This is a genomic window from Ferrimonas sp. YIN67 (assembly GCF_057219095.1).
Genome location: NZ_JBXVVJ010000005.1, coordinates 1 through 57,184, shown reverse-complemented (window position 1 = coordinate 57,184; position 57,184 = coordinate 1). Strand labels below are relative to the sequence as shown.

55 protein-coding genes and 1 other RNA gene (1 of these 56 cut by a window edge) are annotated in these 57,184 nt (G+C 59.3%); 18 read left to right on the top strand and 38 right to left on the bottom strand.

All coding sequences use genetic code 11. The features are described from left to right. From aceF to ampD, 5 genes are all read right to left on the bottom strand, one after another. Positions 1–631 carry the beginning of a pyruvate dehydrogenase complex dihydrolipoyllysine-residue acetyltransferase gene (gene aceF, locus AC2D8U_RS12125; RefSeq protein ID WP_484619325.1) on the bottom strand. Its footprint begins 974 nt before the window's first position, so the window shows 631 of its 1,605 coding nt (coding positions 1–631); the start codon lies at positions 629–631; its stop codon lies beyond the left edge, outside the window. A gap of 14 nt (positions 632–645) precedes the next feature. Further along, positions 646–3,324: a pyruvate dehydrogenase (acetyl-transferring), homodimeric type gene (gene aceE, locus AC2D8U_RS12120; RefSeq protein ID WP_484619324.1), complete on the bottom strand. Its 2,679-nt coding sequence runs from the start codon at positions 3,322–3,324 to the stop codon at positions 646–648. A gap of 57 nt (positions 3,325–3,381) precedes the next feature. After that, positions 3,382–4,140 (bottom strand): pyruvate dehydrogenase complex transcriptional repressor PdhR, encoded by a 759-nt coding sequence (pdhR, locus tag AC2D8U_RS12115; protein WP_484619323.1) that lies wholly within the window; start codon positions 4,138–4,140, stop codon positions 3,382–3,384. Between the two features lie 221 nt (positions 4,141–4,361). Further along, positions 4,362–5,213, bottom strand: coding sequence for a beta-lactamase regulator AmpE (gene ampE / locus AC2D8U_RS12110; protein WP_484619322.1), 852 nt, complete (start codon positions 5,211–5,213; stop codon positions 4,362–4,364). Position 5,214: 1 nt separating this feature from the next. Further along, a complete protein-coding gene (ampD, locus tag AC2D8U_RS12105) occupies positions 5,215–5,784 on the bottom strand; it encodes a 1,6-anhydro-N-acetylmuramyl-L-alanine amidase AmpD (protein ID WP_484619539.1) in 570 nt (189 codons plus the stop codon). Between the two features lie 203 nt (positions 5,785–5,987). Between ampD and AC2D8U_RS12100 the strand changes: the two genes are divergently transcribed. The 9 genes from AC2D8U_RS12100 to yacG all read left to right on the top strand — a co-directional run bounded on the left by AC2D8U_RS12100 (position 5,988) and on the right by yacG (position 13,903). Then, the gene (locus AC2D8U_RS12100; RefSeq protein ID WP_484619321.1) at positions 5,988–6,464 is read left to right on the top strand and encodes a retropepsin-like aspartic protease family protein; all 477 of its coding nucleotides are present in this window, start codon (positions 5,988–5,990) and stop codon (positions 6,462–6,464) included. A gap of 4 nt (positions 6,465–6,468) precedes the next feature. Further along, positions 6,469–7,317: a carboxylating nicotinate-nucleotide diphosphorylase gene (gene nadC / locus AC2D8U_RS12095; RefSeq protein WP_484619320.1), complete on the top strand. Its 849-nt coding sequence runs from the start codon at positions 6,469–6,471 to the stop codon at positions 7,315–7,317. Positions 7,318–7,875: 558 nt separating this feature from the next. Beyond that, on the top strand, positions 7,876–8,301 hold the full coding sequence (locus tag AC2D8U_RS12090) for a pilin (protein WP_484619319.1): 426 nt from the start codon (positions 7,876–7,878) through the stop codon (positions 8,299–8,301). A 50-nt stretch (positions 8,302–8,351) separates the two neighbouring features. Then, entirely contained in the window at positions 8,352–9,899 is a 1,548-nt protein-coding gene (gene pilB, locus AC2D8U_RS12085; RefSeq protein ID WP_484619318.1) for a type IV-A pilus assembly ATPase PilB, read from the top strand. A 244-nt stretch (positions 9,900–10,143) separates the two neighbouring features. Further along, a complete protein-coding gene (locus AC2D8U_RS12080; RefSeq protein WP_484619317.1) occupies positions 10,144–11,412 on the top strand; it encodes a type II secretion system F family protein in 1,269 nt (422 codons plus the stop codon). 32 nt (positions 11,413–11,444) lie between these two features. Next, a complete protein-coding gene (locus tag AC2D8U_RS12075) occupies positions 11,445–12,332 on the top strand; it encodes a prepilin peptidase (RefSeq protein WP_484619316.1) in 888 nt (295 codons plus the stop codon). Then, positions 12,329–12,949: a dephospho-CoA kinase gene (coaE, locus tag AC2D8U_RS12070; RefSeq protein ID WP_484619315.1), complete on the top strand. Its 621-nt coding sequence runs from the start codon at positions 12,329–12,331 to the stop codon at positions 12,947–12,949. Before AC2D8U_RS12075 ends, coaE begins: the two co-directional genes overlap by 4 nt. After that, positions 12,933–13,682, top strand: coding sequence for a cell division protein ZapD (locus AC2D8U_RS12065; RefSeq protein ID WP_484619314.1), 750 nt, complete (start codon positions 12,933–12,935; stop codon positions 13,680–13,682). Before coaE ends, AC2D8U_RS12065 begins: the two co-directional genes overlap by 17 nt. Continuing rightward, a complete protein-coding gene (gene yacG / locus AC2D8U_RS12060; protein ID WP_484619313.1) occupies positions 13,679–13,903 on the top strand; it encodes a DNA gyrase inhibitor YacG in 225 nt (74 codons plus the stop codon). The genes AC2D8U_RS12065 and yacG overlap by 4 nt, the downstream gene beginning before the upstream one ends. A 1-nt stretch (position 13,904) precedes the next feature. On the opposite strand, the gene mutT is transcribed toward yacG, so the two are convergent. From mutT to AC2D8U_RS12045, 3 genes are all read right to left on the bottom strand, one after another. Next, entirely contained in the window at positions 13,905–14,303 is a 399-nt protein-coding gene (gene mutT / locus AC2D8U_RS12055) for an 8-oxo-dGTP diphosphatase MutT (RefSeq protein ID WP_484619312.1), read from the bottom strand. Between the two features lie 165 nt (positions 14,304–14,468). Beyond that, positions 14,469–17,189 carry a preprotein translocase subunit SecA gene (secA, locus tag AC2D8U_RS12050; RefSeq protein WP_484619311.1) on the bottom strand — a complete coding sequence of 907 codons (2,721 nt, stop codon included), beginning with the start codon at positions 17,187–17,189 and terminating at the stop codon, positions 14,469–14,471. Between the two features lie 75 nt (positions 17,190–17,264). Beyond that, positions 17,265–18,170: a M23 family metallopeptidase gene (locus tag AC2D8U_RS12045; protein ID WP_484619310.1), complete on the bottom strand. Its 906-nt coding sequence runs from the start codon at positions 18,168–18,170 to the stop codon at positions 17,265–17,267. Positions 18,171–18,198: 28 nt separating this feature from the next. On the opposite strand from AC2D8U_RS12045, the gene AC2D8U_RS12040 reads away from it, so the two are divergent. Continuing rightward, positions 18,199–18,642, top strand: coding sequence for a DUF721 domain-containing protein (locus tag AC2D8U_RS12040; protein WP_484619309.1), 444 nt, complete (start codon positions 18,199–18,201; stop codon positions 18,640–18,642). 7 nt (positions 18,643–18,649) lie between these two features. Here AC2D8U_RS12040 and lpxC read toward each other — a convergent pair whose 3' ends face one another. The 18 genes from lpxC to rsmI form a co-directional block, all read right to left on the bottom strand. Then, entirely contained in the window at positions 18,650–19,561 is a 912-nt protein-coding gene (gene lpxC, locus AC2D8U_RS12035) for a UDP-3-O-acyl-N-acetylglucosamine deacetylase (protein WP_484619308.1), read from the bottom strand. A 133-nt stretch (positions 19,562–19,694) separates the two neighbouring features. Next, positions 19,695–20,927 (bottom strand): cell division protein FtsZ, encoded by a 1,233-nt coding sequence (gene ftsZ / locus AC2D8U_RS12030; RefSeq protein WP_484619307.1) that lies wholly within the window; start codon positions 20,925–20,927, stop codon positions 19,695–19,697. Between the two features lie 28 nt (positions 20,928–20,955). Further along, positions 20,956–22,191 carry a cell division protein FtsA gene (gene ftsA, locus AC2D8U_RS12025; protein ID WP_484619306.1) on the bottom strand — a complete coding sequence of 412 codons (1,236 nt, stop codon included), beginning with the start codon at positions 22,189–22,191 and terminating at the stop codon, positions 20,956–20,958. Then, positions 22,188–22,940, bottom strand: a complete 753-nt coding sequence (locus tag AC2D8U_RS12020) for a cell division protein FtsQ/DivIB (RefSeq protein WP_484619305.1) — start codon at positions 22,938–22,940, stop codon at positions 22,188–22,190. Before AC2D8U_RS12020 ends, ftsA begins: the two co-directional genes overlap by 4 nt. A 9-nt stretch (positions 22,941–22,949) precedes the next feature. Next, entirely contained in the window at positions 22,950–23,873 is a 924-nt protein-coding gene (locus tag AC2D8U_RS12015) for a D-alanine--D-alanine ligase (RefSeq protein ID WP_484619304.1), read from the bottom strand. After that, on the bottom strand, positions 23,870–25,318 hold the full coding sequence (gene murC / locus AC2D8U_RS12010) for a UDP-N-acetylmuramate--L-alanine ligase (RefSeq protein WP_484619303.1): 1,449 nt from the start codon (positions 25,316–25,318) through the stop codon (positions 23,870–23,872). The genes AC2D8U_RS12015 and murC overlap by 4 nt, the downstream gene beginning before the upstream one ends. Beyond that, positions 25,315–26,400, bottom strand: coding sequence for an undecaprenyldiphospho-muramoylpentapeptide beta-N-acetylglucosaminyltransferase (murG, locus tag AC2D8U_RS12005; RefSeq protein ID WP_484619302.1), 1,086 nt, complete (start codon positions 26,398–26,400; stop codon positions 25,315–25,317). Before murG ends, murC begins: the two co-directional genes overlap by 4 nt. After that, on the bottom strand, positions 26,387–27,700 hold the full coding sequence (gene ftsW / locus AC2D8U_RS12000) for a cell division protein FtsW (protein WP_484619301.1): 1,314 nt from the start codon (positions 27,698–27,700) through the stop codon (positions 26,387–26,389). The genes murG and ftsW overlap by 14 nt, the downstream gene beginning before the upstream one ends. Next, positions 27,697–29,013, bottom strand: a complete 1,317-nt coding sequence (murD, locus tag AC2D8U_RS11995; protein WP_484619300.1) for a UDP-N-acetylmuramoyl-L-alanine--D-glutamate ligase — start codon at positions 29,011–29,013, stop codon at positions 27,697–27,699. The genes ftsW and murD overlap by 4 nt, the downstream gene beginning before the upstream one ends. Position 29,014: 1 nt before the next feature. Next, a complete protein-coding gene (gene mraY, locus AC2D8U_RS11990) occupies positions 29,015–30,094 on the bottom strand; it encodes a phospho-N-acetylmuramoyl-pentapeptide-transferase (protein ID WP_484619299.1) in 1,080 nt (359 codons plus the stop codon). Beyond that, positions 30,094–31,470 (bottom strand): UDP-N-acetylmuramoyl-tripeptide--D-alanyl-D-alanine ligase, encoded by a 1,377-nt coding sequence (locus AC2D8U_RS11985; RefSeq protein WP_484619298.1) that lies wholly within the window; start codon positions 31,468–31,470, stop codon positions 30,094–30,096. The genes mraY and AC2D8U_RS11985 overlap by 1 nt, the downstream gene beginning before the upstream one ends. Beyond that, complete coding sequence (gene murE, locus AC2D8U_RS11980) at positions 31,467–32,951, bottom strand: UDP-N-acetylmuramoyl-L-alanyl-D-glutamate--2,6-diaminopimelate ligase (RefSeq protein ID WP_484619297.1); 1,485 nt, start codon at positions 32,949–32,951, stop codon at positions 31,467–31,469. The genes AC2D8U_RS11985 and murE overlap by 4 nt, the downstream gene beginning before the upstream one ends. After that, on the bottom strand, positions 32,935–34,689 hold the full coding sequence (locus AC2D8U_RS11975) for a peptidoglycan D,D-transpeptidase FtsI family protein (RefSeq protein ID WP_484619296.1): 1,755 nt from the start codon (positions 34,687–34,689) through the stop codon (positions 32,935–32,937). The genes murE and AC2D8U_RS11975 overlap by 17 nt, the downstream gene beginning before the upstream one ends. After that, positions 34,686–34,994, bottom strand: coding sequence for a cell division protein FtsL (gene ftsL / locus AC2D8U_RS11970; protein WP_484619295.1), 309 nt, complete (start codon positions 34,992–34,994; stop codon positions 34,686–34,688). Before ftsL ends, AC2D8U_RS11975 begins: the two co-directional genes overlap by 4 nt. A 5-nt stretch (positions 34,995–34,999) precedes the next feature. Then, on the bottom strand, positions 35,000–35,947 hold the full coding sequence (gene rsmH / locus AC2D8U_RS11965) for a 16S rRNA (cytosine(1402)-N(4))-methyltransferase RsmH (protein ID WP_484619294.1): 948 nt from the start codon (positions 35,945–35,947) through the stop codon (positions 35,000–35,002). Beyond that, positions 35,947–36,405, bottom strand: a complete 459-nt coding sequence (gene mraZ / locus AC2D8U_RS11960) for a division/cell wall cluster transcriptional repressor MraZ (RefSeq protein WP_484619293.1) — start codon at positions 36,403–36,405, stop codon at positions 35,947–35,949. The genes rsmH and mraZ overlap by 1 nt, the downstream gene beginning before the upstream one ends. Before the next feature lie 263 nt (positions 36,406–36,668). Continuing rightward, positions 36,669–37,060, bottom strand: an RNA gene (gene rnpB, locus AC2D8U_RS11955) — RNase P RNA component class A. A gap of 110 nt (positions 37,061–37,170) precedes the next feature. After that, entirely contained in the window at positions 37,171–38,019 is an 849-nt protein-coding gene (gene rsmI, locus AC2D8U_RS11950; protein WP_484619292.1) for a 16S rRNA (cytidine(1402)-2'-O)-methyltransferase, read from the bottom strand. Between the two features lie 98 nt (positions 38,020–38,117). Between rsmI and AC2D8U_RS11945 the strand changes: the two genes are divergently transcribed. The 4 genes from AC2D8U_RS11945 to dolP are packed head-to-tail and all read left to right on the top strand — an operon-like array spanning position 38,118 to position 41,469. Beyond that, positions 38,118–39,962 (top strand): penicillin-binding protein activator, encoded by a 1,845-nt coding sequence (locus AC2D8U_RS11945; RefSeq protein ID WP_484619291.1) that lies wholly within the window; start codon positions 38,118–38,120, stop codon positions 39,960–39,962. A 3-nt stretch (positions 39,963–39,965) separates the two neighbouring features. After that, positions 39,966–40,301 carry a YraN family protein gene (locus AC2D8U_RS11940; RefSeq protein WP_484619290.1) on the top strand — a complete coding sequence of 112 codons (336 nt, stop codon included), beginning with the start codon at positions 39,966–39,968 and terminating at the stop codon, positions 40,299–40,301. Positions 40,302–40,314: 13 nt separating this feature from the next. Beyond that, entirely contained in the window at positions 40,315–40,902 is a 588-nt protein-coding gene (locus AC2D8U_RS11935; RefSeq protein WP_484619538.1) for a phosphoheptose isomerase, read from the top strand. A 3-nt stretch (positions 40,903–40,905) separates the two neighbouring features. Continuing rightward, a complete protein-coding gene (gene dolP / locus AC2D8U_RS11930) occupies positions 40,906–41,469 on the top strand; it encodes a division/outer membrane stress-associated lipid-binding lipoprotein (RefSeq protein WP_484619289.1) in 564 nt (187 codons plus the stop codon). 91 nt (positions 41,470–41,560) lie between these two features. On the opposite strand, the gene trpS is transcribed toward dolP, so the two are convergent. Genes trpS through rpe form a run of 3 tightly spaced genes read right to left on the bottom strand, consistent with a single transcriptional unit; the run spans position 41,561 to position 43,952 of the window. Then, entirely contained in the window at positions 41,561–42,568 is a 1,008-nt protein-coding gene (gene trpS / locus AC2D8U_RS11925; RefSeq protein WP_484619288.1) for a tryptophan--tRNA ligase, read from the bottom strand. After that, a complete protein-coding gene (locus tag AC2D8U_RS11920; protein ID WP_484619287.1) occupies positions 42,565–43,266 on the bottom strand; it encodes a phosphoglycolate phosphatase in 702 nt (233 codons plus the stop codon). Before AC2D8U_RS11920 ends, trpS begins: the two co-directional genes overlap by 4 nt. Then, positions 43,266–43,952 carry a ribulose-phosphate 3-epimerase gene (gene rpe / locus AC2D8U_RS11915; RefSeq protein WP_484619286.1) on the bottom strand — a complete coding sequence of 229 codons (687 nt, stop codon included), beginning with the start codon at positions 43,950–43,952 and terminating at the stop codon, positions 43,266–43,268. The genes AC2D8U_RS11920 and rpe overlap by 1 nt, the downstream gene beginning before the upstream one ends. Positions 43,953–44,146: 194 nt before the next feature. On the opposite strand from rpe, the gene AC2D8U_RS11910 reads away from it, so the two are divergent. From AC2D8U_RS11910 to AC2D8U_RS11900, 3 genes are all read left to right on the top strand, one after another. Continuing rightward, positions 44,147–44,839: a TorF family putative porin gene (locus AC2D8U_RS11910; RefSeq protein WP_484619285.1), complete on the top strand. Its 693-nt coding sequence runs from the start codon at positions 44,147–44,149 to the stop codon at positions 44,837–44,839. Between the two features lie 64 nt (positions 44,840–44,903). Further along, on the top strand, positions 44,904–45,137 hold the full coding sequence (locus AC2D8U_RS11905; protein WP_484619284.1) for a hypothetical protein: 234 nt from the start codon (positions 44,904–44,906) through the stop codon (positions 45,135–45,137). After that, positions 45,134–45,313: a DUF2970 domain-containing protein gene (locus AC2D8U_RS11900; RefSeq protein ID WP_484619283.1), complete on the top strand. Its 180-nt coding sequence runs from the start codon at positions 45,134–45,136 to the stop codon at positions 45,311–45,313. Before AC2D8U_RS11905 ends, AC2D8U_RS11900 begins: the two co-directional genes overlap by 4 nt. A 127-nt stretch (positions 45,314–45,440) precedes the next feature. Here the strand turns inward: AC2D8U_RS11900 and AC2D8U_RS11895 are convergent, their stop codons facing one another. The 9 genes from AC2D8U_RS11895 to pilM form a co-directional block, all read right to left on the bottom strand. Further along, the gene (locus tag AC2D8U_RS11895) at positions 45,441–46,274 is read right to left on the bottom strand and encodes a Dam family site-specific DNA-(adenine-N6)-methyltransferase (RefSeq protein WP_484619282.1); all 834 of its coding nucleotides are present in this window, start codon (positions 46,272–46,274) and stop codon (positions 45,441–45,443) included. Positions 46,275–46,306: 32 nt separating this feature from the next. Next, on the bottom strand, positions 46,307–47,815 hold the full coding sequence (locus AC2D8U_RS11890) for an AAA family ATPase (protein WP_484619281.1): 1,509 nt from the start codon (positions 47,813–47,815) through the stop codon (positions 46,307–46,309). Beyond that, the gene (gene aroB / locus AC2D8U_RS11885) at positions 47,812–48,891 is read right to left on the bottom strand and encodes a 3-dehydroquinate synthase (RefSeq protein WP_484619280.1); all 1,080 of its coding nucleotides are present in this window, start codon (positions 48,889–48,891) and stop codon (positions 47,812–47,814) included. The genes AC2D8U_RS11890 and aroB overlap by 4 nt, the downstream gene beginning before the upstream one ends. Before the next feature lie 24 nt (positions 48,892–48,915). Next, positions 48,916–49,431, bottom strand: a complete 516-nt coding sequence (gene aroK / locus AC2D8U_RS11880) for a shikimate kinase AroK (RefSeq protein ID WP_484619279.1) — start codon at positions 49,429–49,431, stop codon at positions 48,916–48,918. A 155-nt stretch (positions 49,432–49,586) separates the two neighbouring features. Next, positions 49,587–51,599: a type IV pilus secretin PilQ gene (locus AC2D8U_RS11875; RefSeq protein WP_484619278.1), complete on the bottom strand. Its 2,013-nt coding sequence runs from the start codon at positions 51,597–51,599 to the stop codon at positions 49,587–49,589. A gap of 18 nt (positions 51,600–51,617) precedes the next feature. Next, positions 51,618–52,133, bottom strand: coding sequence for a pilus assembly protein PilP (locus AC2D8U_RS11870; RefSeq protein ID WP_484619277.1), 516 nt, complete (start codon positions 52,131–52,133; stop codon positions 51,618–51,620). Beyond that, positions 52,130–52,720, bottom strand: coding sequence for a type IV pilus inner membrane component PilO (locus tag AC2D8U_RS11865; protein WP_484619276.1), 591 nt, complete (start codon positions 52,718–52,720; stop codon positions 52,130–52,132). Before AC2D8U_RS11865 ends, AC2D8U_RS11870 begins: the two co-directional genes overlap by 4 nt. A gap of 2 nt (positions 52,721–52,722) precedes the next feature. Further along, on the bottom strand, positions 52,723–53,298 hold the full coding sequence (locus AC2D8U_RS11860; protein ID WP_484619275.1) for a PilN domain-containing protein: 576 nt from the start codon (positions 53,296–53,298) through the stop codon (positions 52,723–52,725). Further along, positions 53,286–54,362: a type IV pilus assembly protein PilM gene (pilM, locus tag AC2D8U_RS11855; protein ID WP_484619274.1), complete on the bottom strand. Its 1,077-nt coding sequence runs from the start codon at positions 54,360–54,362 to the stop codon at positions 53,286–53,288. The genes AC2D8U_RS11860 and pilM overlap by 13 nt, the downstream gene beginning before the upstream one ends. Before the next feature lie 171 nt (positions 54,363–54,533). Between pilM and AC2D8U_RS11850 the strand changes: the two genes are divergently transcribed. Next, the gene (locus AC2D8U_RS11850) at positions 54,534–57,074 is read left to right on the top strand and encodes a penicillin-binding protein 1A (RefSeq protein WP_484619273.1); all 2,541 of its coding nucleotides are present in this window, start codon (positions 54,534–54,536) and stop codon (positions 57,072–57,074) included. Positions 57,075–57,184 lie beyond the last annotated feature (110 nt).

Here is a 57,184-nt window from a genome sequence, read left to right as displayed (position 1 = left end):
GTTCGGACTCCACCGGCGCAGGATGCGGCATCTTGCCGACCGGGGCGACTTCCACCGGTGCAATCGGCGCCGGGGCAGGCTCAGCCGCAGCGGCACCGGCCACCTCAAACTCCATAATGACAGAGCCCGTGTTGACCTTGTCGCCCACCGCGATGGCAATGGACTTCACCACGCCGGCACAGGGGGCGGGCACCTCCATGGAGGCCTTATCGCCCTCCACGGTGATCAGGGACTGCTCGGCTTCGACGCTATCACCGACAGCCACCAGCACTTCGGTCACCTCCACTTCATCACCGCCAATATCCGGCACGGCAATGGCGTCAACCCGAGTGGCCGCAGGGGCAGCCGGGGCAGCCGCCTCCTGGGCGGGGGCAGGCTCAGCGGCCGCTTCGACCTCAGCCTCGACCTCGAACAGCATGATCAGCGCACCGGTAGCCACCTGATCCCCAACGGCGATCTTGATCTCCTTCACCACGCCAGCCTGACTGGCCGGCACTTCCATGGAGGCCTTGTCCCCCTCCACGGTGATCAGAGATTGCTCCTCCTCGACGCGATCACCCACGGCAACCAGGATCTCGGTTACTTCAACTTCGTCGGCACCGATATCCGGTACGGTAATTTCGATAGACATATTCAGGCAGTCCCTTAAGCGTAAAGCGGATTGATCTTATCGGCGTCGAGTTCGAACTTGGCGATGGCCTCGGCCACCACATCCTTGCTCAGCTCACCCTTGTTGGCCAACTCATTGAGGGCCGCCACCACCACGTAGTGGGCATTGACCTCGAAGTGACGACGCAGCTGGGCACGACTGTCAGAGCGACCGAAACCGTCCGTACCCAGCACCTTGTAACTCGCCGCTGGCACATAGGCGCGCACCTGCTCGGCATAGTTCTTCATGTAATCCGTGGCGGCGATGGCCGGCTCGTTACCCAGCACAGACGTGATGTAGGGAGTACGGGGCGCTTCGGTCGGGTGCAGCATGTTCCAGCGCTCCACATCCTGCCCTTCACGGGTCAGCTCATTGAAGGAGGTGACCGAGTAGACATCAGAGCCGATCCCATACTCCTCGCTCAGGATCCGGGCGGCTTCGCGCACCTGGACCATGATGGTACCGGAGGAGAGCAGCTGAACTTTCTTGCCCGGCTGGGCCTTGTCACCGGCGTAGGACTCGAGCTTGTAGATCCCCTTGCGGATCCCCGCTTCGGCCCCTTCCGGCATCGCTGGCTGGGCGTAGTTCTCGTTCATCAGGGTCAGGTAGTAGAAGACGTTCTCCTGATCTGGACCGTACATCCGCTGGATCCCATCCTGCATGATCACCGCCACCTCGTAGGCGAAGGTCGGATCATAACTGACGCAATTGGGCACGGTATTCGCCAGCACCAGGCTGTGACCATCCTCGTGCTGCAGCCCCTCACCGTTCAGCGTGGTGCGACCGGCGGTGGCGCCGAGCAGGAAGCCCCGCGCCTGTTGATCCCCCGCCATCCAGGCCATGTCGCCGACACGCTGGAAGCCAAACATGGAGTAGTAGATGTAGAAGGGGATCATCGGCAGATCATTGGTGCTGTAGGAGGTAGCCGCCGCCACCCAGGAGCTCATCGCCCCCAGCTCATTGATCCCCTCCTGCAAGACCTGACCCGAGGTGGACTCCTTGTAGTAGGAAACCACATCGCGATCCTGCGGGGTGTAGTGCTGCCCCTTGGGGTTATAGATCCCGATCTGGCGGAACAGGCCTTCCATGCCAAAGGTCCGGGCCTCATCGGCGACGATGGGCACGATGTTCTTGCCAATCCCCTTGTCCTTGAGCAGCAGATTCAGGGCACGGACAAAGGCCATGGTGGTGGAGATCTCGCGCTTTTGCGCTTCCAGCAGCCCCTTGAAGCTGTCCAGGGGGGGCAGAGTCAGTGGCTGGGTAAACTGAGGTAGGCGCTGGGGCGTATAACCGTGCAGGGCATTGCGACGATCATGCAGGTAGCGATGCTCAGGCGTCCCCTCTTCGAGCTGCAGGTAGGGCAGTTCATTGACCTGTTCATCGGACAGCAGATCTTTCAGGCCCAGACGATCACGCAGGTGCAAAACGGCACTCATATCCATCTTCTTGACCTGGTGGGCAATGTTCTTGCCTTCGGCGGCCTCGCCCATGCCATAGCCCTTCACCGTCTTGGCCAGGATCACCGTGGGCTTGCCCTTGGTATTCTTGGCACTCATGTAGGCGGCATACAGCTTGGACGGAGAGTGGCCACCCCGCTGCAGGGCGAAGATCTCGGCATCGGTCATGTCCGCCACCAGGGCGGCGGTTTCCGGATAACGACCAAAGAAGTGCTCACGCACATAGGCGCCATCTTTCGCCTTGTAGGTCTGGTAATCCCCATCCACGGTTTCGTTCATCAGCTGCAACAGCTTGCCGGAGCTGTCCTTGGCCAGCAGTTTGTCCCAGCCGTTGCCCCAGACCACCTTGACCACGTTCCAGCCGGCCCCTTTAAACAGGCCCTCCAGCTCCTGGATGATCTTGCCGTTGCCCATCACCGGACCGTCCAGCCGCTGCAGGTTACAGTTGATCAGGAAGCAGAGGTTATCCAGGCCTTCACGGGCGGCGAAGGAGATGGCGCCACGGGATTCCGGCTCGTCCATCTCACCATCCCCCAGGTAGGCATAGACCCGCTGCTCACTGGTGTCCTTCATGCCACGGCCATCCAGGTACTTGAGGAAACGCGCCTGGTAAATGGCACTGATGGGGCCAAGGCCCATGGAAACCGTTGGGAATTGCCAGAAATTCGGCATCAGCTTGGGGTGGGGGTAGGAGGAGATCCCCTTGCCATCCACCTCCTGACGGAAGCTGTCCAGCTGCTCCTGAGTCAGTCGTCCTTCGAGGAAGGCACGGGCGTAGATCCCGGGTGAAATGTGGCCCTGGTAGTACACCAGATCGCCACCATCCTTGTCATTGGGAGCGCGGAACAGATGATTGAAGCCCACCTCATAAAAGGCGGCGGCAGATTGGTAGGACGCCATATGGCCACCCAGATCCAGATCCTTCTTGGAGGCGCGCAGCACGATCATGATGGCGTTCCAGCGGATGATGGAGCGGATCCGCCGCTCCAGGGTCAGATCCCCCGGGTATGCGGGCTCAGCCGCATGGGCAATGGTATTGATGTAGTTAGTGTTGATCCCCGTCGGGAGATCGACGCCATCGAGGCGGGCCTTTTCGATTAACTGCTCAAGCAGGTACTGGGCGCGTTCTACGCCATCCTCCTGCATCACCGCGGTCAGGGCTTCAAGCCACTCCTGGGTTTCCTGTTTATCGACGTCGTGACCAATGGTGTTTGACATGACAATAATCCCTAAATTCTTCTGCCGCCTCGAAAGCGACTTATGTGACTGAAACGATCACGGAAGATCGTTCCGCATTCTTCTCAGGCTACGCTGCTGGCGACTGTCTTCACGACGCACCTCCAGCGTAACTTCTTCGATGTAAGCCAGATGGTCATTGGACGCCTTACGGGCCGCCTCGGCATCACGCCTCAAAATGGCCTGCAGCAGGGCTTCCCTGTGGGTATTCGCCACATCGGACGAGCCTTCACGGCGATACAGCAACTCCAGGTTGGCCGCCACATTGCGCTGCAGCAGCTGCGCCAGGCTCAGTACCAGGTGCAGCATGGCCACGTTATGAGAGGCTTCGGCTACGCAGCAGTAAAACTCCACGATCGCCTGGGCTTCCTCTTCGGTGTTGCCTTGTACCGCCTTGATCGCTTCTACCTTGCGACGCAGCTGGGCGTGATCCGCATCGGTCCCTCGGACCGCGGCGTAATAAGCCATCATGCCTTCAGTGGCATGACGGAACTCCAGCAGGTCGTACTGGGATTCCGGGTTATTGGCCAGCAGCTCTACCAAAGGATCGGACAAGCTGTTCCATAGCTGTTGTTTGACATAAGTGCCTCCCCCCTGTCGGCGGGTAAGCACTCCTTTAGCTTCCAGTTTCTGGATCGCCTCGCGTAACGACGGACGCGATACCTCAAACTGAACCGCCAGCTCCCGCTCCGGTGGGAGTTTTTGTCCCGGCTTCAGACTGCCTTCGAGCACCATCTTCTCAAGTTCCTTGACGATGACGTCGGACAGCTTCGGCTGATTAATTCTTCGGTAGGCCATAGGGCGTATTTCCAAATGTTAACGAATGGTGTTAATTGGTATGACCATTGAAACCTGCCACGAAATGTAGCAGACCTCACACAGTTGGATCAAGGACTTTGAGCCTCATCACAATAAGCCCGGTTCGCGTGATGGCGAAACATTGCCTTATGATGGCGGTCACTTGAGCCGATGGTCAGACCAATAGCAAAAGGGGTGTTTTTCAGGAAGTGGGGCCGGTGTCAGTGCAAAACGCCCAGTATGGTCAAGACAGAGACCACCACCAGCAACAGGATCAGGTTGCGCTTGGCCAGTTGCAGCAGCGCCAGCGTGGGCTGCACGCAGATCGGCTCATCCTCAACCTCATCCGGCTCCTCTGCCGCCAGGGCCACCTCGGTGATCAACTCTCGCGCCGAGACCCAGGGATCGAACAACCGAGGCAGCAACACTGTGATGGCCCGACTGAAATGCCCGGACAGGGCGAAGCCCAGTGCCACCACTCGGGCGGGGATCCAATCGAGCAGGTGCATTAAGGGCACCAAGAGCGGTCGCTTAAGCTGTGCCTGGGCAAAGTGATCGTGGTAACCCCGAACCGTGGAGTAAAACAGCGCGGCCCCAGGCCCCAGAGCCACAAAATAGAGGGCAACTGCGGCGTAGTATCGATAGTTCAACCAGGCCGCCACCTGACCCATGCGCAGCCCCAGGGAGCAGTCGGAACCGACCCCCTCCTGGACCTGATGATCCAACTGTTCCATATAGTGATAACTGGCCTGGGAATCACCTCGGCATGCCGCCACCAGGTAACAGCGAAAACGCTCTCGCAGGGGCCGATGGCCAAACACCAGCAAGCCGACGGCGATCCACAGCAGCAGGTGCCATAAGCCAAACCACTTACCGGTCAGCAGGTCCGCCAGCCAGTACACAAGCAGGGCCGGCAGGCTGAGTGCCACCGCCATCTTTGGCCACTTTTTCAGTGCCTGCTCATCAAACAGCAGCGTCGCGTACCGGGCAAAAAACGATTCGAACTGCCACCGCTGGCTCAGCAGGCGGGTTCGTTCGATAAAAAGCACCAATAGCAAAGAGAACAAAGCCATATCAATCGTCCAGTAATCGGAAGTAACCATCCCAGTCAAAGGCCGGACCGGGATCCGTCTTACGCGACGGCGCTATGTGGCAATGACCCACAATGCGGTCTCGGGTGATCAAAGGATACTTTCTCATCAGGGCATGCGTCACCCCAACAAGCGTCTGATATTGTGCATTTTCGTACGGGATGTGATCACATCCTTCCAACTCAATGCCAATGGAAAAGTCATTACAATTCGACTCACCCTCAAACGCACTGATCCCGGCATGCCAGGCACGACGGTCGAACGGCACATACTGGATAACGTGCCCATCACGGCGGATCAACAGGTGTGCCGAGACCTGCAGATCCCGAACTTCCTCCAGCACCGGGTAATCCCGCTGTACACAGCCAAGGAACAGTTGGTGAATATAAGGGGCGCCAAACAGCCCAGGGGGCAGACTGATGTTATGCAGCACCAGCAGGCTGATCTCTGCTCCCTCGGGCCGTGGCCCTTGAAACGGCGAAAAACTGTGCTGCGCCAGCGTCAGCCAGCGCCCCTTCGGCTCCAGCGTATGGCCGGGTGCCCGAACCGGCATTGACTCCCCGGAGGGAGAAGCAAAGGCATTACCCATCAAGTATTTCCCTACAGACAATAGAGATCCATCATATCAGCCAAGCCCAAACCTGGGGTGACTCAGATCGCCCCCGGGCGCTTTCGCTTTGATATACTGTCACAAAGCCCCAAATAAGCTGGAACCCAATGCCCACTCCCCAGTCGAGCCAAGGTCCGGGAAAAGTGATGTTTTTGCTGGCCTGGATCGCCCTGGCCAGCCTGCTTTATCTCTATTTCGACAAGAAACTGAGCCAGCGCCAGAACCCGAACCAGCAAGTGGTAGGCCGAATCGTCGGCGAGATCAGCGAGGTGGAGTTGCAACGCAACCGCCAGGGCCACTATGTCACCAGCGCCCGACTCAACGGCCATGAGGTGGTGATGCTGGTGGATACCGGTGCCACCGAGATCTCCATCCCCGCCGCCGTGGCCGACCGCCTCGAGCTGCCCCGGGGCCGCCGTTTCCCGGTCAGTACCGCCAACGGCACCGTCGATGTGTATCAAACCCGGATCGAGACCCTCTCCATCGGCGTACTAACCCTGTATGATCTGACCGCTAACATCAATCCCGGACTGGATGACCGCACCATCTTATTGGGCATGAATGCCCTCAAAGATCTGGAAATGATCCAGCGGGGGAATACCCTGACCCTGAGGAAATACTGAACCCATGCTCCAAAACGATATCCGTCTGGCAGTGAGTGCCGCCCTGGAAGAAGATCTCGGTGGACTGAGCCCGGCCGAGGGCGACATTACCGCAGCCTTGATCCCCGCCGACCGCTACGCCGAAGCCACGGTGATCACCCGTGAAGATGGGGTGTTCTGTGGCAAGGCCTGGGCCGAACAGGTATTTAACCAGCTCGGCGGCGAAGTCGCCCTGCACTGGCATGTCGATGATGGCGATCTTGTGGTCGCCAACCAGGTGCTGGTCGAGTTGGCTGGCCCGGCCCGCCTTCTGCTGACCGGTGAACGCACCGCACTGAACTTTATCCAGACCCTGTCCGGTGTGGCCACCCTGACCCAGCAATATGTCGCCCATATCGACGGCACCGGCACCCGCCTGTTGGACACCCGGAAAACCGTGCCCGGCCTGCGCACCGCCCAGAAGTACGCCGTCACCTGCGGCGGCGGCCACAATCACCGCATCGGCCTGTATGACGCCTTCCTGATCAAGGAAAACCACATCGCCGCCTGCGGCGGCATTGCCGAGGCGATCCAGGCGGCTCGTGTCCTCAATCCTGAGGCCCCGGTCGAGGTGGAAGTGGAAAGCTTGGAGGAGTTGGCCCAGGCCCTGGAAGCGGGCGCCGACATCGTAATGCTGGATAACTTCGACACCGCCATGATGCTCGACGCGGTCAAACTGCGCGAGCAGGTGCGCCCCACCACCAAGCTGGAGGTCTCCGGCAACGTCACCCTGGCCACCATCGGTGACTTTGCCCGCACCGGCATCGACTTTATCTCCGTCGGCGCCCTGACCAAGCATGTCCGCGCCCTGGATCTCTCCATGCGCTTTCGCTAAAGGGGCTCCCCGCGGGCTGCCCCCCTCGCTAAAGCCTGGGCTCTGGGAAAGAGCCTAGGTTCTAGGATAAAGCCTAGGTTCTGAGAAAGAGCCTGGGTTCTAGGGAAGAGCCTGGGTTCTAGGATAAAACCTGGGCTCTAGGGAAATGCCCAGTAAGCTCTTACCTAGTACCTGCTCCCCCTAGTACCTGCTCTTCCTAGAACCTAGAACCTGCTCTTCCTAGTACCTAGAACCTAGAACCTGCCCTTCCTAGTACCTAGTACCTAGTACCTAGAACCTGCCCTTCCTAGTACCTAGAACCTAGCCCTTGCCCCTGCCCTCCTGATCATTCGCTAAAAAACAACCGTCAAACAGACAGTTCCACTCCTAAACACTCCCCAACTCTTTTATTTACATTCTTGCAACCCGCTGGCGGTGTACTAGCTTTATCAATGATGTACTGGCGCATCTCCCTCCATTCGAAACCGCTTCGATTAACGGTGTGGCCAGCCTCATCAGGGAATCACTGCGCCGCACCGTGCGCGCACAACGAACATCAAGATGGATAAGGAAAGGGACATGAAACGGAATCAACTCACGCAACAGCGCGGCTTTACCCTGATCGAACTGATGATCGTGGTCGCCATCATCGGGATCCTGGCGGCCATTGCGATCCCGGCCTATCAAGACTATGTAAAACGCAGCAAGCTCACATCAATCCTTACCGACGCTCACGCCTATAAAACTGCCGTCGCAGTCTGCTATCAGGAAAATGGTGATCTAGCTAATTGCGATGCGACCAAAGAAGGTATCCCCGCCGTTGGAGCAACTGTGGCTAGTGTGACTGCTGGCGTAATCACCTTAACTGTAGCTACCACAGTCGATGACAAAAGCATGGTGCTAACACCCAACACTTCAGTAGACAGTCAAATATCTTGGGATATCACCGGCGGAGCAAACTGCGTAACGTATATCGATGGCTGTACTGCAGCTGCAACGCCTTAAAATTGTAATCTGGGGCTGGCTGAGCTGGCCCCAAACCGATCTTGTCGCATATGAGCCTGTCAGCCACCACCTTCGGCCTTCCCTCGATGGATATCTCCGCCCTGGAGTTGTCCAGCGTCCCCGAGGAGCTGCTCAATCGCAAGCTGATTGAGAAGCACCGCTGCCTGCCCCTGAGCAAACGCAACAACCGTTTGGTGCTGGCTACCGCCGATCCCGACAACCTGCTGGCCCTGGAGGAGTTCCAGTTTAACCTGGGGCTCCATGTGGAGCCGGTGATCGTGGTGCGCGAGGCGCTGGAGCGGGTGCTGGAAAAGGTGCTAGAGGACGATCTCGATCAGTTGGAGATCACCGAGGAGGATGAGCAGCGCCTGGCCGGGATCGACACCGAGGACACGGATCCCTATGGGGAAGATCCGGCCACCGGCGGGGCCGAGGATGCTCCCGTTGTGGTGTTTATCAACAAGCTGATGACCGAGGCGATCCGTAAGGGCGCCTCGGATCTGCATTTCGAACCTTACGAGGACCAGTTCCGGGTGCGCTTTCGCATCGACGGGATCCTCTCTACCATCAACAGTCCACCGGCCAACCTGGGACCGAGGATCGCCGCCCGCATCAAGGTGATGTCCAAACTCAATATCGCCGAACGACGCCTGCCCCAGGATGGCCGCATCAAGCTTCGAGTCGGCGGCCACCGGCTGGTGGATTTTCGCGTTTCCGTACTGCCCACCCTGTTTGGTGAAAAGGTGGTGATGCGGATCCTCGACAGTTCCGCCGCCAGTCTCAACATCGATATCCTGGGCTTCAGCGAACAGCAGAAGGCGTGCTACCAGGCCAACCTGAATCGTCCCCAGGGGATGATCTTAGTCACCGGCCCCACCGGCTCGGGTAAGACGGTCTCCCTCTACACCGGCCTCAATATCCTCAACACCGATGAGCGCAACATCTCCACCGCCGAGGATCCTGTGGAGATCAATCTGCGAGGGATCAACCAGGTGCAGATCAATCCCAAGGCGGGGCTGACCTTCGCCGGGGCCCTGCGCTCCTTCCTGCGCCAGGATCCGGATATCGTCATGGTGGGGGAGATCCGAGATCTGGAAACCGCCGAGATCGCCGTCAAGGCGGCCCAGACCGGCCACCTGGTGATGAGCACCCTGCACACCAACTCCGCCCCGGAAACCCTCACCCGCCTGCTTAACATGGGGGTCCCCGCCTACAACATCGCCAGCTCGGTCAGTCTGATCATCGCCCAGCGCCTAGCCCGCAAGCTCTGCCGCCACTGCTGCGAGGCGGAAACCCTTCCCCAGGAGGTGCTGCTCAGTGCCGGCTTTAGCCCGGCTCAGCTGGACACAGGCTTTGTTACCTACCGGGCCGTAGGTTGTGCTCAGTGCAACGGCGGTTACAAGGGCCGGGTCGGCCTCTACGAGATGCTTACCATGACCAACCGGCTGGCGGCACTGATCATGGCCGGCGGCAGTGCCATCGAGCTGGCCGAGCAGGCCCGGGCCGACGGTATGCTGACCCTGAGAGACGCCGGGCTGACCAAGGTGATAGAGGGGATCTGCTCTCTGGCGGAGATCAACCGGATCACCAACCACTAGAGAGCCGGAAACAGGGGACAAGCAGAAGCAGGAGACAGGAAAAAGCAGGGAACAGGGAAAGGCAGAAAACAGGGGGCGGGGTTTTTGCCTTTCTCTGTTTTCTGTCAGCGCAGCGTCCTGAATTCTGCATTTATGGGGAGCCGGGAGCCGCTCCACCAAACCTTGGCATTTCCCCGCACCGTTCAGTGTGGTGTCCTGGCGTCCGCCCCGGCCCATAACAGAAACAAAGCAAAGGAGTTCGGCCATGGCCACGGCACTCAAACGCCACAGCAAAGAGAAAAAAAGCCCCACAGGTGCCAAGCAACAGGCCGAACTGGTGGAGTTTCACTGGCAGGGCCGCAACCGGCGAGGGGACAAGCTCAAAGGTGATCTCCAAGGACACTCGGGAGCCGAGGTGAAAGCCCAGCTGCGCAAACAGGGGATCACCCCATTGCAAGTACGCAAAAAGCCCACCCCCATGTTTCAGCGCCAGGCCAAGATCCGAGCCGCAGACATCGCCGTCTTTACTCGTCAGATCGCCACCATGCTCGGCGCTGGAGTGCCCCTGGTGACGGCCATGGAGATGGTGGTCAAGGGTCATGAAAATGCGGCCATGCGGGCCCTGCTTAGTGAAGTGCTCGAAGAGTTGCAGTCGGGCTCCCCCGTCTCCCAGTCCCTGCGTCCCCACCGCCGCTACTTCGACGAACTCTACTGTGATCTGGTGGCCTCCGGCGAGCAGTCCGGCACCCTGGATCAGGTATTTAGCCGGATTGCCACCTACAAGGAGAAGGCCGAAGCCCTCAAGTCCAAGATCAAGAAGGCGATGTTCTACCCCGCGGCGGTGATCACCGTGGCCATCGGCGTCACCCTGCTGCTGCTGCTGTTCGTGGTGCCCCAGTTCGAGGCGATCTTCAGTGACTTTGGCGCCGAGCTCCCCATCTTTACCCAGTTGGTGATCAACCTGTCCCAGTTCCTCCAGGCCAGCTGGTACTATTTCTTTGGGATCGCCGCGCTCATCGCCTGGGCGTTGATCCGCTCCCACCGCAACTCCCAGGCCTTTCGCGACGGCGTTGATGCCTACACGCTCAAATTGCCATTGATCGGCAATATCCTGCACAAGGGCGCCATGGCCAAGTTTGCCCGCACCCTGGCCACCACCTTCTCCGCTGGAGTCCCCCTGATCGAAGGGCTGGATGCCTCCGCCGGCGCATCGGGCAACGCCGTCTATCGCCGTGCCATCCTCAAGATCAAGGAGGAGGTGATAGGTGGGCTGCAGATGCATGTGGCGATGCGCACGGTCCAGATCTTCCCGGACATGATGACCCAGATGGTAATGATCGGCGAGGAGTCCGGAGCCCTCGACGATATGCTCAACAAGGTCGCCAACATCTACGAGATGGAGGTAGACGATGCGGTGGACGGCCTCTCCACCCTGATCGAGCCCATGCTGATGGTGGTGTTGGGCACCCTAGTGGGCGGCTTGGTCGTCGCAATGTACCTGCCCATCTTCCAATTGGGTAACGTAGTCGGATAGGATCAGGATAAATCCCCTTATCGGCGACTTTCATGACCCTGTGGCTCGAACTTTTTGCCCAATATGCCTGGCTGTTTCCCCTGGTGGCCCTGATCGTCGGCCTGATCCTGGGCAGCTTTCTCAATGTGGTGATCCACCGACTGCCGATCATGATGGAGCGAGAGTGGCGGGCCGAGTGTGCCGAAGCCTTTCCGGAGCAGGCCCCTGCCCCCTCGGAAGCGCCCGCAGAGCGCTATAACCTGGCCACACCTGCCAGTGCCTGCCCCCATTGCGATACCCCCATTCCGGCCTGGCGCAACATTCCCCTGCTGAGCTTCGCCCTGCAGCGAGGACGTTGCCATCAGTGCGCCGGTCCGATCGCCTGGCGCTACCCCCTGGTTGAGTTGCTCAGCGGACTGACGGCCATCGGACTGGCCCTGCTATTAGGCCCGACTCCGGCCTTTCTCGCCGCGACCCTGCTGACCCTGGGGTTGATCGCCCTCAGCGCCATCGATATCGACACCATGCTATTGCCGGATCAGATCACCCTCCCCCTGCTGTGGCTCGGTTTGCTGGTCAACCTCCAGGGGCTGTTCGTTCCTCTCAATGACGCCGTGATCGGGGCCGTCGCCGGCTACCTCTCCCTCTGGAGTATCTTCCAAGCCTTCAAGCTGCTGACCGGCAAGGAGGGAATGGGCTATGGCGATTTCAAACTGCTGGCGCTGTTTGGTGCCTGGTTTGGCTGGCAGGCCCTGCTGCCTGTGATCCTCTTCGCCTCCATGGGTGGGGCCCTGTTTGGCCTCACCATGATGGCCACCGGGCGCCTGCAAAAGGACAATCCCATGCCGTTCGGCCCCTGGATCGCCCTGGGAGGCTTTATCTACCTGTGCTGGGGGCCAACGCTGGTGTCCTGGTACATGATCAACATGGTGGTCCTATGAGTCGCTACTTAGTGGGCCTAACCGGCGGGATCGGCTCCGGCAAGACCCAAGTCAGTGACCGCTTTGCCCAACTGGGGATCGCAGTCATCGACACCGACATCCTGGCCCGGGAGGTGGTGGCACCGGGAACCCCGGGGCTGACCGCCATCATCGAACGCTTTGGCAGCGGGATCCTCCTGGCCGACGGTACCCTTGACCGGGCCCAGTTACGCCGAATCGTCTTTGCCGACGAGGCTCAGCGCCAGTGGCTCAATCAGCTGACCCATCCCTTGATCCGAACCGAACTGAAACGCCAGTGCGCTGCTGCCACCAGTCCCTATGCCATAGCGGTGATCCCATTGCTGACCGAGAGTGGCATGGCCGATCTGGTGGATCGCGTGCTGGTGGTGGATGTGCCCGAATCGGTGCAGATCGAGCGCACCTGCCAGCGCGATGGCAATGACAGGGCGCTGGTCGAGCGTATTCTTCAACGCCAGGCCAGTCGTAAACAGCGCCTGGCCATCGCAGATGATGTAATCGACAACGGCGGCAGCCTGACCCAGCTCGAGACTCAACTGGCACCGCTACACAAGTTTTACCTTCAACAAGCGGAGCAAGGGAATGTGGCTGACATTTGAACAACCCCTCAATGAAAAGATCCGCAATTACCTGCGGATCGAAAGCGTTGCCGCCCAGGCCAAGGCTCACAGTGCCATGGCCTACTCCGGCTGTGAACTGGCCTTTTTCCGCAGCCTGTTTGAACTCGGTGAGCTGGTGGAGCGCAGCGAGCTGCGCACCGATCTGCTCAAAGACCTGGATCGACAGATCGAACAGCTGGCCCAGTGGCGCCCCCTGCCCAACGTCGACCATGCACAGCTCGACAGCTTCGAGCAGCAGCTGACCGGACTGATCCAGGCACTGCAGAACCTGATCCGGCCCGCCCAGCTACTCAAGGGTGACCGTTTTCTCGGTGCACTGCGCCAACGTCTGATCATTCCCGGTGGCTGCGGCAGCTTCGATCTCCCCCAGCTGCACTTCTGGTTGGCCCAGAGCAATGAGATCAAACAGGCGCAGGCCAGAGACTGGCTCACCCTGCTGGCCCCGATCACCGACAGCATAGGGATCCTGCTGAACATGCTGCGGGAAACCGGTCGGTGGCAAGAACAGATGGCCATGGGGGGCAGCTATCAAGCCAGCTCAGAGCTGGAACTGGACCTGCTGCGGGTCAAACTCAAGCAGGAATACGGGGTGTATCCCACCATCAGCGCTCACCGGAACCGCTTTACCATTCACCTGATCAACCATCAATCCGGCAAGGCCGATCCTCGCAACCTGCCGTTGCACCTGTGCCTGTCGACGGAGAGTCCATGACCCTGAAAGTCCAATGCCCCACCTGCCAAACTGAAGTCAGCTGGGATGAGAAACACCCATTTCGCCCCTTCTGCAGCGAGCGCTGCAAGCTGATCGATCTCGGCGAATGGTCCGAAGAACGCCACGCCATCAAAGGCAAGGTCGAACTGCCCGACGAGTTTGATATCAGCGAGCCCGACTTCTTCCTACCCGATGAAGACGAGGACGACACCTCATATTGATCTAGGCAGGCAGGCGCGCCAGCAAAGCGCTGACAATCGCCCCATTGGCAGCTGGCATTGCCACTGTGGGCAACGCATCGAGGGCAACCCAGCGAATGGGGTTGCCCTCGATGCTCTCCCCCTTCCCTTCAAATTCAGTCACCAGGAAGGTATCCAGCTGCACCAGGCGATCCCCATAGTCATGCACCACGCTGTGAAGCGGTTCACTCCCCAGCACCCGCAGACCCACCTCCTCTGCCAGTTCCCTGGCCAGAGCGGTTTCCACCGTCTCATTGGGCTCCACCTTACCGCCGGGAAACTCCCACAGGCCCCCCTGATGCTGAGCCTTATCCCGCAGCGCCAGCAAAACCTGCCGCCTAGCATTGACCACCACCCCGATGGCCACCCGGATCTCTTTCATAATACGACCCCAAATTAATTTGGGGTCAGAGTAAAAACTCCCTCTCCAAAGTCTGGAGAACAATACTTAGTTTTTACTCTGACCCCAGACTCCCTGATACACAAAGAGCGGCCCCGGGGCCGCTCTTTGTTTTCTTCACTGATCGCTATCGGTTCACCGCCGCGCTTAGCTCAGCTTACCGTGACACTGCTTGTACTTCTTGCCACTGCCACAGGGGCAAGGCTCATTACGACCAACCTTAGGCCCTTGAGCCGCTTGAGGCTGGGCTGCTGGCTGAGGCTGTCCCATCTGCTCGGCTTGCTGATGTTGGAAAGCACGCTGACGGGCCAATTGCTCTTCCTGCTCTCGACGTTTTTGCTCCATGGCATCGACATCGGACTGTGCCTGAACCCGAACCTTGGACAACAGGGAGATCACGTCAGTCTTGAGGGTTTCCAACATACCCTGGAACAGCTCGAAGGACTCACGCTTGTACTCCTGCTTCGGGTTCTTCTGAGCGTAACCACGCAGGTGGATCCCCTGACGCAGGTGGTCCATCGCCGCCAGGTGTTCCTTCCACAGGTTATCGAGGGTCTGCAGCATGACGACCTTCTCAAACTGGCGCAGCACTTTCTCGCCAACCTGCTCTTCCTTCTCTTTATAGGCCTCATCCCAGGCTGCGACGATGCGCTCGCGCAGCGCGAGTTCATCCAGATCATCTTCCTTCTCCAGCCATTCGCCGATGGGCAGGGCCAGTTCAAAGTCTACCGCCAAGCGCTCTTCCAGGGCGGGAACCTCCCACATCTCCTCGAGAGACTGTGGCGGGATGTACTGGGAGACGATGTTGTTAATGACATCCTCGCGCACCACTACGATGGTCTCGCTAATGTCATCACCTTCCATCAGCTCATTTCGCTGGGAATACACCACCTGGCGCTGATCGTTAGCGACGTCATCGTATTCCAGCAGTTGCTTACGAATATCGAAGTTACGTGCCTCAACCTTGCGCTGGGCGTTCTCAATGGCACGATTCACCCAGGGGTGTTCAATCGCTTCGCCCCGCTCCATACCCAGTTTCTTCATCATGCTGGATACACGGTCAGAGGCAAAGATCCGCATCAGGCTGTCTTCCATGGACAGGTAGAAACGGGAAGAACCCGCATCACCCTGACGACCGGAGCGGCCACGCAGCTGGTTATCGATCCGGCGGGATTCATGACGCTCGGACGCAATGATGTGCAGGCCACCGGCTTCCAGCACGGCATCATGACGCACCTGCCAATCCGCCTTGATCTTGGCGATCTGCTCCTCAGAGGCGCTGTCACCCAGCTTGTCGATCTCCGCCTGCCAGCTGCCACCCAGGACGATATCGGTACCACGACCGGCCATGTTGGTGGCAATGGTCACCGAACCACTGCGACCGGCCTGCGCGACAATCTCCGCTTCCTGTTCGTGGAATTTGGCGTTGAGCACGTTGTGCTTGATCTTCTCTTTACGCAGCAGGTTGGAGAGAAACTCTGAGGTCTCGATGGAGATGGTACCCACCAGTACCGGCTGTCCCCGCTCGATGCAGTCACGAATATCGGCGATGATCGCCTCGTATTTCTCTTCTGCCGTCAGGTACACCAGATCCGCCATGTCCTTACGGACCATGGGACGGTTGGTCGGAATGACAACGGTATCCAGGCCATAGATGCTCTGGAACTCGAACGCTTCGGTATCAGCCGTACCGGTCATGCCGGCCAGCTTCTCGTACATCCGGAAGTAGTTCTGGAAGGTGATGGATGCCAGGGTCTGGTTTTCATTCTGAATACGCAGGCCTTCTTTGGCTTCCACCGCCTGGTGCAGACCTTCGGACCAGCGGCGCCCCGGCATGGTACGACCGGTGTGCTCATCCACGATCACCACGGCACCTTCATCGTCAACGATGTAGTCAACGTCACGCTCAAACAGCATGTGGGCGCGCAAACCGGCGTTGATGTGATGCAGCAGGGAGATGTTGGCGGCGCTGTAGAGGGAGTCCCCTTCCTGCAGCAGGCCGATATCGGTGAGCAACTGCTCCACTTTCTCCTGGCCGCGCTCGGTCAGATTCACCTGCTTGGCTTTCTCATCCACGGAGAAGTCGCCATCGCCAATCTCTTCCTCGGTATCTTCCTTATCCTGGCGAACCAATTTTGGAATAAGGGTATTAACCCGGATATAGAGATCAGAGCTGTCCTCGGCGGCACCTGAGATGATCAGCGGCGTACGGGCTTCATCGATAAGGATGGAGTCCACTTCATCCACCAGGGCGTAGTGCAGCTCTCGCTGTACTCGCTCACCCGCGGAAAAAGCCATGTTGTCGCGCAAGTAATCGAAGCCAAATTCGTTGTTGGTGCCGTAAGTGATATCACAGGCATAGGCGCTCTGCTTGTCCTGGTGGTTCATCCCGGACAAATTGATCCCCACGGACATGCCGAGGAATTCAAACAGAGGACGGTTCCACTCGGCATCACGACGAGCCAGGTAGTCGTTCACGGTAATCACGTGAACGCCTTTGCCGGTCAGGGCGTTAAGATAGGCTGGCAGGGTTGCGGTCAGGGTCTTCCCCTCACCGGTACGCATCTCGGCGATGCGGCCAGACTGCAAGACCATCCCCCCCACCAGCTGGACGTCAAAATGACGCATACCAAACACCCGCTTGGAGGCTTCGCGTACGGTGGCAAATGCCTCCGGCAACAGCTCATCCAGCTTGGTGCCATCGGCATAGCGCTGCTTAAACTCCTCGGTCTTCTGCTTGAGTTGGTCGTCACTCAGGGCTTCCCAGTCCGCTTCCATGGCACCGATCTGGTCTACCACCTTGCGTAGCTGCTTGAGGGTTCGTTCGTTTTTGCTACCAAATACTTTGGTCAGGAGTTTCGCTAACATTGCCTATCATCGCTACTGAACACGGCAGGCGCCAGCATCATGCCGGCGCCTTCGGATTTTTGTCTCGGATCCCGATTAACTGCGAGGCTTACGATAAACGTAGGCCGCAGGATCCACCTGTCTGTCGTTTTTCAATACTTCGTAATGAACATGGGGACCGGTCGAGCGGCCTGTGCTGCCTATCAATGCAACCACGTCACCTTTGTTCACTACCTGACCCAGTTCGGCCAGATTTTCTTTATTATGCCCATATCGAGTCTTCAAGCCGTTACCGTGATCAATTTCGACCAAATTGCCGTAACCAAACATGGTTCCCGAGTAGGAGATCACACCGGCTCCCGTGGCGATCACCTCACCCCCTTCCGAACCCGCAAAATCCAATCCCCGGTGCATGCGTCGCTGTCCGGTAAAAGGATCGTTGCGATAACCGAAGGAGGAGGACTGCCATCCACTGGATAGCGGCCGACCACTCAGGTAGCGCTCATTATCGATATGGTGATGACGTTCCAAGGTTTCAAGTAGGGGAAGCTGATTATCGGCCCGATCGAGACGTTTGAGCAATTCATCCATATCACTGAGGAGTATACTCAACTCGATATCCCCCTTTGCGGGAGAATCCGCCCCTCCCAGCCCCACTTCACTGTCGAAGTCGAACTGTTCAGCCAGGTCTGCACGATCAGCCAGCGCCATCCCTATCGCCTCGACTCGGTTCATCCGGGCCTGGATCCGTCCCAAACGGGCGGCCAGTACGGACAATTGAGCTTCGGTCTGATCCTTGAGCTGCAACAGATTATCCTGCTGTACCTGCTGACTCTGGTTAGCACTTTGCAGCTCTCCCTGCACCAGCTCCACCCGCTGCGACGCCTGTTGCCAGACACCGAGACCCGCGGCGATCAACGCCACCGGCAACAACAGCCAGCGTTTGCCTGGCTCAACACGGCGAACGCCGTGCTTTGTACGGATAAAGACTGTTACACTCATTGGGTCGCCAATCACTTTCTCTTATTCAATGAAATCCAAACCACGAGACATGGCCCACTTGGCCAGTACCCGCTTCGCTCAGTTACAAAACCATACCGGTCAAATGAGCCAACTGCAGCAGTGCTTGCTGCCCCTGCTCGATCCGGCCGTGCATGACCATATGAAGATCGCTAACCTGCGTGATGGCAAGCTGGTGATCGAGCTGGCCTCGGCGGCCTGGGCGACCCGGTTACAGTACCAGAGGTTGGAACTCTTGTCCGAACTGCGCAGAAATGGGTTTCCCATGCTCACGACTATCGAATTTAAAGTCAACCCGGAACTCTCTCGGATAAAGACACAAAAGGTCGAAGTTTCCAGACAGTTAAGTAGCAATGCGAGCGCTCATATTGAGGCCCTCGCAAATAACGTAGGCGGCGAACTGGGCGAAAAACTTAAAAAATTGGCCGCCCGAGGGCGGCCAATCAAAAAATAAGGGGCGCTTAGGCCAGGCTGGGGGCCAGGTAATCCATCGGTACCTCTTGTGGACGGTCAAAGCTGACCAGTTCCCAGGCGCTGGCATCTGCCAATACCGCACGCACCAAAAGGTTGTTGAGGGCATGGCCGGACTTATGGGCCCGGAACTCACCCAGAATGGCATGACCCGCAAGATAGAGATCCCCCACCGCATCCAGGATCTTGTGCTTCACAAACTCATCCGGATCCCGCAGGCCGTCCGGGTTGAGGATGCGAAACTCATCCAGCACGATGGCATTCTCCATGCTGCCGCCCAAACACAAGTTATTGGCACGCAGAAACTCAATGTCTTTCATAAAGCCGAAAGTACGGGCCTTACTGATCTCACGGGAGAAGGCACTGGCGGAGAAATCCAGGGCCAGACGCTGAGCACTGCGGCTGATCGCCGGGTGCTGGAAGTCGATGGAGAAATCCAGACGGAAGCCGTGGTAAGGACGAAATTCCGCCCACTTGTCTCCCTCTTCCACACGCACGGTTTTGCGCAGGCGCAGATATTGCTTGGACGCGGTCTGCTCTGCGATACCGGCACTTTGCAACAGGAAAAGGAAGGGACTGGCACTGCCGTCCATGATCGGGATCTCAGGTGCATCCACCTCGATATAGAGGTTATCGATCCCCATGCTCGCCACGGCGGCCATCAAGTGTTCGATGGTCAACACCTTGATCCCCTGCTCATTGGCCAAGCCGGAGCACAGGGTGGTTTCCTTGATCAGATCAGCGCGGGCAGGGATCTCCACCACAGGATCAAGATCGACCCTACGGAAGACAATCCCGGTATTCACCGGGGCAGGCTTCATCGCAATCGTCACCTTATTTCCGGAGTGCAATCCCACACCGGCGGCTTGGATCGGACGCTGAAGCGTCATCTGTTTACTCATCGAGTACTGCTCCTGCTGCTGATACTGCTTTAACCAAACGGCCGCCATACTAACACAAATTTGACACATGAACAAAGACTGGCCGGACCAATTGTCCAAGCCAACCTAGACCCATAAGCCATCTGGATGACGCTTAGTCAGCCTGGCGACGCAAAAACGCTGGAATATCCAGGTAGTGGTCCTGATTCTGTTTCGTCGCAGCGGCACTGGCCTGATTACCCGCAGCGGCCGGAGCCGATGGACGGGCAGGCTCGCTGCTCACCTGAGCACCCAGACTTGGTGCAGAGTCCACCGCATACTGAGCCGGGCTCTTGGCGGCCACCGTAGGGGTGTCTGCTGCCGTCTCGGTGGGACGCACCTCGGCAGCTTTTACGGCCGGCTTGCTCACCAACTGAATGTCAGGTTTTTTCTCAGCACCGATCCCGGTGGCCACTACGGTCACCCGCAGTTCATCACTCATCTCAGGATCGATCACCGCCCCCACCACCACGGTGGCGTTATCGGATGCATAGGCTTTAACGTGGTTACCCACGGTTTCAAACTCTTCGATGCTGATATCCAGGCCAGCGGTGATGTTCACCAGCACACCACGGGCGCCAGACAGGTCGATGTCTTCCAGCAGAGGGCTGGCCACGGCCGCCTCCGCCGCTTCTTCAGCACGATCCTCACCACGGGCCACGCCTGTACCCATCATGGCGTTGCCCATCTCAGACATCACCGTCTTCACATCGGCGAAATCCACGTTGATCAAGCCTGGTCGGGTGATCAGTTCGGCAATCCCCTGAACCGCACCCAACAAGACATTGTTGGCGGCTTTGAAGGCATCCAGCAGGCTGGTACGGCCACCCAGGACCTTCATCAGCTTGTCATTGGGTACAGTGATCAGAGAATCCACCTGCTTGGACAGCTGGTCGATCCCCTGGTCCGCATAGGCGGAGCGCTTTTTACCTTCGAAAGAGAAGGGCTTGGTCACCACGGCCACGGTGAGGATCCCCTCCTCCTTGGCCACTTCCGCCACGACCGGTGCCGCACCGGTTCCGGTGCCGCCCCCCATGCCCGCAGCGATAAAGACCATATCCGAGCCGGTAATGGCGGCTCGAATGGTTTCCCGGTCTTCCAACGCCGCCTCGCGGCCGATCTCCGGGTTGGCGCCAGCACCCAAGCCCTTGGTAACGTTCTTACCCAGCTGAATGGTGGTCTGCGCAGAAGACTTGCGCAGTGCCTGGGAATCGGTGTTGGCACAGATAAAATCTACACCCTCTATGGTCTGTTCGACCATGTGTTCAACGGCATTGCCGCCGCCACCACCAACCCCGATGACTTTGATGACGGCGTCATCACTATGACTGTCAACGATCTCGAACATAACTCTTTCTCCGTTTGCCCGCGTCCAGTTAAAACTCGCCTTTAAACCAGCTCTGCATCCTGCCTAGAATCTGGCCCAAACCTTTTTTCGGAGCCCGGTCCTGCGCCTTAATCCGCAACTGCCGTGCTCCATAGTGCAGCAGCCCGACCGCCGTGGCGTAGCTGGGCTCCCGAATGTATTCGTTCAATCCTTTCAGTGGCCGAGGCTGGGCCATGCGCACCGGCATGCCAAACATCTCCTCGGCAACGGTTTCCGCCCCCTCGATCTGGGCGGTCCCGCCCGTCAGGACAATGCCTGCGGCGACCTGATCTTCCAGGCCGCTGCCACGCAATGTTTCGGCCACCAGTTCAAACAACTCCTGGTACCTGGGTTCAACCACCTCCGCCAGGGTATGACGAGACATGCTGCGTGCCGGTCGACCACCCACAGAGGGGACCTCGATGCTCTCCTCCTGGCTGACCAGGGCAGAGCGCGCACAGGCGTATTGCACCTTGATCTGTTCTGCGTGACTCAGAGGTGTACGGAAGATCTTGGCGATATCACTGGTGACCTGATTACCGGCCACCGGGATCACCGCACAGAAGCGCAATGCACCGCCGGAGTAGATGGCGATGTCCGTGGTTCCGGCACCAATATCCACCAGACAGACCCCGAGATCTTTCTCGTCGTCGGTCAATACCGCTTCGGCAGAGGCGATCCCGGAAAACACCAGATCATCCACCGCCACATCACATCGCTCGACGCACTTGATGATGTTGCGGGCCCAGTCGGAGGAGCAAGTCACCATATGAACATTGGCTTCCATCCGAACACCGGACATGCCCACGGGAGAACGGATCCCCTCCAGTTCGTCGATGGTAAAGTCCTGGGGCAGTACGTGCAGGATCCGGCGTTCGGTAGGGATCTTGACCGAACGGGCCGTGTGGATCACATCCTCCACATCCTCCTGGATCACCTCGGGCCCATCGATGGACACCATGCCTTTCTCGTTCTGGCAACTGATGTGGTGGCCGGAGATGCTCAGGTATACAGACGCCACCTCGCACTCTGCGATGGAAGCCGCCTGGTTCAGCGCCAGGTTGACGCTACGCATCACCGAATCCAGATCATTGACACCACCCTTATCCATGCCCCGGGACAACTGATTGCCCATGCCGACGATACTGATCTCACCATCGGGCAATACCTCACCGATCACCGCAGTGGTCTGTGCCGTTCCGATATCCAGCCCCACAATCAGGCTGGTGTCTTGGCTATTGGTCATTGATCCTGTTCCTGCCAGCGCACGGCCAGTCCCGTGTCGTATCGTAAATCAACCCGTTCAATGGGTTTGCCTTCCTGCTCCAGCGTTGGCCAGAGATCGATAAAACGTTGAGTTCGGGCCAGGGTGTCATTACGCCCCAACGCCAACTCGATGCCATTGCCCAGGCGCAAGGCCCAGGCATGGCGATGATTCAACTGTAGAGCTTGCCCTTCAAAGCCATTTAAGGCCAGCAATTCAGACAGTTGCTGCCACATTAGCCACACTTTTTCACCGCTACCCTGGGGCCCGGACAAGTGCGGCAACGACGACAACCCCTCGCGCTCTGGGGCAACGAAGGGCTGGGCCCGGTCATTAAGCCAGGCATTATCATGCCAGCGGGCAACCGGCTCCTGCTCCAGCAGGTAAACTCGAAGCCGGTTCGGCCATTCACGCCGAACCGCCGCCCTGTCCACCCAGGGCAGATCCGTCAGGGCCTGGCGGATCACCGCCACATCGGCAGTAAACAGGGACCACTGACCCAGCTGGTGGACCGCGCTGCGCACCTCATCGTCCGAGGTAAAACGGCGCTGACCGATCAGTGCCAGCTCCTCCACCGGCAAGGCGTCCGCATCACTGGTAAAGTCCACCACCCACCAGGTACCTCGTGCCAGACCGGCCAGCACCAATAGCAGGAAAGCCAGGCCTGCCCAGACAGACCAGCGGATCCCGCTGGGCAGGGTGGGCCGGGATGGCAGCGCCAGGCTCACCATAACATCGGCCTACCTGGCCGCCGCCAGGATCTGGCGCACCAGGGGATCGAATTCGATCCCCACCGCCTTGGCAGCTTTAGGCACCAGGCTGGTTTCGGTCATACCCGGCACGGTATTGACCTCCAGCAACTTAAATTGTCCATCCGCATCCAGCATCACATCGACCCGTCCCCAGCCGCTGGCACCCACTGCCTGAAAGGCTCTCAGGGCCAACTGCTGCATCGCCTGCTCATCGGCTTCAGACAAGCCACACGGGATCAGGTAGCGGGTTTCAGTGGACTGATACTTGGCCTGATAGTCATAAAATTCGTTATCGGTTTCCATGCGGATCACGGGCAGAGCCTGCTCCCCGAGGATCGCTACGGTAAACTCCGGGCCATCGATCCAGGCTTCCACCAGGACGGTCTCGTCATAGTCCAGGGCGCCAACAATGGCCGCGTGAAGTTGCGACACATCATTGGCCTTGGCCATGCCTACGGAGGAGCCTTCGTTGGCCGGCTTCACCATCACGGGCGTACCAAGGCGAGCCATTATAGCGGCCGCATCCTTATCACAAAACGTTTCTTTTTCAACGACCTCGAAATCGGCTGTGGGCAGGCCCAACCCCGCCCACAACCATTTGGTGCGGATCTTGTCCATCGCCACCGCACAGCCCATGATGCGGCTGCCGGTATAAGGGATCCCCATCAGCTCCAGGGCCCCCTGAACACTGCCATCCTCGCCGCCACGACCGTGGAGCACGATAAAGGCCCGATCAAACGCCGCCAACTCGTTCAGTGGCTGCTCCTTGGGATCGAACTTGTGGGCATCGATCCCCTGACGCTGCAGCCCGGCCAACACGGCCGCACCGGATTTCAGGGAGACCTCCCGCTCTGCGCTGGTGCCGCCAAACAGCACAGCGACTTTCTCAACTTTACCTTGCGGGCTCATCATCCCTCCTGCTTCATCTTGTTGACAGACAGGCCCATATCGGCCAACCGTTTCGCCACGGCACCGATATTACCGGCCCCCTGGGTCATTACCACATCACCATCTTGCAGCTGGGCCGCCAGCAACGCCGGCAGTTCGGCGGGGCCCGGGACGTACACGGGATCAACACCACGCTGACGGATTGAGCGACACAAAGCACGGCTATCGGCCCCGGGGATGGGATCCTCACCGGCGCTGTACACCTCCATCAGCAGCAACAAGTCGACTTCTGCCAGAACGGCGCAGAAATCTTCGTAGAGATCTCGGGTACGGCTGTATCGGTGCGGCTGATACACCATCACCAGACGTCGATCGGGCCAACTGGCGCGGGCGGCCCGCACCGTGGCCAGCACCTCGCTGGGGTGGTGGCCGTAATCATCCACCAGACGCACCTGACCGGCACCGGTATCAAATTCACCATACTGCTGGAAACGGCGGCCAATTCCTTCGAACTCCAGCAGGGCCTTGAGCAGCACCTCATCGGCGATCCCCTCCTCCATCGCTACGGCAATGGCGGCCAGGGCATTCTGCACATTGTGCCGGCCTGGCAGATTCAACGTCAGTCGCAACGGCTCATGATCCGGACGGATCAGGGTGAACTGGGACTGAGTGCCGATCTGAACAAACTCCTCGGCCCGAATGTCCGCCTCGGGGGAAAATCCATAGGTCACCACTCGACGGGCAACCCGCGGCAGGACTGCCTGTACGCCGGGATCATCCAGGCACATCACCGCCGTGCCATAGAAGGGCAGGTTGTGCAGAAACTCTACGAAGGTGTCATACAGTTTGTTGAGATCCCCACCATAGGTGTCCATGTGATCCGGCTCGATGTTGGTCACCACGGACAGCATCGGCTGCAGGTGCAGGAAGCTGGCATCGGATTCATCGGCCTCCGCCACCAGGTAGTGACTCTGCCCCAGCTTGGCATTGGTGCCCGTGCTATTGAGCTTGCCGCCGATCACAAAGGTGGGATCCAGCTTGGCTTCGCCAAACAGGCTGGCCGTCAGGCTGGTGGTGGTGGTTTTGCCATGGGTGCCGGCAATGGCGATACCGTGGCGGAAGCGCATCAGCTCCGCCAGCATCTCGGCCCGGCGCACCACGGGGATCCGGGCGGCACGGGCCGCGGCGATCTCCGGGTTGGCCTCATCGATGGCGGTGGATACCACCACCACGTCGACCCCATCGACCCAGCGAGCATCATGGCCTATGTGCACCGTGGCACCGGCAGCCACCAGGCGCTGAGTCACCGGGTTCTGGGCAATGTCCGAGCCACTGATCTCATAGCCTTCGTTGGCCAGCACTTCGGCGATCCCGCCCATGCCAGCCCCACCGATCCCGATAAAATGGATCCGTTTTACCCGTCCCATGGCGCCGGCCTGGGTTGGCCCTTTGGCTTCGTACTTGTTCATTCTTTCTCACTCCGGGCCAGGGCATCACACACCCCGGCCACCTTATCTGTTGCATCCGGCACCGCACTGCGGCTGGCCGCTTCGGCCATCGCCTGCAGCTGCCCAGGGGACTGCGCCCATTGTCGCAACTGCAAAGCCAGCGCCGCTGCCGTCAATTCGCTCTGGGGGATCAGCACGGCGGCGCCGTCATCCACCAGGGCCTGGGCATTCTTGGTCTGGTGATCATCCACCGCATGGGGAAAGGGCACCAGCACCGACGGACGGCCAGTGACGGCCAGTTCCGCCACGGTCAGCGCACCGGCCCGGCAGATCACCAGATCGGCCCAGGCGTATGCCGCCGCCATATCATCAATAAAGTCTGCCACCTGAACTCCGACGCCGGGTGCGCTGGCACGCCAGTGGCGCTCCACTTCGGCCTGGTTGCCCCGGCCGACCTGGTGCCACACGGTAAAACGTGCCTGACCGGCGATCTGGCCGATGGCCTGGGGCACGATGTCGTTAAGCACCTTGGCCCCCAGGCTGCCTCCAACCACCAGTACCTTGAGCTGATCACCGGCCTGGACCGGCTGCTCCAGACCGATGGCGATCAACTCCTCCCGCACCGGGTTGCCCACCCGCTGCTCGTCCGGCAGCACGCCGTTAAACGCCACCAGCACGCGACGGGCAAAGCGCGCCAGGATCCGGTTGGTGGCGCCAGCCACGGCATTTTGTTCATGCAGGACCAGGGGCGTACGACGCAGCCAGGCAGCGATCCCTCCGGGACCGGCGGCATAGCCGCCCATGCCCAGGACCACATCCGGCTTGAATTCACGCTGGATCCGCAGTGCCTGGCCGATCGCCTTGAAGATCTGCAGCGGGGCTGCCAACTTGCGGATCAGGCCATTGCCTCGAACCCCTTTAATATCGATAAAGCGGATCTCAAAACCGTGCTGAGGCACCAGGCGGGCTTCCATCCGCTCCCGCGTACCCAGCCAAAGGACTTCCCAGCCCTGCTCCCGCAGGCGCCGAGCCACGGCCAGAGCAGGAAAGACGTGACCGCCGGTCCCCCCGGCCATCACCAGTAAGCGTTTAGCTTTGCTCATTGCCCGCCCTCCGTTTGCGTCGCGCCCGCTTGGGCTTGGCCGGCGACGGAGTGTCCTCCGACTCGGTTTGGGTCGTCGTGTGCGCCTGGGCCGGCATCAACTGCTGCACCCGGCGCTCGTGATCGATCCGAAGCAGCAGGGCTGCTGCGGCGGTCATGATCCATAAACTACTGCCACCATAAGAGACCAGGGGTAGGGTCAGGCCCTTGGTAGGCAGAACACCCACACTGGCACCGACATTCACCGCGGTTTGAAAACTGAACCAGATCCCAATGCCGTAGGCCAGGTAGCCGGAAAACGCCTGCTCCTGTTTCAGGGCCAGATGGCCAATCCACAGGGCGCGCAAAGCCAGTGTCAGCAACAGGCCTAACACCAGCAGGACACCGGCAAATCCCAGCTCTTCACCCAGCACGGCAAAAATAAAGTCCGTATGGGCCTCGGGCAGATAATCCAGCTTCTGGATACTGTTGCCCAGGCCCTCCCCAAACCAGTCCCCACGGCCGTACGCCATCAGCGACTGGGTCAGCTGATAACCGGTACCGAAGGGATCCGCCCAGGGATCCATAAAGGATTGCACCCGCGCCATCCGATACTCGGAGGTGGCGATCAGGCCAATAAAGACCGCCAGACCCAGAAGGATCAGGCCGATAAATTCACCGAGGCGCGCCCCGGCGAGAAACAACATGCCGGTGGTGGTGACAAACATCACTACCACGGTGCCAAAGTCCGGCTGCTTGATCAGCAGGATGGCATAGACACCAAAGACCGCCAGCGCCTTGGCAAAACCACGAAACTGCTCCCGCACCTCCTGGTGACGACGCACCAGATAACCGGCCAGAAACACGAACAGGGCCAGCTTGGCCAACTCCGCCACCTGGAAGTTGAAGGGCCCCAGGGGGATCCAGCGGGTCGCCCCATTAACGGTACGCCCCACCACCAGCACGGCCACCAGGCTGAACAGGGCCAGCAGCATCAGCGCCCAGCCATAGCGATCCCAGATCCGCACCGGTATCTGCAACACTACGGCGGCGATCACGATGGCGCCCACCAGGAAGATCAGCTGACGCTTGATAAAGTAATAAGGATCGCCGGTGAGGCGGGTGGCCTCCGGCATGGAAGCCGAGGACACCATCAGGAAACCCAACGCCATCAGGGTCAGGATCAAGGCCAGCAGTTTGCGATCGTACAGCTGGGTCCCCAGCTCACGCGGTGGGGCCATAAGGCCCCTAATGGCTGCCAACCAGCCTTGCCATCTCTGGCCAAACAGGCTCAGTTGCTGGCGATCAACTGCAGAGTTCATGACAAGGATTCCACGGCCGCCGCGAAGCGCTCACCGCGTTCGACGAAGTTTTTAAACATGTCCAGGCTGGCACAGGCCGGGGAGAGTAACACTCGATCCCCAGGCTGTGCTTCGGCGGCAGCCAGGGCAACGGCCTGCTCAAGGCTGGCCACTTCCACCGCGCCGGGCTTAAGTGCCGCCAGGGCCGGCCCATCCTGACCCAGGGTGTAGAGACGATGCAGGGCGCCCAACGCTGGCGCCAGTTCGGTCAGATCGGCCCCCTTGGCATCCCCACCGGCGATCAACAGCAGCCGACCTGGACCGCTCTGCAATCCCTGCAAGGCGGCCAGGGTCGCCCCGACATTAGTGGCCTTTGAATCATTGATATACTGGATCCCGTTCTTGACGGCCACCAGTTCACAGCGGTGGGCCAGGCCACGATACTCCCGCAGAGCCTGGTTGATCCCCGGCTGCGGCACACCGGCCGCGCGGGCCAGGGCCATGGCCGCCAGCGCATTGGCCACATTGTGCTCCCCCACCAGGCCCAACTCGACGGCGGCGAACAGGCCCGTGCTTCCCTGGCACAGCCAGCGCTCGCCATTTTGCTCCTGTACGCCGTAATCTTCGCCCAGCGCCGGATCCAGCCCGAAGCTGATGGCATGGCAAGCCGCCGGTGCCTCGGTGTCGGGATCCGCCCGGTTGGTCAGGCACAGGCGAGCCTGGCCATAGAGGGTGCGCTTGGTGTCCCGGTAATGCCCGTAGTCGTTGTAACGGTCCAGGTGATCATCACTGACATTGAGCACAGTCGCGGCCACACAATCCAGGCTGGTGGTGGTCTCCAGTTGAAAGCTGGACAGCTCGAGTACATAGAGACGGTGCCCCTGGCCCAGCAGATCCAGCGCCGGGGTGCCAATGTTGCCTCCGACGCCCACCGACCAACCTGCGGCACGGGCCATCTCGCCCACCCAACTGGTGACCGTCGATTTGCCGTTGGAACCGGTGATCGCCAGCACAGGCGCGTCCGCATGACGGGCAAACAGCTCGATATCCCCAACGATCTCCACACCGGCCTCGATCGCCTGGCGGATCGCCGGGGTCGCCAGGGGGATCCCAGGGCTCACCACCAGTCGGCGAGCCCGAGCCAGCGCGGCACCATCGAAGGGGCCGGTATACAAGGCGACATCGGGAAACTCCGTCGCCAGGCGCTCGGAGCCAGGCGGTACGTTTCGACTGTCCCACACCGCCACGCTCTCCCCCTGCTCCCGCAAAAAACGAACGCAGGAGAGGCCGGTTAGGCCGAGGCCAAGGATGAGAGTGTCCGCTGGCATCTTCATATCAGCGCAGCTTCAAGGTCGCCAGACCCAGCAGGACCAGGCACAGGGAGATGATCCAGAAACGGACGATCACCCGAGGCTCTGGCCACCCTTTGAGTTCGTAATGGTGATGGATCGGTGCCATGCGGAAGATCCGCTTGCGGCGCAACTTGAACGAGCCCACCTGGAGGATCACCGACAGGGTTTCCACCACGAAGATCCCGCCCATGATCACCAAGAGGAACTCCTGACGGGTTAAGACCGCCATGGCACCCAGGCCAGCGCCCAGGGCCAGGGAGCCCACATCGCCCATAAACACTTGGGCCGGATAGGTGTTGAACCACAAAAAGCCCAGGCCCGCACCCACCATGGCAGTGGCCACCACGCCCAACTCACCGACGCCGGGCAGGTGAGGAATGTGCAGGTATTCGGCAAAATTAACATTGCCGGACAGATAGGCCACCAGGGCAAAGGCGGAGGCCACCATCACGGTAGGCACAATGGCCAGACCGTCCAGGCCATCGGTCAGGTTTACTGCATTGGAGCTGCCAACGATGGTGAAATAGGCCAGGGCGATAAACGCCAGGCCTAGCTGAGGCATCACCTCCTTGAAGAAGGGCACCACCAGCACTGTGCCTTGCGGCTCATTGATCCAGTAGAGCCAGAACGCCACGACCAGGGCCGCAACGGACTGCCAGAAATATTTCCAACGGGCGATCAGACCGGCGGGATCCTTGCGGATCACCTTGCGGTAGTCATCGATGTAACCGATCAGGCCAAAGCTGCCCAGGACAAACAGCATCACCAACACATAGTGGTTGGTCAGATCCCCCCACAACAGGGTGGAGACAAAGATCCCGGCCAGGATCATCACTCCCCCCATGGTCGGTGTGCCCCGCTTAGAGAAGTGGGACTCTGGCCCGTCGTTACGCACCACCTGGCCGATCTGCATGCGTTGCAGATAACGGATCAGCTTGGGACCACTCCACAGGCAGAACGCCAGTGCAGTGAGGAGGGCAACGATCGCCCGAAACGTCAAATATGAGACGACATTAAAGCCACTGTAATACTGTGTTAAGTATTCGGCGAGATAGACCAGCATTATGAGCTTTCCCCAAATCGCTCCCGCATTGCGGCCACGGCGTGTTCCATGCGGGCACTGCGAGAGCCTTTTATCAAAATGGTCACGGGCGATCCGATCCTGTCGATCAGAACCTCCAGGCGGGCAATCAGCTCCTTTTGCCCGTCAAAATGCTCGGCGCCTTCGAAGCGCTCGGAAGCGAAGGCGGATAATTTACCCACTGTGAGTAAGTAATCAATCCCTTTCTGCGCAGCATATTCGCCCACCAGGGCATGATGGGACCGAGCCGACTCCCCCAACTCCCCCATATCGGCAAACACCAGGGCGGTAACACCGGCCTGCTCAGCCAGCAGATCCACGGCGGCACGGGTGGAGGCCAGGTTGGCGTTATAACTGTCATCGATCACCGTCAAACGGGCGCAGATCCGGTGAAACTGGGTTCGCCCTGGCACCTGTGGGGCCAGGGCCAGGCCCTCGGCAATCACCGACAGGTCCAGATCGGCGGCACTGGCCAATGCCGCCGCCGCCAGGGCATTGTCCACCTGGTGACGGCCGGGTACCGGCAGGGCGACCAGCACGGATTGTTCCCCCCGGTGCAGCCGGAAACGGTATCCCCCGGCGGCACCACCGGGGACAATCTCATCGGCCCACAGATCGGCAGCCCCCTGACTGGAGAAGGTGATCACCTCATGATCTTCCGCCACCTGCAGCACGGTCTTGCTGTACTCATCGTCCAGGTTGACCACCGCCTTCCCCTCGCTGGAAAGGTGCTCGAAGATCTCGCATTTCGCCCGGGCAACTCCCTCGATCCCGCCAAACCCTTCCAGGTGAGCCGGCTGAATATTGTTGATCAGGGCCACGTCCGGCTGGACCAGGGAGCTGGTGTAGCGGATCTCTCCGGCATGGTTTGCGCCCAATTCCAGCACCGCATAGCGATGCTCAGGCAGGAGCTCCAGCAGGGTCAGGGGAACGCCTATGGTGTTGTTCAGGTTGCCGTGAGTGGCCAGGGTCGGCGCCTGACGGGCAAAGATCGCCGCCGTCATCTCTTTCACCGAGGTTTTCCCCACCGAACCGGTCAAGGCAACGCAGAAGGGGTTGAGGTGATGACGCAACCAAGCTCCGAGTTGACCGAGTGCCAGCTGGGTGTCCTGCACCCGGATCTGGGGGAGGGCTACGTCCACCGCCTTGCTGACCAGGAGGGCGCTGGCCCCACCCGCTTCGGCGGCCGAGGCAAAATCATGGGCATCAAAACGCTCACCGATCAAGGCCACAAACAGGGCACCGGCCCCCAGGGTACGGGTATCCGTGCTGATCCGCTCTATGCGTACATCGAGATTACTGCCAATGATCTCACCGGCGACAATCTCGGCCAGTTGCTCCAGGGTCAATGCAATCATGCGTCACCTCCGGCCAAGGCCTGGGCCAGGGCTCGCTCGTTATAGGGATGGCTTTGACCACCAATCACTTGGTAATCCTCGTGCCCCTTACCGGCCAGCAGGATCAGATCCTCGGGGCCCGCATGGGTAAAGGCATGGCGCACCGCATCGGCCCGATCGGCGATCACCACCGCCGCCGCAGGCTCCCGCAGTCCGGTTTGCATATCTTCAACAATCTGCTCAAAGGCTTCGGCTCTAGGATTGTCTGCGGTGATCACCACCCGATCGGCATAATGTTCCACACTTTGCGCCATCATGGGGCGCTTGCCACGATCCCGTTCACCACCGCAACCAAACACACACCAAAGGGCACCGCTACAGTGACGACGCAAGGCGCTCAAGGCCTGCTCCAGGGCGTCCGGTGTATGGGCATAATCCACCACCAGGCCGGGTTTCCCCGCGCCGTGATAGCACTCCATGCGGCCCGGTGCCGGTTGCAGAGAGGGCACCACAGCCAGCAGTTCAATCAAGTCGTGGCCCTGCGCCAGCAATGCGCCTAAAGCGGCCAAAACATTGGCCAAGTTGAATTTGCCCAGCAGCGGGCTGTCCAGCCGACCTTGACCAAAACTGGACTCGATGCGGGCAGAAACGCCGCCATTATGGAAATGGATATCCACCGCGTGGATCCACTCGCCACTGCAATCGGCACCATCCAGGCTGTAGCCTATGGTCCGCACCTCGCCCTTGAGTTCACGATGCCAGCGGGCACCGTATTCGTCGTCAAGGTTCAGCACGGCGCTCTGCAGACCCGGCAGCTCGAAGAGCGCCCGTTTGGCTTCGGCATAACTCTCCATATCACCATGATAATCAAGGTGATCACGACTGAGATTGGTAAAGACGCCGGTGCCGATAGGCAGGGCGGCGATCCGCCCCTGACTCAATCCGTGGCTGGAGATCTCCAGTGCCACGCACTGCGCCCCGGCGTCGACCTGATCGGCCAACTGCCGAGCCACGGTGATCGCATCGGAGGTGGTATTGGTTGACGGTTTCAATGCCCCCCACAGGCCATTGCCCACAGTACCCATCACCCCGGCGGTCCGCCCCAGGCCATCCAGTAGCTGGGCACACAGCTGGGTTACCGTGGTTTTGCCATTGGTTCCGGTCACCCCGATCAGATCCACAGTGCTGGCCTGGGGATAGGCTCTCAGGGCCAGGGACGACAGGCGTGCGTTCAGATCCCGCAGGCCGATCACAGGCACAGGTTGGCCATCCCGGCCGGTGAGATCCGCCAGACGGACATCACACTCATGCTCGCACAACACCCCTACCGCTCCGGCCTCGATGGCCCCTTCGATGAAGCGGCGGCCATCCACCTGATGGCCCACGACGGCACAAAACAGATCCCCGGACCGAATTGCCCGGCTATCCAGTGCCAGATCTTGAAACCGACAACCGGTTTCAAGGCGGATCCAGGGGGACAGAAGATCATCGAGTGACAACATTGTCGCTCCCTATACTATTGATGGCCGCCAGCTCCGGCATCGGGCCGGGCCGCTGGTTCGGCTCTACATTCAACAACTGCAGCGCCCCGGCCATCACCTCGGCAAATACCGGGGCAGCCACGGTGCCACCATAATAACTGTCGCCCTGGGGCTCGTTGATCACGACGGCCATCGCCAGGCGGGGATCTCCCGCAGGCGCCAGCCCACCAAACAGGGTGACATAATCATCACCATAGCCCCCGGCCACGGCCTTGCGGCTGGTACCGGTTTTTCCTGCAACCCGATAGCCGTTGATCGCCGCCCGGCGCGCGGTGCCGCCGGGTTCGGTCACCTCGGTCAACATCCCAACCACCTGAGCAGCCACCTCCGCAGACAGGACGCGCTCACCTGTGGGAGCCTCCCGCTGCTTGAGGATTGAAGCCGGACGCGCCACGCCACCAGCCCCCAGTACGGCATACATACGTGCCAGCTGCAGTGGCGTCGCCGTCAGGCCGTAGCCAAAGGACAGGGTCGCCCGCTCATGCTCGGACCAACGATGGCGCTTGGGCACGTTGCCCGTGTACTCACCATCGAGATTGATGCCACTGTAAGTTCCCAAACCAAAATCCGCATAGAAGGCCAGCAACTCCTCGACGTCCATCTGCAGTGCCATCTTGGCCATGCCGATATTGGACGATTTCACCAGTAGGGTGCCGACATCCTGCTTGCCCAAGTTACGCCCATCCCGCACCAAGCCGCCCGATACCCGCATCCAGCCCGGGCTGGTGTCTAGGATGTCATCGGCTTTCACCACGCCTCGCTCCATGGCCGCGGCGACGACCAGGGGCTTAATCACCGAGCCAGGCTCATAGGCATCCGTGATCGACCGGTTACGGATCTGGTAGGGCTGAATATTGCGACGCTGATTGGGGTTGAAACTTGGGGTATTGGCCATCGCCAGGATCTCCCCGGTGGGGATATCGATGATCACCAGGGAGCCCGAGGTCGCCATATGCATGGCCGTGGCCTTCTTCAACGCCTGATACGCCAGACTCTGCAACCGCATGTCCAGACTCAGCACCAGATCATTGGGGTTCTCGCCCTCCTCCAGTACCGACAGGGTCTCCACCACCTCGCCGCGACGTCCTCGGCGGATCTGGGTCTTCTTTGGTGCACCGGTGAGCCAGTCGTCGAAGTTACGCTCCAGGCCCTCGATCCCCTTGTCGTCGATGTTGGTCAGGCCCACCAGCTGCGCGGCGATCTCCCCTGCCGGGTAGTAGCGACGAGACTCGGGCTTGAGGGACAAACCGGGAATGCGCAGCTGACGTATGTACTCGGCCACCGCAGGCGTCACCTGCCGCTTGAGGTAAACAAAACGACCCGGATTATCCCGCACCTTACTGATCAGGCTATCGGCATCCTCTTCGAGCACATCCGCCAGGGCGCGCCAACGACGCAGATCGGCAAACCCATTGCCGTCACGCACCATCTTGGGATCGGCAAAGGCAGCCATCACAGGGACACTGACCGCCAGCATCTCACCGTTACGATCGGTGATCATGCCCCGCTGAACATCCGACGTGGTGGTCCTCAGGGTTCGCAGATCGCTCTCATAGCGCAGCCGATCCGGCGCGATCACCTGGATCCAGGCCGCCCGTACGCCGATCCCGACAAACACCAGGCAGATCGCCGCGCACACCAACTGCAACCGCCAGCGAAACGGCGTGGGTTTAAGCTTCTGTTTGGCCTGACGACTCATGGTAACCTCACCACGGTTTCTAGCGACGGCAGGGGGCGATTCATCTGCAACTGCTTGCGGGCCAGACTGTCGATCCGGCTATGCTCCGCCAGCGTCTGCTCCTCCAGCAACAGGTGACGCCAATGGACGTCCAACTGATCCCTCTGTTGCAGCAGGCTGTTCCATTCGGCAGTCAGGTGACGCGCCTCCTGGGCGGACCAGACCACCCCTAACGCCGTGGCCATCACCAGCAAAGCCAGTGCCAACAAGCCACGGTGATGCCACAGATCGGCGGCGATCAGACGCGGCAGGCCTGGACCCGTCACGTGAATTACCGCTTCTGCGCCACCCGCAGCACTGAGCTGCGGGAGCGTGTATTGTCTTCCACCTCACCTTCGCTGGGCTTGAGCGCCTTGCCCACCAACGTCAGCACCTTGGATCGATCGAGCTCCTCCTGAGTCAGAGGCAGGCCACGAGGCGCCTCGACACCCTGGCTCTGTTTACGCATAAAGCGTTTGACCAGGCGATCTTCCAGAGAGTGGAAGCTGATCACCGACAGGCGCCCCCCCGGGGCCAATGCTTCAACCGCCCCCTGGAGGGCCTTTTCTATCTCTTCCAGCTCACTGTTGATGTACATGCGGATCGCCTGGAAACTGCGGGTCGCCGGATGCTTGCCCATGTCCCGCTTATATTGCGGCGTCATATCTTCGATCAGCTTGGCCAGATGGGCCGTCCGCTCCATCGGCAGCCCTTCGGCGATGTGTTCCTTGATCTTCCGGGCGATGGGCCGGGAAAACTTCTCTTCACCAAAGGTTTTCAATACCCAGGCGATGTCATTCGCTTCGGCACGAGCCAACCACTGGGCGGCGGTTTCCCCTTTGGAGTTATCCATGCGCATATCCAGTGGACCATCCCGCAGGAAACTGAATCCTCGCTCGGCGTCGTCCAACTGGGGCGAAGAAACCCCCAGATCCAGCAGGACACCGTCGATCTGTCCGCTCAGGCCCAGCTCGGTCACGTAGTCGGCGAGGCCGGAAAATGGACCGTGAACGATCTGGAAGCGCGGATCTTTCGCCGCCAACTCCTCTGCCACCGCGATCGCCTGAGGGTCCCGATCGATGCCGATCAATCGCCCCTGAGGCCCCAGTTGCTGGAGGATATGGCGGGAGTGGCCACCACGACCGAAGGTGCCATCGATATAGATCCCGTCCGCTTTCAGCGCCAGGCCGTCGACGGCCTCATCCAGCAGGACGGTGATGTGTTTAAATTGCTCTGCCATCAGAGTGAAAAATCCTGTAGCCGGGGATTATTAAGTATGTCCTGGGGTCCCACCTGCTGGTGAGACTGGGCGATCTCGGTCTGCCATAGTGGCTCGGACCAGATCTCGAACTTGTTTAGCTGGCCTACCAGCATCAAGGGCTTCTCCAGTTGAGCGTATTCACGCAACGGGGCAGACAACAGGAAACGACCGGCCTTGTCCACCACCCCTTCGGTGGCATAACCGAGCAGCAATCGTTTCAGTGCCCGCTCGGCCGGCTGTGTGTCAGAGAGGCCCAGCAGTTTATGCTCGATTCGCTCCCATTCTGGCAGCGGATAGAGCAAAAGGCAGGGGGAATGGAAGTCAACGGTGCAAACCATCTGCCCCTCGCAACAGGCGCGCAGGGGCTCGCGGTACTTGGAGGGTACCGTCAGGCGTCCTTTATCATCCAGTGCAATGGCATTGGCACCACGAAACATAGCGGGCCGTCCTTGTCCTTCCGATCCTAAAAGAGATCCATTTTGATCCACAAACATCCACTTTTTCCCACAACACCTCAGTTTATGGACAGGAAACAAACCTTGTCAACCGAAAGGCCAGCCTTTGAATCTGCCTCAAAGCCCTGTAGCAAAGGAAAAAGTCGCTTTGTGATCAAGGAGTAAGTTCTACTCCACGAATGCCATTTTTCATCTCTGGAAAACGCAAAAACCCGATCCGCAAGGATCGGGTTTTCAACGAAATAGGTTGGAGTTGGCCGATAAGCCGGGTTCTGTCGTGGACAATCATTCCTCTAGGCCTGGGATCGCTCCCAGGCTCAAGCAACCTACCCGCCCCCAACGCGGGCCACGCCAATGGGGGCCTATTTGGTCTTGCTCCGGGTGGAGTTTACCGTGCCACGAACCATTACTGGCCGCGCGGTGCGCTCTTACCGCACCCTTTCACCCTTACCTGTGCACTCCCTAAGGAGGCCATCGGCGGTCTACTCTCTGCTGCACTGGTCGTAGGCTCACGCCTCCCAGGTGTTACCTGGCACCCTGCCCTATGGAGCCCGGACGTTCCTCCCCCTTGCCCGTCTGCTTTATATCCGAAGATCTACCGGCACAACGACAAGGCAGCGATTGCCTAGCCAACTCCAAGGGGCGGAGTATAGCGCCGCAAGGGCAGCGGCTCCAGCTTTCACTGACAGATTGGCCCCCTAGTAGAGACAACCGATGATTAAATCAGCAATCACTCAGCAATCAGCCCTACCAGCCCGCTTCCAGGCCATGTTTGTACAGGGCGTTTTTCTTCACGTCATGGATCTGGGCTGCCAGCGCCGCAGCCTTCTTCAAAGGCAGCTCCTGGCACAGCAGCTGGGTGGTACGCAGCGCTTCAGCAGGCAGGGCATCGCACTGGGCTCGATGGGGCGCAATCATCAACACCATTTCACCCCGGGTACGATTCTCATCTTCCATCAACCAGTCGCGCAACTCACCCACCGGGGCCCCCTTGATGGTTTCAAACGCCTTGGTCAGCTCCCGTGCCAGCACCACCTGGCGCTCAGTCCCCATCACTTCGATCACGGCGGACAGGGTATCGAGCACCCGGCGCGGTGATTCATAGAAGATCATGGTGCGAGGCTCCTCCTGCAGCGCCGTCAGGGTATCGATGCGCGCTTTTTGCTTGGCAGGGAGGAAGCCTTCAAAACAAAAGCGGTCCGAGGGCAAGCCGGCGGCGCACAGGGCTGTCGTCGCCGCACAGGCCCCAGGCAGGGGTACGACGGTAAAACCGGCCTCCCGCACGGCGGTTACCAGGTGATAGCCAGGATCGGAGATCAGCGGCGTTCCCGCATCGGAGACCAGGGCCACACTCTCACCCGCTTCCAGGCGATGGATAATGCTCGCCGCCCGCTGTCGCTCATTATGATCATGCAATGCCATGGTCTTGGTACTGATCCCAAAATGGCTGAGTAACTTACCACTGTGACGCGTGTCCTCACAGCAGATCAGCGATACTCGCTCCAGCACCTCCAGAGCCCGCTGGGTGATATCGCCCAGATTACCGATGGGAGTGGGCACAATATAGAGAACGGGGGCCGAGATCTCAGAAGACATAGAATGGCTTACCTTTAGGGTGGGAATGGTCGATGATTGGTTTACGTTACGCTGGGGGTTAAACTAGCCCCTTCATTCTATCAGACGGGATTGAGCTGGTGAAAAGTCATTATCTTTCTGCACTGCCGTGCCTAACCGGCCGCCCTGCCCGGCACTGGCTGCCAGCCCTGGTGCTGGCCCTGCTGGCCGGTTGTGCCAGTGCTCCGGATGTCCCCATGCAGGACACACAACAGAGCATCGAGCTGGGCCTCGCCCAACAGGGCCCTGGCCACTACCTGAACCTGGCGGATCGCCACCAAGGCGATACGCGCACAGCCTACCTCCTGCTTGCGGCCCGGGCCTACCTGCAACAGGGCCAACAGGCACCGGCCGATAACCTGCTGGATTCCTTGGCCGAGAGTTTGCCCAAGCGCGGGCCTCTCGCCGCCGAGTATCGACTGCTGCGGGCCCGGCAAGCCCTGGAGAGCGGCGACCGCGACGCGGTACTGAGCTGGCTCGATTGGCCCGCCAAGTGGCCGCTGGCCGATAGCCAGTGGCGCGACCGTCACACCCTGCAGATCCGCCTCTACCAACAGAGCGGACAGCCGCTGGAACAAGCCCTGGCTCACCACCAGCTCGGTCGCTATCTGGACCCACAATTGAAACAAGCCAATTGGGACCGGATCTGGGAACTGCTCTCCAGCCAGCACGACGAGGTGCTGCGTGAAGCCATGGGACAAAGCCGGGATAAACAGTGGCGCGCCTGGCTCGAGCTGGCCTGGCTGGCTCAGCACTATGCGGTGCAACCGGCCACCATGCTGTCCGAGCTGGCCCGCTGGCAACGTGCCAATCCAAACCACCCCGCGGCTCGACGTCTGCCATCCGATCTGGAGCAAGCGCTGAACGTCCAACCCTATCGCCCGGCCCAGGTCGCTGTGTTGCTGCCCCTGTCTGGCCAATATGCCAGTCAGGCCCGGGCAATCCAGGAGGGGCTGCTGGCCAACCTGCTGGGCCAAGCGCAGCAGCGGGAGGTGCATTTCTATGACACCTCGGAACAGGCAGTCACCGAGGCCTACCAACAAGCCCTGGATCAGGGTGCCGAGTTCGTGATTGGCCCACTGCTTAAGCCCAACCTGGATGCCCTGCTCGAAGTCTACCAGCAGGAAGTTCCCCTACTCGCCCTCAATGCCGACACTCAGACCCTGCGCCACCCGGATCTCTATTTCTTCTCCCTGGATCCGGAAAGCGAAGCACAACAGGCGGCGGATCGCATGTGGCATCAGGGGCTCGAACGTCCCATGGTGCTGGCCTCACAAAACGCAACCGGTCGCCGCATGGCCGAGCGGTTCGCCGAGCAGTGGCACAGCCATACTGATGTCGAGGTCGAGATCCACTACTTCCAAGGCAACGACGCCATTCGCGACACGGTCCAGCAGGCAATGCATGTTGATCAAAGCCAGGCCAGGATCCAGGAGATCCGCGGCCTGTTTGGTACTGCCACCCAGGCCGATTTCCGCTCCCGTCGGGATATCGATGGGCTCTATCTGGTTGCCAGCAGTGCCGAAGTGCGCCTGCTCAAGCCCTTTGTCGACGTCAACCTGGCGGTATTTGCCGATCCTCTGGCGCTGTACACAAGCAGCCGGGCTCATGGCGAACTGGGCAGTGATCAACAGGCCCAAGAGCTTGATGGACTTCACCTTAGTGACATGCCCTGGCTGTTGAGTGACAATGAGGCCCTCGAACAGGCTTCGGCCCTGTGGCCGGATCGCCCCCTGTCGCTCAAGCGCCTCTATGCCATGGGTTATGACAGCTGGAGCCTGATCGATCGCCTGGCCCAGATGCGGGTCTTTACCGGCTATCGCATGCGAGGTCTGTCGGGTCAGTTGACGGTCGACCCGAATGGCTCGCTGGAGCGTGAACTCAATTGGGCCCGCTATCGCAGCGGTGCGCTGCAACCGGAGTAGCGGGTGACCCGGGCAGACGGGCTAGCGGCAGAGTCCAGGGCCTGCACCTACCTGCAGGCCGAGGGACTGACTCTGCTCGAACGCAATGTCCAGTGCCGTTTCGGTGAACTGGACCTGGTGATGAGCCAGGGGAATTTATTGGTGTTTGTCGAGGTCAAATTCCGTCGACAAAGCCACTATGGCGGAGCGGTTGCGGCCGTTACCACCAGCAAACAGAACAAGTTGCGCCTGACTGCGTCATGGTTTTTGCAGCAACGCGGCTGGGGGGAACGCCCCTGCCGATTTGATGTCCTCGCCATCGACGGGGCATCAATAAATTGGATCAAAAATGCATTTTAAAGAAGGTTACCCTATGTTGGAGCGTATCAAAGAGAGTTTCACCGAGAGCATCCAAACCAAGATCGATGCCCTGGAGAAACTGCCGGAGCCCTTGGAGAAAGCCGCCATGGCGATGGTCAACTGCCTGATGGCCGGGAATAAGATCCTGGCCTGTGGGAACGGCGGCAGCGCCGGGGATGCCCAACACTTCTCCGCCGAACTGCTCAACCGTTTCGAGATTGAGCGCCCTGGCCTGCCGGCCATCGCCCTGTCCACCGATACCTCCACCATCACGGCCATCGCCAATGATTACAGCTATGAGGAGATCTTCTCCAAACAGGTGCGCGCCCTGGGTCAGCCCGGCGATATCCTGCTGGCGATCTCCACCAGCGGTAACTCGGGCAACGTGATCAAGGCGATGGAAGCGGCGGTCAATCGCGACATGACCATCATCGCCCTGACCGGTAAAGATGGCGGCGCCATGGCTGGCCTGCTGAGTGAAAACGACGTGGAGATCCGGGTCCCAAGCAACCGCACCGCACGGATCCAGGAGGTCCACCTGCTGGCCATCCACTGCCTGTGTGACAACATCGATCGCACCCTGTTTCCTGAGGAAGGATAAGTCATGAGGCGCCTGATCCTGAGTCTGCTGCTGATCTCCCAATTGACGGCCTGCGCCGGCGTCGTCATGGTCGGTACCGTTGGCGGCGCAGTCATGCTCAATGATCGCCGCAGCCTGGGCAGCCAGATCGATGACCACGCACTGGAGGTTCGCATGTCCTCAGCCCTGAGGGCACACGAGGATCTGCGCAACCAGACACGGATCAGCGCCATCAGCTTAAATCAGCAGGTCCTGCTGGTGGGCCAGGTACCCAATGACATGCTGCGAGAAAAAGCCGTTAAGGTGATCAGCAATGTGGAAGGGGTGCACACAGTCCATGACCAGCTGAGACGGGGCAGCCCCATCGGCTTTAGTACCGTCAGCTCGGACAGTTGGATCAGCACTAAGGTCAAGAGCCGCATGTTCAGTGACAATGATCTGGATGCCATGCGGATCAAGGTGATCACCGAAAACAGTGAGGTCTTCCTGCTGGGCCTGGTCAAAACCAGTGAAGCGGACCAGGCAGTGGAGATCGCCCGCACCACGGCCGGTGTCCGCAAGGTGATCAAAGTCTTTGAGTATCTCTGATAGCTGTTAGCTGTTAGCTGTTAGCTCACCAGCAATGGTGTAAAAACGCCCCGCTTATGACAAGCGGGGCGTTTTTTATTCTAGCCTCGATTTATCGCGGCATCGGCGGCAGGCCGACGGCATCGTACACCTTGGCCAGGGTCTTGGCAGCGCGCTCACGGGCATTGTCGGCACCGGCCTTCATCACCTCATCCAGGTAGGCCTGATCGGCGCGGATCGCTTTAAAGCGCTGCTGCATCGGCTCCAGCATGGCAACCACGGACTCGGCCGTCGCCACCTTGAGATGGCCGTACATCTTGCCTTCAAACTCCGCCTCGATCTCGGCAAACGACTTACCACTGGTGGCCGAGTAGATGCTCATCAGGTTGGACACCCCCGCCTTGTTCTCGAGATCAAAGCGCACTACCGCCGGATCGTCGGAATCGGTCACTGCCTTCTTGAACTTCTTGGTGATCACCTTGGGATCTTCCAGCAGGCCGATGCGGTTGTTGGCATTGTCATCGGACTTGGACATCTTCTTGGTGGGATCCTGCAGGCTCATCACCCGGGCACCGGTCTGGGGAATATGCGGCTCAGGGATGGCAAACACCTCACCATAGAGATTATTGAAGCGGGTACCGATATCCCGTGCCAGCTCCAGGTGTTGCTTCTGATCGTTGCCCACGGGCACCTCGTTGGTGCCATACAGCAGGATATCGGCCGCCATCAGCACCGGGTAGCTGTACAGGCCGGCGTTGATGTTGTTGGCGTGACGGGCCGACTTGTCCTTGAACTGGGTCATCCGGTTCAACTCTCCCATCTGGGTGTAACAGTTGAGGATCCAGCTCAACTGGGTGTGCTCCTGCACGTGGGACTGCACAAAGACCGTGCTCTTCTTGGGATCGATGCCACAGGCCAGGTACAGGGCCAGGGTATCCATACAGGCATTCCGCAACGCTTGCGGGTCCTGACGCACAGTGATGGCGTGCAGATCGACAATGCAGTACAACGCGTCGTGGGTGTCCTGCAGGTTGACCCACTGACGCAGCGCGCCCATGTAGTTGCCAAGGGTCAGGCCGCCCGAGGGTTGGGCACCACTAAATACGACAGGTTTACTCATTGGATCTCAGTCTCGGTTAACGCCGGCAACAGCGCCAGCAGGTGTTCAAAATTATCCAGTGCATGATCCGGATCCAGGCGCCGAATGTCCAGCCCATAGTTATAGCCGTAACTCAGGCCCACCGTGGCACAGCCAGCCGCCTTGCCCGCCTCGATATCGTTGCGCGAATCGCCCACCATCAACAGCTGCTCCGGCGCCAATTGCCAGCGGCTCAGCAGGGTGGTCAGAGGCAGAGGGTCCGGCTTGCGCCGTGCCAGGCTGTCACCACCGAGCCAGTATTCGAAAGGCTCTGCGATCCCACACTCTTCAAGCAGTTGCGGAACATAGCGGGCTGGCTTATTGGTCACCAGGGCGAGTCGGTAACCACGCTGCTGCAGTTGGCCCAGAGTCGAAGCGACCCCCCTATAGAGCATTTGAGGGCTCGCCCTGTGCTGGCCATAGTGGTGATGAAACCGGGTCAGCGCCTGCTCCAGCACGGCCGGCGCAAGCGCCGGATCCGGTACAACATCATCGGCCAGGGCACGACGCATCAGCATCTCGGCTCCATTGCCGATCCAGCCCAGGGCTTTTTGTGGATCGCAGGCGGGGCGCCCGAGATCCAGCAGTGCCTGGCCCGCCGCCAGTGCAAGGCTGGGCCCGCTGTCCACCAGGGTGCCATCCAGATCAAAGGCAATCGCACGCACTCGAGACAGCGACATCAGACCTTCGCCTGAGCCAGTTCGGCCCGCATCTGGTCGATCACCGCGCGGTAATCCGGCTGGTTAAAGATGGCCGAGCCCGCCACAAACATGTTGGCGCCGGCGGCGGCGATCTCTGCGATGTTCTCCACCTTGACGCCACCGTCGATCTGCAGACGGATGGCACGGCCGCTGGCATCGATGCGCTCGCGCACCGCCCGGATCTTATCCAGGGTTTGGGGAATGAAGGATTGACCGCCAAAGCCTGGATTCACCGACATCAACAGGATCACATCCAGCTTGTCCATCACGTGATCCAGGTAGTGCAACGGCGTCGCCGGATTGAACACCAGCCCCGCCTGGCAACCGCCATCCTTGATCAACTGCAGGGTGCGATCGATATGCTCGGAGGCCTCGGGATGGAAGGTGATGATGGAGGCACCGGCGTCAACAAAATCCGGCACCAGGCGATCCACCGGCTTGACCATCAGGTGCACGTCGATGGGGGCCGTGAGTCCGCGCCGATCCATATCGGCGCGCAGTGCCTGGCAGACCAGGGGGCCTATGGTCAGGTTGGGCACATAGTGATTGTCCATCACGTCGAAATGCACCACATCGGCGCCAGCATTCAGGACCGCGGCAACGTCTTCCCCGAGGCGGGCAAAGTCGGCGGACAAAATCGAAGGGCAGATCAGAAAATCGTTCATTACCATCTCACTTCATGTCGGTTGGGCCCGCCTATGGTAATCGTTTTGCCTTATGGGACCCAAACCCCTTTTTATAACTCGGTTGCAATTTAATTAAACAAAAGTTTAAGGTACTTACACCCCCCAGGTCCTTCCCCGACTGGATGTTGAACGGGCGACAAGCTCAATTTTTTAATGGAATAAGGGATAGGATAATGAAGAAAGTTATTGCGATTAGTGTTCTGGCCGCGCTTGGCTCACTGGCAGCCGTGCCCGCAAAGGCGGAGTTCAGTGGCAACATCGGTGTAACCAGCGACTACCTGTGGCGCGGCGACAGCCAGACCGGCGGTGCCCCCGGGATCTCCGGTGGCCTCGATTATGCCCACGATCTCGGCTTCTACGCCGGCACCTGGGTCTCCAATGTCGACTTTAGCGATGCAGAAGCAGGAGAGTTCGATCCAACCACCTATGAGCTGGATCTCTACGGTGGCTTCGCCGGTGAGGCCGGTGACTTCAGCTACGACGTCGGCTACATCTATTACGCCTACCCCAACAGCGGCAGCGACAACGACCTGGATTTCGGCGAAGTCTACGGTGGCGTCGGCTGGAAATGGTTTGGTGTGAACCTGGCCTATGGCACCAACGAGAAGGCAAGCGAGAAGTTCTATGAGGACGCCCTCTACGTCGAAGGCACTGCCGCCTTTGATCTGACCGACTCCGTCAGCCTGGGCTTTGCCGTCGGTCACTACAGCTTCGATGCCGACAGCGATGAGGACTATGTCAACTACAACGTCTCTCTGACCAAGGCCACGGATCTGGGCGACTTCAGCTTTGTGATCAGCGATACAGACCGTAGCGATTCCGATCCCATCGTCCTGATCTCCTGGGCCTACGGCTTCGACCTGTAACAGGGTAAAGCGATCGCCAGGACACGCTTGATATCACCGCCTCCTATCACCATAGGAGGCGGTGATGTTTTTTGACGGCCGTGGACGCAAGATCTGGATAACGATCGCCATAGCCCTGCTACTGCCTGTGAGCCTGGGCTGGGACTCACTCGCCAACTCGGAGCGGGGCAGTCAGGATCACTCAGAGCAACTGGCGTGGCAACTCTGGCTAGGGGGCAGCGCCAATGGTCAGATCCACTTTGTGGAGTTACTGGAGCTGCTGTACCGATCCTGCAACCAAGGTACCCCATCCCCATGATCCATATTCTGCTCAGCGTCCTGGCCAGCCTGTTTGGCGTACAAAGCGAAGCTCGCCGCCAGGAGGACTTCCAGCAGCGCTCCCCCCTACCCTTTATTCTCACCGGCCTGGGGGTGATCCTGGTGTTTGTCCTGGCCCTGATCGCCCTGGTGCATTGGGTGCTGGCGGCCCACTGATCCCCCTTCCACCCAGGACGTCGCCTGCCGATGGGCGTCAAAAGTGCCAGCGAAGAGTACGCCCGGACAGATGAAGGCCCATAGAAAACGGCACCCTAAGGTGCCGTATTTGCGATGCTGCTGGCCATCACCCTTGCCGACACGCGTCGGGACAATAGAGAGCAAACAACTCGTCGACCTTTTTACGCCCGCCCGCCGTCTGGCTGATGGAGCGCCCCACCTGAAAGCTTTCCAGCTGGGCCTGGTGATACAGCTTGCGGGCCACCGGCGTATCATGATTGCTGATCAAGACCGTCGCACCGCGCTCCTGGGCAGCGGCATAGGCACAGTCCGCCAGCAGCGCCTGATCATCCAGGCTGAACCCACCGGAGGCATAGCTGGTGAAGTTGGCCGTCGTGGAGAGGGGCAGATACGGGGGATCACAGTACACCGCATCGCCGTCACCGGCACGGGCAAAGGCATCGGCATAGCCCTCACAAAAGAAGGTGGCACGCTGCGCTTTCTCGGCAAAAAACCACAACTCTTTCTCCGGAAAATAGGGTTTCTTATAGGAGCCAAACGGCACATTGAACCCACCGGACTTGTTGTAGCGGCACAAGCCATTGTAGCCATAACGGTTGAGGTACAGAAACAGGACGGCGCGGCCAAAACGCTCGTGGGTCTGGTTAAACTCAGCCCGGATCCCGTAATAGGTTTCCTTGTCGTTGTTGGCATCAACAAACCACTTACGCACCTCCGCGATATAGCCATCGGGATCCTGTTGCAGGGTCTGATACAGGCCGATCAGATCCGGGTTGATGTCGCTGAGCAGATAGCGAGTAAAGTCGGTGTTAAGAAACACCGAGCCGGCGCCGACAAAGGGTTCAACCAGACAATCGGCCTCGGGCAACCGGCCAGCGATCTGATCCGCCAGCTTGAATTTGCCGCCTGCCCACTTGAGAAATGCTCTGGATCTCGTCATCTGCCAACCGTTTTCTGCGAAAAGCGGAGATTCTACCCTTGTTGCTGCAGGATCTCAGCCAATTGTTGCTCTTCGGACAGCTCTTTTTGCACCGCTGCCATCGATTTTATGTAGGGGGACAGAGTTCGAGCCTGTTGTGGCAAAGCCTCAATGGCATCCTGGGCGTCCTGACGGCTCTTATAGCCCCCCTGAACCAGCACGTACCAGGGCTGAGGCGAGCGATCAATTCGGTACACTCGCACGCCCTCCCCAAGACCGTGGCTATCAAGAAAGCCCTTGATCAACTCAGGGTAGGAAAACACCGCCAGCTGTAACACATAGCTATCTTCCACCCGCTCCATCAGAGCCATCTCGGTCAGCTCAACCGGTTCGCGCTCCAACTCCGCTTCGGCAAGGCTGCTAGGCTCAAGCACCGGCTCGGCCACCACCTTAAAGTCGTCCCCGGATTCAGCGAGGGGTTCAGCCACAGCGGCCTCAGAGACGATCACAGATCCAGCCTCGGACGCCATGTCCGATGATAGGCTCTCTGGAACCGGCTCCCCCGACTCACCCATTGGAGAAGAGGCCGTCGCTGCAGCCACAGAAGCCGGCTCCCCTGTCCCCGGCTCTGGTGGCAAGGGGGGCCAGGAGCCAGCCAGCAGCTCTTCCAGGCTCGGCCCATTCGAGCCCGCCGGTTCACTCTCCGGCTCCCCTTCGGCGGGGGCGTCGGAGACAATCTCGGGGGCAGGCTCTACGGGGAAGGCCCCACTGGGCAATGCCTCCGGCTGGCGGGGACGGTCCAATCCCCACCAAAGGATCAGTGTTAAGATCAGGATGCTGAGCCCAGCGATGGCATAGCGATGTCCCCGCCCCAGGGCAGAAAGTGGGGGCATCTTCCCCAGCGCAGCGACCAGAGCCACCACGGCCGTTAGGGAGCCGTCGGACTGCTGCAGTTGCCGCTCTACCGCTTCATCATTGACGAAGCGTCGCTTACCCTCTCGGATCACCAGCTGGTTGTAGAGCTTTAATCGTTCACGTAGGGGGGACGCGCCGATCTCCACTGGTAACAATCGGGATGAGACCGATTCGGGCATCTCAACCTGCAACCGCGCTACCAGCGCCGGCTCACAGACCAGGATCAGGGTCAACGGAAGGTTTAGGGCTTTGGCCTCCATGGCCAGGCTGATCAACTCAACCAGCAGGGTGTCTGCCACCAGATGGGCATTATCCACCACCACCAGCATGCGCTGCTGCGGATCCTGGGCCAAGCGTTCAAAGGTATCGGGAAGAGGCTCAAGATTATCGAAGACTGCTTGCGGCAGCAGTTGGCGGATCAAGCGCTCCCTCAGTCGCGCAGGATCCCCCCCTTCGGTGGCGCTCAGATAGGCCTGATTAACGCCCTCACTCTGCTCCAACAGCGTCTGAGCCAGGACAGTTTTGCCCATACCCGATGCACCGTGTAAGAGGAGCAGATGATCACCGTACTCGGTCAGGTAGCGCAGGCGTTCCAGCAGGCTTCGTTGGCCAGGCAGCAGGTCGGAGGGTGCTGCTAGTGCGTTCATAAACCTTGCAGGAAATCTCGCAACTGCTCGCCGGTGACGCTGGAAACCACTTCGGCCCGGCCCAAGGTGATGGGTAAAACCAGACGGATCTGGCCATCCAGTACCTTCTTATCACGGCGCATATGGGGAAGATAGTCGTCGGCACTCATGTCGACAGGGCCGGCGATGGGCAGATCAAACGCCAGGAGCAACGCACAGATCCTATCGACCTCGGTGGCACTCAACCAGCCCAGTTGCTGTGACAACTGTGCCGCCTGAACCATGCCAGCCGACACGGCTTCACCGTGCAGCCAATTGCCATACCCCTGCTCGGCCTCGATGGCATGACCAAAAGTATGTCCCAGGTTCAACAGGGCACGAATATCCTGCTCCGTTTCATCCTGAGCCACCACCTCCGCCTTGATCTCGCAGCAGCGACGCGTCGCATAGATCAGGGCCTCTGTGTCCAACGCCTTAAGTGCTTTGCAATTTTCCTCCAACCAGAGGAAAAAATCCGGATCCCAGAGGATCCCGTATTTGATCACTTCGGCCATGCCGGCGGCGAACTCCCGCGCAGGCAGGGTTGAGAGCGTTGAGGTATCCATCAACACCAGTTCGGGTTGATGGAACGCACCGATCATGTTCTTGCCCAGTGGATGGTTAACCGCCGTTTTTCCTCCCACGGAGGAGTCTACCTGGGCCAACAGAGTGGTAGGGATCTGAACGAAAGGCACCCCGCGTTGGAAACAGGCTGCGGCAAATCCAACCATATCACCGATCACACCGCCGCCCAGGGCAACAAAAGCACAATCACGGCTCAAGTCCAACTCCAGCGCCCGGGCGAAGATCCGCTCCAGGGTCGCCAATGTCTTATGGGCTTCGCCATCGGGGAGCACCAAGGTCTCGACCTGCTTGCCGGCCTGAGCCAAAAGATCACAGGTCGCCTGCAGATACAGTGGGGCTACCACCTCATTGGTGATCACCAACAGGCGTCGCGGCTTGATGGCGGCCAGCCAGGTAGCACCGTCCGCCAACAGGCCAGGCGCGATTAATATGGGGTAGCTGCGCTTCCCCAGTTGTACGTCAATCCGTTCCATGGTGCTCTAATCCCGACTAACCGCTTAAAAACCCAGGCGTTCGATGATCTCGTTGGCCACAACCTTGGCGCTCTGATCATCGGTACGGACCACCAGATCTGCCACCTCTTCGTACATCGGGTTGCGTTCCTCGGCCAGTTTTTCAAGCACTTCACGAGGCTCGTCCACCTGTAACAGAGGGCGACGCTTGTCACGCTGAGTACGTGCAACCTGCTTCTCAATGGTGGTTTCCAGATACACCACGATCCCGCGGGCAGAAAGGCGATTTCGCACCTCTTTGCTGATCACAGAGCCACCACCGGTAGCCAGGACAATGCCCTGCTTTTCGGTCAGATCGGTAATAACGCGAGCTTCGCGCTTACGGAATCCCTCTTCACCTTCAACATCGAAGACCCAGGCGATATCGGCACCGCTGCGGGCCTCGATCTCGTGGTCGGAGTCAAAAAAGTCCAGGTGAAGCATTTGCGCGAGGTGTCGGCCAATGGTGCTCTTACCGGCACCCATGGGACCAATCAGAAAAATATTTCTTTTTTCAGCCATTTCTACTGTCGAGTTATTTAAAAAAAACTAAGCTAGCGACCACCGAAGCGGCGGCGGAAGAATACCCACTTTGACGCTAATTTTGGTGGCCGATTATCGCAGGGAAAAGCGCTGCAAAGCAATAGAAGCGGCAATTGAGCGGCCTCTATTAAGCGTTAAAGCTGCTCAGTGACGATCTTAGGTGTCACAAAAATCAGTAACTCTTTCTTCTCGGTAAAGTCCGTGGTGTTACGGAAAAGCCAGCCAAGATACGGAATATCGCCCAATATCGGCACCTTGGAAACCGTATTCAACTGCTGCTGTTGAAAGATCCCACCCAGCACAATGGTCTCACCATTTCGAGCCAATACCTGAGTGGAGATCCTCTGGGTATCGATGGCCGTCGCCGGGCCGGTAGCCGTCTGCACCGTTTCCCCACGAGTATCCTGGGTCACGGTCAGATCCAGGACAATACGGTTGTCCGGAGTGATCTGGGGCTTCACCGTCAACCCCAGCACCGCCTTCTTAAACTCCACCGAGGTAGCACCGCTGGAAGTCGATTGAACAAAGGGGATCTCCACCCCCTGCTCAATAAAGGCGGTAAACTGATTCGCCGTGGTCAACCTCGGACTGGCGATGATTTCACCCTTGTTTTCTCGCTCAAGCGCCGACAACTCCAGATCCAGCAGAGTCCCGTCACCCAGCTTCGCCACATGAAACGCAATGCTACCGGCTGGTTCCGCTACGGGGAGGTTCACATTCAGCCTGTCGCCAATGGCTGGCACAATGCCATTGCTGATATCGACAGCCCCTTCCAGGGAGCCAGCGCTCCCTCGGTCTCCTTGTTGATCCGAGATCCCCCACCGGATCCCCAGCTCTTCATTGAGATTGTCGCGAATGGTGACCATGCGAGACTCAATAACGACCTGCTTTATTGGCACATCCAGCACTTCAATCAGGCGATATACGTCTTCGAGTCGCTGAGCCGTATCCTGGATCAACAGGGTGTTGGTACGTTCATCGACCGAAACAGACCCCCGCTCCGACAACAAACTGCCTGCTTCACCACTGAGTAAAGCGGCGATATCTCCGGCCTTGGCATAATTGATTTGAAGGTATTCCGAGAACAGGGGCACGACCTCTCGCTTGTCCTGTTCATCCTGAAGCCGCTGGCGCTCCTGGTCAGCCAACTCCTCCCGAGGAGCCACCAATAAGATGTTACCTTCGATGCGCTTATCCAAGCCGCTGATCTTTAGAATCATTTCGAGTGCCTGATCCCACGGAACATCATCCAGATGCAAGGTGAGATTACCCGCAACCGTGTCCGTCGTGACCAGGTTAAAGTCGTTGTGCTCGGCAATGACCTGCAACACGCTGCGCACCGGGATATCCTGAAAGTTCATGGATAACCGGCTACCACTATAGGTCGGTGCAACGCCGTCAGATTGAGCCTTGCCAGGCGTTACCGAGACAATGAACTGGGTACCGTCCTGATAGTGCTCGTAATCGAATGCCCGCCCTCCCATATTCAAAGAGACTGAAGTTTGTTCCGATTTAGCAAAGGTTTCGAAGGCCACCACCTGAGTATTAAAGTCCTCAACATTCACCACATACAGTAGCTCTGACGGTAGCTGAGTATTGTAAAAATCCACCATCAACTCGGCTCCACGCCGCTGCAGATTGACCGCAACCGCCTTATGAGAAAGCGTCAACACCAGCTCCCCCCGCCCCTCTTTACCACGGCGAAAATCGATCGCTTCAATCCGGTTTAGCGCTCTTGTCGACATCACCTTGGAAGATTGCCCCCCCAACGTCAGGTAAAAACGCTTTCCCTCCACTCGAGTGGCATAAGGCATGGGCTGGGCAAGCGTCGTTGATACCACTAGCGCCTGATCCGTTTGCGCCAAATCCAGGCGTTTCACCCCTGCCTTATCAATCTCTATGCTTGTCGATGCCATCTCATGGGTACTGGCATCGAAACTCAACACCACCCCTGCGGGCTGGGCCGATAAATGCACTTTAGGCTCGGGTACCTGAGCATCAAACACAAACTCCAGTTCGACTTGATCGCCCGCCCCGGCCTGGTAGCGTAGATCCGTCAGGGTCGCCGCCAGCGTCGAACCGCTCATCAGGATCAAAGCCAAGAACCCGATCAGGCCGAGTGTTCCGTGTGCCATACGTCCGTGCATGGATAATTTCCTTGATGATTATGGATTGATCATGGCCAGCTGGCTGTTCCGAGTACGCCAACACCCCCGCGCATCCGGGATCCACTCTTCTATCTGAATACGGTCGGCACGGATCGCCGTGATCCTGCCGTGATACAGCCCCAAATGATCCCCAATGGCCACCTTATGCAGGCGCCCGTCGCCAGAGCCCAATAACGCCCACTGCAGGCCGGCTTCACTGATCACCCCTTTGAGCAGGAAACTGTCCAGGGCATAGGCTTCGAGTCGGCTTTTGTCCCGCTGTAGATCCGGGCTTGGGCAGTTCTCCGCGACCGCCCCCGAACGCTCCGATACCGGAGCAGACTCGGCGATAAAGGGGCTACGCAGCTGGGCCGCCTCATAAGCCACTCGCGTAATTGCCAAGGGGATGGGCTCCGGCTCTTCAAATGGAACCGGGGTCGCCTGGATCTCCGCCACATACTGTCGAAGATCCGAAACGCCTCCACCACAGCTGGCAAGGCCAAGTAACAGCAGTCCACTCAAGATCTTTTTCATGGCACTGGGTCCATCGCGTCCGGTGAAAAACGGTAGGTCTTGGCCGTTACCGACATGCCCAATCGCCCCTCTTCTCGACGCAACACGAAGTCGTGTAAGCTGACAATCCTGGGTAAGGCCGCCACACCGGCGGAAAAAGCCCCAAAATCGTGATACCCCCCATTAAGCTGGATATCAATGGGGATCTCAACATAGAAGGTTTGCGCCTGCTCGGGCTGCCAGTCGAGACTCCGAATCGCCAAACTGGCGTCCGTGGCCAGGAAGGTCACTGAGTCCAGCAACCCCGGCATCTCATCGGCGGTTGGCAACATGGTAAGCATCTGTTCCAGCTCTTGGGTCATCTTCTCCAGACGCGCCTGGTATTGGGGCAAGTGCGTGCCAATGCGATACTTGCGTTCAAACTCCTGCTTTAGCTCCCCCTCTTTTCGCTCCAGAGCCCCAAGCTGCTGCTGATCCCCCTTCAGGACAAGGAAGTAGCCTAGGATCAGGATCATCAATACCAGCAATCCCCCTAAGCCATTTCGCACCCAGAGGGGCCAGCGACCGACATTATCAAAGTCCAATTCATTGAGCTGACTCAGATCCATCTTCAATCCTCACTCGAGGCGCTGTGGGGGATAATCGGGCCATCAACAACCACCAACTCCAACTTGAAGGCATGCATTCGCTGTGTCAATGCATCCGCTGCAACAATTCGGCGGATCCTGGGCTCTGCCAGCCGGGGGGAGGCCTCGACCTGTCGCATGATGTTGGCCAACTGATTGTTGGAGTCACAGTACCCCTCCAAAGATACCTTGGAGCCCTTGACCTCCAGTTGGGTCAAAGTCACTCCCGGCACCATCACCCGGGCCAGCTCATTGAGGATCTGGACTGGCAGGTGACGCTGGCGCTGCAAAGCCCTGATCACCTCGATCCGCTGAAGCAACGAGGCTTCCTCCTCCTTAATACGATTGATCTGCGCGATCTGGGCATCGACTTTATGGATCTCAGCCTGCAAGTAATCGTTTCGCTCTCCCTGCGCTCCCTGCAGGTGGAGCAACAGCAGGTGCACAAAAAAGACCAACAGGACCCCACCCAATGCCACGCCGCCCATCGCGACAGCAAAACGCTGCTTAGCACGCTGGCGCTGGGCTTCACGCCAGGGCAGAAGATTCAGATGTGGCACGGTTCGAAACTCCTCAGGGCCAGGCCGCAGGCGACCATGTAGCTGGCAATATCAGTACCAACCCGGTCACGAATGGCTTGATCGCCCCCAAGCCCGGCGGCAAAGGGGTCGGCTAGGAAAACCGGAAGCGAGAGCGCATTGCACAACTCATCACATAACCCCTCAATGCGAGCACTGCCCCCCGACAGGACCAGACAATCCACCGGGCGCGAATAGCCGGCATTGGCAAATAATTGAAAAGTACGTCGGATCTGCTGTACCAGCTGAGCCTGGAAGGGAGCCAGGACCTCGAGTATATAGTTAGGAGGCAATTCTCCCCCCACTTTTGCGCGCTCAGCCTCCTCCTGGCTCATGCCATAGTAACCGAGGATCGCCTGGGTATATTGCTCGCCCCCGAAGGCTTGCTCCCGCACAAAGCGGGTTTCCCCGTCGACCACCAGGGCAAAAGTGGTCATGCTGGCTCCCAGGTCCACCAAGGCCACCACCCGGTTGGCCGGATCACCAGGCAGAGCCGGGGCCACCAACTGGTAGCTTCGACCGAGCGCATAGCCCTCAACGTCGATCACCTTGCTCTGTAATCCGGCGGCACTCAACGCCTCGACTCTGCCCTCGACATCGTCGGAACGACAGGCCGCCAGCAGGATCTCCACCTTATGACCCTCGTCCAGGGTCCGCAGGCGTTCGAAATCGATATTAACGTCTTCAAGGGGGGAAGGGATCAGACTGTCGGCTTCGATCTCGATCTGGGCCTCGAGCTCCTCTTCGGACAGCTCTGCGTCCATCTGGATCACCTTGGTCATCACGGTCGAACCGCTGACCGAGGCAGCGCCAAATCGGGTGTCACCGGGAAGCTGGGCTCGGATCCGGCGCATCGCCTCCGCCACGGCATCGGGCTCGCGGATCTCCCTGTCCACCACCGCCCCCCGGGGCAAAGGCGCCTTGGCGATCCCGGCAAGTTGAATACCGCCTTGTACCTGGTGAAGCAAAACGGCCTTCACTTCCTGGGTACCGATATCTACGCCCACCAGGCTCGGGAGGCTCGGCTTAAACCATTTTGCCCACATCTTCCCTGTCCCACTATCACTCCATAATCCTTAGAATGAACCAGATATATGCATTCAATCAAATTTTCAGACACATAATATTTACTCGCCCCCTTATTCAGCCGTCTTTTTGAGCCGTGGTTTGCAGGGTATACTTGCGGGTTAATCATCACATGCGAGGAAAGATTCTGAGTGAAGTGGTTTAAACGCCTGATGGCGACTTTTGCGGTGTTAGCCGTGCTGGGTGCCGCCGCGGTCGCAGGCCTTTATGCCTGGATCGCCCCCACCTTGCCCGATGTCGAGACATTGAAAACGGTCCAGCTGCAGACCCCGATGCGGGTCTACAGTGCCGATGGACAACTGATCTCCCAGTTTGGGGAGAAACGCCGGATCCCCGTCCAGATCGACGAGGTTCCCAAGCCGCTGATCCACGCCTTCCTGGCAACGGAGGATGCGCGCTTTTATGAACATTACGGTGTCGACCCTATCGGCCTGATCCGGGCGGCCGTGGCCGTCGCCACCTCGGGCAGTAAGGTGCAGGGAGCCAGTACCATCACCATGCAGGTGGCCCGAAACTTCTTCCTGACCCGGGAGAAGACTTACGACCGCAAGATCCGTGAGATCTTCCTTGCCCTGGAGATCGAGCGCGTCCTGAGCAAAGATGAGATCCTCGAGCTTTACCTTAATCGAAGCTTTCTGGGTAACCGCGCCTACGGCGTCGGTGCCGCCGCCCAAGTCTATTACGGTAAAGAGCTGTCCCAACTGACACTGCCAGAGATGGCGATGCTGGCTGGCCTGCCTCAGGCACCATCGGCCAACAACCCCATCCGTAACCCCAACAGTGCTCGCTCCCGCCGTAATACCGTACTGTGGCGCATGAGGGACACGGGTTTTATCTCCGAAAGCGAATATCAGGAAGCGCGCGAGGCACCGATCACCGCCCGCTACCATGGGGCCGAGATCCAACTGTATGCACCTTACCTGGCCGAAATGGTGCGCGATCACATGGTTGCGCTCTATGGAGAGGAAGCAGCCTACACCCAGGGCTTTGATATCTATACCACCGCCAACGCTGCCACTCAGGAAGCGGCGCAACGGGCCATGTTGGACAATATCTTTGCCTACGACACTCGCCACGGATACCGTGGTCCCATGGCCCAGCTCTGGGATCCCCAGGCCGCCCCACAAGCTGCAGAGGATGACGGCGAAGCCACAGGTCCCGCCTGGGAGCCGGAGCAGATTGTTGCTCACCTTAAAGGTGTTCGCCGCTACCGGGATATCCATCCAGCCGTGGTGCTGACAGTCGAGAACAAGAGCGCCGATGTGATGACCGCCCAAGGCGAGACCATCACCCTCCCCTGGGAGGGGATCAACTGGGGTCGGGAATACATCAGCGATACCCGCCAGGGCTCCGCCCCGAAACAGGCTGCCGATGTACTCAACGAAGGAGAGCAGATCTGGATCCGCCAATTTGACGGTCACTGGTGGCTGGCTCAGATCCCAGACGTGAGTAGCGCCTTTGTTGCACTCAACCCCAATGATGGGGCGATTGAGGCCTTGGTCGGCGGCTATGATTTTGGGCAAAGCCAATACAACCGGGTGACCCAGGCCAAGCGTCAACTCGGCTCCAACATCAAGCCTTTCCTCTACTCTGCAGGACTGGAGCATGACTACACCTTGGCGACCCTGATCAACAATGCCCCCATCACTCAGTGGGATCGCAGCCAGGGTACCGCGTGGCGGCCACGCAACTCACCGGACGTCTACACGGGCCCAACCCGGGCCCGTCAAGGCCTGGCCCAATCCATCAACGTGATGGCGGTTCGAATGATCCGGGAAGTGGGTGTTGAGAACTTCGTTAATCACGCAGTGAAATTCGGTTTCGATCGAGCGGATCTGTCACCCAATGAGTCTCTGGCACTGGGATCCGCTTCTGCTACCCCACTGGAGAATGCCCGAGGTTTTGCCGTGTTCAGCAACGGCGGTTACCTGATCGATCCCTACTTTATCGAACGGATCGAGGACAGCGACGGCCAAGTGATCTTCCAGCATCAGGCCAAGATCGTCTGCCCCGACTGCGAGGAGGCCCTGGCCAATGCAGTACCGGAAGACGCTGAGCCGGCGCTGGGGAACCAGTGCCCCTGGCCTGCCGAGTTGCTGGCCAAGCGGGTGATCAGTGAACAGAACGCCTTCCTGATCAAGCAGACCATGCAGTCTGTGATCTGGGGTGGCGGTGACTGGAATGCTGGCACCGGCTGGAATGGCACCGCCTGGCGAGCGGCTCGCCTGCTCAAGCGGCGGGATATTGGGGGCAAGACAGGGACCACCAACGATGCTCGAGACACCTGGTTCTCCGGCTACGCCCCGGATCTGGTGGCTACCGCCTGGATGGGTTTCGACGATCACAGTCGCCTGCTGGGGCGTACCAGTTGGAACGCCCATGGGCCACAAGATCAGATCACCGCAGGGGAATCTGGCGCCAAAACCGCGGGTCCCGCGTGGAACCACTTTATGAAGATGGTCCTTGAAGGGGTTCCGGAGAAGCGTTACAGCGTGCCCGAAGGGATCGTAACCGCCCGGATCGATCTGGAAAGCGGCAAGCTCTCCACCCGTACCGACGCCAGCAGTCGATTCGAGTACTTTATCGACGGTACGGTGCCGACCGAGATCGCCGACAGCACGCCGGAGGAGTCCAATATCTTCGAGGATGAGCTGTCGGAAGAGCTGTTTTGATCGGACTTCGCCCGATAGCTGATAGCTGATAGCTGATAGCTGATAGCTGATAGCTGATAGCTGATAGCTGATAGCTGATAGCTGATAGCTGATAGCTGATAGCTGATAGC

Coding starts and splice junctions, on each gene's coding strand:
- aceE (WP_484619324.1), bottom strand. CDS start 3,324: ATGTCAAACACCATTGGTCACGACGTCGATAAACAGGAAACCCAGGAG.
- pdhR (WP_484619323.1), bottom strand. CDS start 4,140: ATGGCCTACCGAAGAATTAATCAGCCGAAGCTGTCCGACGTCATCGTC.
- ampE (WP_484619322.1), bottom strand. CDS start 5,213: ATGGCTTTGTTCTCTTTGCTATTGGTGCTTTTTATCGAACGAACCCGC.
- ampD (WP_484619539.1), bottom strand. CDS start 5,784: ATGCCGGTTCGGGCACCCGGCCATACGCTGGAGCCGAAGGGGCGCTGG.
- AC2D8U_RS12100 (WP_484619321.1), top strand. CDS start 5,988: ATGTTTTTGCTGGCCTGGATCGCCCTGGCCAGCCTGCTTTATCTCTAT.
- nadC (WP_484619320.1), top strand. CDS start 6,469: ATGCTCCAAAACGATATCCGTCTGGCAGTGAGTGCCGCCCTGGAAGAA.
- AC2D8U_RS12090 (WP_484619319.1), top strand. CDS start 7,876: ATGAAACGGAATCAACTCACGCAACAGCGCGGCTTTACCCTGATCGAA.
- pilB (WP_484619318.1), top strand. CDS start 8,352: ATGAGCCTGTCAGCCACCACCTTCGGCCTTCCCTCGATGGATATCTCC.
- AC2D8U_RS12080 (WP_484619317.1), top strand. CDS start 10,144: ATGGCCACGGCACTCAAACGCCACAGCAAAGAGAAAAAAAGCCCCACA.
- AC2D8U_RS12075 (WP_484619316.1), top strand. CDS start 11,445: ATGACCCTGTGGCTCGAACTTTTTGCCCAATATGCCTGGCTGTTTCCC.
- coaE (WP_484619315.1), top strand. CDS start 12,329: ATGAGTCGCTACTTAGTGGGCCTAACCGGCGGGATCGGCTCCGGCAAG.
- AC2D8U_RS12065 (WP_484619314.1), top strand. CDS start 12,933: ATGTGGCTGACATTTGAACAACCCCTCAATGAAAAGATCCGCAATTAC.
- yacG (WP_484619313.1), top strand. CDS start 13,679: ATGACCCTGAAAGTCCAATGCCCCACCTGCCAAACTGAAGTCAGCTGG.
- mutT (WP_484619312.1), bottom strand. CDS start 14,303: ATGAAAGAGATCCGGGTGGCCATCGGGGTGGTGGTCAATGCTAGGCGG.
- secA (WP_484619311.1), bottom strand. CDS start 17,189: ATGTTAGCGAAACTCCTGACCAAAGTATTTGGTAGCAAAAACGAACGA.
- AC2D8U_RS12045 (WP_484619310.1), bottom strand. CDS start 18,170: ATGAGTGTAACAGTCTTTATCCGTACAAAGCACGGCGTTCGCCGTGTT.
- AC2D8U_RS12040 (WP_484619309.1), top strand. CDS start 18,199: ATGAAATCCAAACCACGAGACATGGCCCACTTGGCCAGTACCCGCTTC.
- lpxC (WP_484619308.1), bottom strand. CDS start 19,561: ATGAGTAAACAGATGACGCTTCAGCGTCCGATCCAAGCCGCCGGTGTG.
- ftsZ (WP_484619307.1), bottom strand. CDS start 20,927: ATGTTCGAGATCGTTGACAGTCATAGTGATGACGCCGTCATCAAAGTC.
- ftsA (WP_484619306.1), bottom strand. CDS start 22,191: ATGACCAATAGCCAAGACACCAGCCTGATTGTGGGGCTGGATATCGGA.
- AC2D8U_RS12020 (WP_484619305.1), bottom strand. CDS start 22,940: ATGGTGAGCCTGGCGCTGCCATCCCGGCCCACCCTGCCCAGCGGGATC.
- AC2D8U_RS12015 (WP_484619304.1), bottom strand. CDS start 23,873: ATGATGAGCCCGCAAGGTAAAGTTGAGAAAGTCGCTGTGCTGTTTGGC.
- murC (WP_484619303.1), bottom strand. CDS start 25,318: ATGAACAAGTACGAAGCCAAAGGGCCAACCCAGGCCGGCGCCATGGGA.
- murG (WP_484619302.1), bottom strand. CDS start 26,400: ATGAGCAAAGCTAAACGCTTACTGGTGATGGCCGGGGGGACCGGCGGT.
- ftsW (WP_484619301.1), bottom strand. CDS start 27,700: ATGAACTCTGCAGTTGATCGCCAGCAACTGAGCCTGTTTGGCCAGAGA.
- murD (WP_484619300.1), bottom strand. CDS start 29,013: ATGAAGATGCCAGCGGACACTCTCATCCTTGGCCTCGGCCTAACCGGC.
- mraY (WP_484619299.1), bottom strand. CDS start 30,094: ATGCTGGTCTATCTCGCCGAATACTTAACACAGTATTACAGTGGCTTT.
- AC2D8U_RS11985 (WP_484619298.1), bottom strand. CDS start 31,470: ATGATTGCATTGACCCTGGAGCAACTGGCCGAGATTGTCGCCGGTGAG.
- murE (WP_484619297.1), bottom strand. CDS start 32,951: ATGTTGTCACTCGATGATCTTCTGTCCCCCTGGATCCGCCTTGAAACC.
- AC2D8U_RS11975 (WP_484619296.1), bottom strand. CDS start 34,689: ATGAGTCGTCAGGCCAAACAGAAGCTTAAACCCACGCCGTTTCGCTGG.
- rsmH (WP_484619294.1), bottom strand. CDS start 35,947: ATGGCAGAGCAATTTAAACACATCACCGTCCTGCTGGATGAGGCCGTC.
- mraZ (WP_484619293.1), bottom strand. CDS start 36,405: ATGTTTCGTGGTGCCAATGCCATTGCACTGGATGATAAAGGACGCCTG.
- rsmI (WP_484619292.1), bottom strand. CDS start 38,019: ATGTCTTCTGAGATCTCGGCCCCCGTTCTCTATATTGTGCCCACTCCC.
- AC2D8U_RS11935 (WP_484619538.1), top strand. CDS start 40,315: ATGTTGGAGCGTATCAAAGAGAGTTTCACCGAGAGCATCCAAACCAAG.
- dolP (WP_484619289.1), top strand. CDS start 40,906: ATGAGGCGCCTGATCCTGAGTCTGCTGCTGATCTCCCAATTGACGGCC.
- trpS (WP_484619288.1), bottom strand. CDS start 42,568: ATGAGTAAACCTGTCGTATTTAGTGGTGCCCAACCCTCGGGCGGCCTG.
- AC2D8U_RS11920 (WP_484619287.1), bottom strand. CDS start 43,266: ATGTCGCTGTCTCGAGTGCGTGCGATTGCCTTTGATCTGGATGGCACC.
- rpe (WP_484619286.1), bottom strand. CDS start 43,952: ATGAACGATTTTCTGATCTGCCCTTCGATTTTGTCCGCCGACTTTGCC.
- AC2D8U_RS11910 (WP_484619285.1), top strand. CDS start 44,147: ATGAAGAAAGTTATTGCGATTAGTGTTCTGGCCGCGCTTGGCTCACTG.
- AC2D8U_RS11905 (WP_484619284.1), top strand. CDS start 44,904: ATGTTTTTTGACGGCCGTGGACGCAAGATCTGGATAACGATCGCCATA.
- AC2D8U_RS11900 (WP_484619283.1), top strand. CDS start 45,134: ATGATCCATATTCTGCTCAGCGTCCTGGCCAGCCTGTTTGGCGTACAA.
- AC2D8U_RS11895 (WP_484619282.1), bottom strand. CDS start 46,274: ATGACGAGATCCAGAGCATTTCTCAAGTGGGCAGGCGGCAAATTCAAG.
- AC2D8U_RS11890 (WP_484619281.1), bottom strand. CDS start 47,815: ATGAACGCACTAGCAGCACCCTCCGACCTGCTGCCTGGCCAACGAAGC.
- aroB (WP_484619280.1), bottom strand. CDS start 48,891: ATGGAACGGATTGACGTACAACTGGGGAAGCGCAGCTACCCCATATTA.
- aroK (WP_484619279.1), bottom strand. CDS start 49,431: ATGGCTGAAAAAAGAAATATTTTTCTGATTGGTCCCATGGGTGCCGGT.
- AC2D8U_RS11875 (WP_484619278.1), bottom strand. CDS start 51,599: ATGCACGGACGTATGGCACACGGAACACTCGGCCTGATCGGGTTCTTG.
- AC2D8U_RS11870 (WP_484619277.1), bottom strand. CDS start 52,133: ATGAAAAAGATCTTGAGTGGACTGCTGTTACTTGGCCTTGCCAGCTGT.
- AC2D8U_RS11865 (WP_484619276.1), bottom strand. CDS start 52,720: ATGGATCTGAGTCAGCTCAATGAATTGGACTTTGATAATGTCGGTCGC.
- pilM (WP_484619274.1), bottom strand. CDS start 54,362: ATGTGGGCAAAATGGTTTAAGCCGAGCCTCCCGAGCCTGGTGGGCGTA.